We start from the raw sequence: 55,970 nt of genomic DNA on the forward strand, positions 1-55,970 counted from the left end.
ACCAAGACGCTGGCCAGCAGCGCCTGGCGCATAAAGTCGTATTGAAGAGGAGCAAGCAGCCAGTCCATTACGAGTCCTCCCCATCGGGGGCAAGGGCAGCGGCATCGAGGGCGGTGCCCTTGGTATCTGAATCGGCTTGCCGTTGCATGGCCCGGCGGCGATCGAGTAACACCTGGGTAATGCCGGTGGCCAACAGAGTGGCGACCACGCCGTCATCCACCCAGCCGACAATGGGAATCAGGTCGGGAGAAAAGTCGATCGGGCTAATCAGATAGATCAGCGATGCCCCCATCACCACCCACCGGTAGCGAGGATGTTTGATCAGAGCACTGTAGATCTTAGTAAAGAAGGGAATTTTCATGGGGAGGGGGGCAGAGGAAACGAATTCAAGGAGCTTAGAGAACGCAGCAGGCTTCAGGGGACAAAGATACCAGATTTGATTTTCATTACTGGGGACAGCCTATTCACCGGTCAGACGCTGCAGGTATCGCTCAATCAGCAGAATGGCCACGATGTCGTCAATGGGCCGGGGGATGGTGCGCAATGCCTGGGGAATTAGCCCCGCTAGTCCAGCAGGGGGGTACATCTGCCAGTAGCGATCGCGAGCCTCTAGGGTTGAGTAACGCTCATCTACCAGCATGATGCGCGGCGGGTCAGGCAGCTCACCCAGGGCATCTTTCCAGCCTTTAGACGCCGTTTGGTCACCCAGCACGACAATAGAAATGGGAAACTGTCGGCGCAGCTCCGAAATCTCATCGATCACAGACTCAGCACTGACCACCTGCTGATAGTACAGCGCCCGATCGAGCCCCATAATCGCCAGGCCACATTTTTGCTTTCCTGGGTCAAAACCCAGTATCACCGGTTGAGACAGAGGGCGCAGAGTAGGCTGGCTCACAGAGAGAGGCGGTTAAGGTCTTCTCTATTGTGCCACTGGGGTCTCGGTTGCTCAGAAAATTGCGATCGCCACGCCACAGCTCACGCAGCCCTGGCGTACAAAGCATGGGAATTGCACTAAACTTAGGCGGCAATAGTCCTGGAAAGGAGAAAGGTGAAGAAACCAGATCCAAGCCCAGAAAAACAAGACTTTGTAGTACACTTGTTTTGAGCCTGAAGGTAACGCTGGCCAGTGCACATCAAGCGCGTTGAGCTGTCTCACTTTAAATCATTCGGTGGTACGACCCAGGTTCCTTTGTTGCCTGGGTTTACTGTCATATCTGGCCCCAATGGCTCGGGCAAGTCCAACATTCTCGATGCGCTGCTGTTTGGCCTAGGCCTGGCCAGCTCAAAGGGCATGCGGGCCGATCGCCTGCCCGATCTGGTCAACCAGAGCCAGATGAGCCGTCGCACCACCTCTGAGGCCAGCGTCACCGTCACCTTTGACCTCGGCGATGTGCCCGCCGATCTGTTGACCGAAGGGGACGAGGGTGACAGTAGGGTGACGAGCAACGGCGCAGGGGCAAACGGGTCTGGGGCGATCGCCGCCACCAACGGCCACAACGGCAGCTCCCCCAACCTGGAGATTTCTGAAACGGCCCCAGCCGACAACGTGGTGCGCCTACCCGTCGGCCTCGAGTGGAGCGTCACTCGCCGACTGCGGGTGACCAGCCAGGGCACCTACACCTCCAATTACTACATCAACGGCGAGCCCTGCACCCTCAACCAGCTCCACGAGCAGCTGCAAAAGTTCCATGTCTACCCCGAGGGCTACAATGTGGTGCTCCAGGGCGATGTCACCAGCATTATCTCAATGAACTCCCGCGAGCGGCGAGAGATTATCGACGAATTAGCTGGGGTGGCGGCCTTCGATCGCAAAATTGACCAGGCGCGGGGCAAGCTCGATGCCGTGCGCGACCACGAAGAGCGCTTTCGCATTGTGGAGCGCGAGCTGCAAACCCAGCTAGAGCGCCTGGCCCAAGACCGGCAAAAGGCCGAGAAGTATCAAAAGCTGAAGGAAACCTTTCAGACCAAGAGCCAGTGGGAGGCGGTGCTGCTGTGGCAGGCTCAACAGCGGGCGATCGCCGCCCTGCACCAAACCCTAGAACAGGGTGAAACCAAGTCTACTGAGCTGGCTGAGGCCATAACCCAGGGGCAGGGGGCGATCGCCACCCTAGAAGCCGAGCTAGCTACCCTCAATGCCCGCATTCGAGCCATGGGCGAAGACGAGCACCTGGCCCTGCAAGCCCAGGTGGCCACCCACGAGGCCGAGCTGCGCCAGCTCCAGCGTCAGCAGCAAGAAAATCGCACCGCCACCAATCAGGGAGCGGCCCAGCGCCGCGACACCGAAATCGCCCAGCTCCAGCAGCAGCGCGAACTAGAGCAGGTGGGGCAGACGCTTGAATCACTCACCACCGGTGAGCTAGTGGCGCTGACCGAGGCCAAAAACCAGGTGCAAAAAGCGCTGGAGGAGCGCCGACAGGCTACCCTGGCGATCGCCTCCGCATCTCAAACCAGCCTGCAACAGCAGAGCCAGATTCGTCAGGCGATCGAAACCCTACGGGCAGCCGTCGAGCCCCAGCGGGCCGAGCAGATTCGCCTGCAAGAGCGCCTGCGCCAGCTCGAACAACAGACTGCCGCCCTCACCGAGCAGAGCCGCACCCTAGGGGACGCCCCCCAGGAAGCTGAGGACTCTAGCCTGGCCCAGCGCTCGGCCAAAGCCGAAGCCGAAATTCAAACCATAGCGGCTAAAATTGCCGCCGCCGAAGCCGAGCTCTCGGTGCAGCGCGACACCCAAACCCGCCTGCTCAAAGAGCAGCGCGACAAACAGCGCGAGCTTGACAAGCTCGAAGCCCAAACCCAGGCCCTGCAAGAGAGCCAGGGCACCCACGCCACCAAGCTACTGCTCGACAGCGGCATTGCCGGCATTAGCGGGCTGGTGGCCCAGTTGGGCCGGGTTGCCCCCAAGTTTCAGCTGGCTCTAGAGATCGCCGCTGGGGCGCGTCTGGGCTACCTGGTGGTAGAGAACGACCAGGTGGCGGCCAAGGGCATCGAGTTTCTCAAGCAGCGACGGGCCGGGCGGGCCACCTTTTTGCCCCTAAACAAAATTCGCGCCCCCCGGTTTACCCCGGTGCCCGACTGGAAACGTCCCGATGGGTTTCTCGACTATGCCGTCAACCTGATCGACTGCGACCCCCGCTACCGCGATATTTTTGGCTACACCTTCGGCAGCACCGTAGTCTTTGACAATCTGGCCACCGCCCGGCAGTACCTGGGCGACTACCGCATCGTTACCCTAGAGGGCGAAGTGCTCGAAACCAGCGGTGCCATGACCGGGGGCAACATTTCGGCCCGATCGGGCAGTCTGCACTTTGGCACCGTAGAACCGGCAGAGTCGACTGAGGCCCAGGCTCTGCGCCAGCGGCTGGGCGATATTGAGGTGATGCTAGAACGCTGCGATCGCGACCTCAACGCCAGCTCCACCACCCTGCAAACCCTCACCCAAAGCCTGATTGCCAAACGTCAGCAGTACCGCGAGCTACAACTGGCGGGCGAGCAGCAGCAGAGCCAGCAGCAGCAGCAGGCCCAGCAGCGCGCCCAGCTTGAAGCCCAGCTCACCCAGGGCCAGCAGGAGCTGGCTAATACCCAAGCCCGCCTGCAAGGATTAGCCGACTCCCTCCCTGGGCAAGAAGCAGAAATTGCCCGTCAGCAGCAGATTCTCAGCGAGCTAGAGCAGTCTCAGGCCCACAGCGAATGGCAGCAGGCCCAGGCCGCAGTGGGTGAGCTAGAGGCTCAGCTCAGCGATCGCCAGCAACAACTCCAGGCCGCCGAGCGCCGCCTGCAAGATCTGCACAACCAGCGCCAGCAGCTCGCCCTGGCCCTCACCCAGGCTCAGCAAACCCTAGAGACCCTGGCCCAGCAGCAGCGCGATCGCGACCAGCAGCTCACCCAGCTCACCCAGCAGCAGACGACGCTCAATGGTGAAGTCGCCCAGCTGCGCCAGCAGATGGCCGTTCTTGACCAAACCCTTGCCACCGAAAAAGCCGCCCGCGACGAGCTAGAGGGGCGGCTGCGCACCCAGCGCACCCAAACCCAGCAGCAGGAGTGGGAGCGCCAAAAGCTACTCGAAACCCAGCAGGAGCGGCGTCAGCAGCTAACCGAAGCTCAGGAACTCCTGGCCACCCAGACGGCAGATCTGCCTGACCCGCTGCCCGAGATTCCTGCCGAGACCGATCTGGAGGAGCTTCGCAAAGAGCTGCGATCGCTCCAGCGCCGTATGGAGGCCATGGAGCCGGTCAACATGCTGGCCTTAGAAGAGTACAACCGCACCGAAGAGCGCCTGGGCGAACTCACCCAAAAACTCACCACCCTCGAAGAAGAGCGCACCGAGCTACTGCTGCGTATCGAGACCTTTACCACCCTGCGCCGACAGGCTTTCATCGAAGCCTACGACGCCGTCAACATCAACTTTCAATCGATCTTTGCTGAGCTGTCTGACGGCGATGGCCACCTCCAGCTCGAAGACCCCGAAGACCCCTTCAACGGCGGACTTAATCTGGTGGCCCACCCCAAAGGCAAACCCGTGCGCCGCCTTGCCTCTATGTCCGGGGGCGAAAAATCTCTCACGGCCCTGAGCTTTATCTTTGCTCTCCAGCGCTATCGACCCTCGCCTTTTTACGCCTTTGACGAGGTCGATATGTTTCTCGACGGGGCCAACGTAGAGCGCCTGTCACGCATGATTAAGCACCAGACCCAGCAGGCCCAGTTTATCGTCGTCAGCCTGCGCCGCCCCATGATCGAAGCCGCCCAGCGCACCATCGGCGTCACCCAGGCGCGCGGGGCTTATACCCAGGTGCTCGGCATTGACCTAGAGGCCCAGAGCGCCACACCCTAGATGCTTAGGAGATTTCTGAGCGAGAAGACATCCCCATGTAGGGGAACCGAGTCTGCGCCCTCGGGACAGAACAAAAACCTTGGGTACTTTCTTGGTCAGAATTGTCCTTAGTCCAACGCGACAGAGAAGACCCAGTCTTGATAGTTGTCATCGCGGCCTTCGGTGATGGCCGTGAGCTTTTCGCGCAGGCGATCGGTTACCGGACGATGGGTAGGCAATGTGTAAGATTCAACCCGACGCACCGGCGTAATTTTTGCCGCCGTGCCGCTGAGAAACACCTCATCAGCAATGAGCACTTCCGACTTATCCACCGGGCGCTCAACTACCTCAATACCCAGATCACGAGCCACGGTGAGAATGCTGTCGCGGGTAATGCCTTCGAGAATATCTTGCTCATAGCCGGGGGTGATCAGCCTGCCATTGCGGACAATGAACACGTTCATCCCTGAGGCTTCGCTCACTTTGCCCTGGGAATTCATCAAGATAGACTCATCAAAGCCCGACTCTACGGCTTCGGTTTTGGCCAGCGACGAGGTGATGTAGGCACCGCTAATCTTGCCTCTCAGGGGCAGACTGCGGTCTTCTTGGCGATACCAAGAGCTAAACCGGCAGGTGACCCCCTCCGGCGACAGATAATCACCTAGCTCTAACCCGTAGACAAAGAAGCTTTTTTCTACATCGTGCAGCCGGGGTGAAATGCCCAGGTCTGAGGTATACACAAACGGGCGAATGTAGAACGACTTGTCAGGGCTGTTTTTGCGGACAAAGTCTTCGATCACCACCTGAATCTTGTCGGCGGGCAGGTCGTAGTTGAGCAGTCGGGCACTGGTGCTCAGCCGCTGGCAGTGGCGATCGAGGCGAAACAGCAGAATAGAATTCCCCCCCGCCGGGTCAGGAATGCCGCGCAGCCCGCCAAAAGCCCCGGTGCCGTAGTGCAAAGCATGGGTTGCGATCGAGAGTTTGGCGTCGCTAAAGTTGCAAAACTGGCCTTCAAAGTAAGCGACAGGTAAAAAGTTAGGCATAACTGGGGCTGAGCTGAACAGGGCACTCTATAAGAATAGTCTGAATAGACAGACTTAATTTAATGTATGGCGGTGGCCCATGGGCCAGAGTAACCACTGCTGACGTCACCAGCCATAGCGCAGAGCAGCGGCTCATAGGCGATGGCCATTGCTCTAGAGCAACAATCTTTCCCAATAGCCAGACCTAAAACAGCCCAACAGACTGGGGCCATCGCGGCAAAAGTACATGGATTGTCATAGCCGTTCTCACGATGGAGTAAATCAGGGCGGCTAGACTATCCATAGGGAAACTGCTGTTGCTCAGTGATGTTCTTTTCAGCGGACAACATTTTCCTGATACTTAAAAATTCCGAACGTTGGTTAGGTATGACCCATGGGCCGTGGCAAGCTATCTACCGATCAAAAAAGACCTCAGCGGCGGCTTCAGCTCGGAGCGGCAGAGGCCTATGAGTGCCCTGTTTGTCGCCATGGCACCATCGAACCGATGACGTTAATGGATACCTACGCCTGCGGCTTTTGTCGCCACATTTTTGATGTCAATCTAGCTGAGCAAACGGTGCATGTGGTCGACAGCGTGCAGCCCATGGGGTGGCGATGGCAGGGTTGGCGGTGGCAGCCCCTGCACCAGGGCCGAGGCGATATCACCATCACCCTATGGGTAGTGGGTTTAGCCTTAATTTTATTTCCAGCGGGCATTGTGGCCATGGGGGGCTACGTTTTCCCACCCCTGGATGAAACCCCTGGGCTGAACTGGTCGCTGGTGTGGGCGGTGGCAACGCTGACAGCTCACAGTGCCATGGTGGGGTGGCTCATCGCTGAGCATTACCAGTTTCCCCTGTACGTACTGGTCAAAATTCGCTGCCGCCGATTGTTTGAACGACTGGGGTCTTAGACAGCCCTTGGGGTGGCTCTAGATCAAGGGTGGTCGCGGCTAACACCCGCTGGTAGGCACCAGCATGAGCGGCATACTGGCCTCGTCACGCCAGCGCACCCACCCTTCTTCGGTGCTGGCCCCCGGCAGAGGCTCACAACCCTGAACCGGCTGGGTCACCCGCACCCGCAACCAGTCACCGTCCATCTCTAGGGGTTGAATGAAGCTATTAGAACCCACCAGTGCCCGGAGAGGGGCGGTGGGGCTGGGGTTAATTCGCATGGGTTGGGATAGCCCCGGGCGACGAAAGGCTACGCGGCTGGCATCACGCACATAGGCCGACCAGGGTTCTATGGTTAGGCCAATGGCCCCGAGGCCGAGGTGGCTAGTATGGGCCCAGGCGTCACCAGCGGCGGTGTACTGAAAGCGAAACCAGCCGTCGGGACGCACCTCTAACACCGGAAAGGTATAGATTTGCCGTTCGGTCAACAGCATCGAAAAGCCTGCATCGCGGCCAATGGCAAGGGGCTCAGCCCCGTTGGGTATCAGCCAACCGTTGATCATCCAGCCCCAAGGGTCACTGCCAGGGCTGGGATAGATGGGCAGAGCTACGCTTTGCAGCCAGCCTGCCTGAAGCAGGGGGCTTTGGGGCCAGCTGGGGCCAGCCAGGGAGGTGAGATCTTCGGGGCGCAGGTGCCCGACGCCGCTGCCTCGACTGGGATAGGTTGGCAGGCTCGTGATGCCAGCCGTGGCGGGCACAATCGCATCGGGCACGGCATCAGGCCGTGGGGGAACTGCGGGCGCAGATTGCCCTTGACTTTGAGCGGCGGTTGGCTGGGTTGTTGGCTGAGCCTGGGCCAAGGTGGAGAAACCCAGGGTTGTCAGTAACAGGCCAGCTATGGCCATGGTGCTGGCAGCTCTAGCCTGCTTCTGGCCAGAGAAAAGAGCGAAAAGTTGGAGAGGGGAAAGCCTTACCATGACGATTTCATAGATATAGATGCAAAGGGCTCAAAAGAAATACCCAAAAAACCGTGGGGTTTAGTCGGTTACGATCGCGATCGCAGTTTAGATGCACCCACCCTGCTGGCCGAGCAGCCGTCTTAAACCCCACCCCAAGTCTGGCTCATCATTCTTAAAATGGCGAGCCGCTGGAAAATGGCGAGCCGCTGGCAACCCACTGGCCATGACCAGCTCACGCCTACTCCCCCACCGCCTGCTGCATCCACAGCTCTACCCCCTCTGCCAGGGTTTCTGCCAGCCGCCTCTGCTCCTGGGGGTCGACAATCCACTCAAACTCCTCGGGGTTGATCATAAAGCCCAATTCCAGCAGCACCGAGGGAGCCACGTGGGGTCGGGTCAGGGCGAGATTATTCCAAAAAACACCGTAGGAGGGGCGATCGCGCTCAGCCACCAAATAGTCGTGGAGAAACTGGGCCAAGCTGTGGGCCTGGGGATGAAACCAAAAGGCCCCAATGCCGGCGGTATTTTCGGCGTTGCCCGCGTCGGGTAGGGCGTTGTAGTGGATGCTGAGGGCGAGGGTGGGCTGGTCGGCGGCGATCTGGATAGCGCGATCGTTGACACCGAGCAAGCTGTCGTCAGTGCGAGTCATGATCACGCGGGCACCCCTGGCTTCCAGCTCAGCTTGCAACAGCAGGGAGACATCCAGATTGGGAGTTTTCTCAGGAGTGCCGTCGGGGCCACGGGCACCCAGCTCGTCGCCACCGTGGCCGGGGTCAATGAGAATGGTAGTGCCAGAGAGGGGGCGATCGCCGCTGAGTGCTGGCGGCTGCCGCAACGACAGCACTAACGTGGTGCCTTCATAGCGCAGTTTGTAACCCCACTGCTGAGGCGTTTTGAGATGAATGCGGTACTCCACTCGGTCGGGCAGCACCGGAGACCAGTCGAAGCGCTCGATCAGGCCGTCGTCGGTGACGGAGATGGTGTCGGTTTGAGGCACCGTGTTGTGCAGGGTGAGCGTAAAGGTGTCGGTGTCTTGCTGAAGGCTGACCGGCACCGGCACCTCCAGGGGAAAGAGAATCTCCGTCCAGCCGGGGACTTGGCGAGAGGTAACGCCGCGAATCAGCGATCGCCCCCCCGAGGCCCCAGCTACAGCCTGGGTTTCTGCGGTGCGAATCCAGCCGCCGTAGTCGAGCCTGAGCCAGTCGCCCTGGCGGGCGGTGACCCGAGCGCGAGTGCCCTGGGGCAGGGGGGTGAGGCGCGAGTGATCCGTGCTCGGGCCAGTGCGGGCCACCCCGGCGGGCACAGTAACTTCCACCACCTGCACGTCGCTGGGGTTGAGAATGCTGAGGCGGCCGGGAGCCTGGGCGGTGACAGTAGTGCTACCTTGGCGCAGGGTGTAGGTGGGCTGGCCCAGCAGGCCAGAGGCCTCGGCCATAAAGCAGCGCTCGTAGGCCGTGGGGCCAGGGGCGGTGAGTGCGGCTTGATCGATCAGCACCGCTGAGTTGGGGGGCAGGGCAGGGCGGGTTTGGGGCAGCAGGGTGTAGGTTTGTCCGGCCAGTTCGGCGGTGACGGTGGCGCTGGCGGCGGCGATCGCCCCCAGGCACACCCAGTCGCCGGGGGCATGGGCAACATCTACCCCAGGGGCCAACGATCCTTCGGCAAAACCCAGGCTGTCGGGCAGCTGTGGCCCTGGGGCCAGGCGGGTAACGGTGATCAACAGGGTCTGGTCGCCCTGGGTCAGGGTGAATGTGTTGGGGCCAAGCTCTAGCGGCAGAGAGGGGGCAAAGTGGCCCGCCGGGCTGCGGTTGGCGATCGCCTCACCGTCGATCAGCACTGGCTGGTCTGGGGCACCGGTGCCAATGAAAAAGATCTGCGCGGCAGTAGTCTGGTGGGCGGCGGGCGGGTAGACCACCTGAAGAGGAGCATCGGCCCAGGCGATCGCCCCTCCACTCACCAGCTCCACACCTATCAGCCCCACACCCGCCAGCGCTACTGCGCCCCAACTGTTCAGGAACCCTGGCCACTGCGTCATGGTTTGATCTACCTGGTGCGATCGCTACCCCGCCAGTCTAAGCCCCCCAATGACCTTCTTCAAACCTCGATGCGGCGATCGCCGCTGCGATCGCCCTTCTACACAGTAAAACCCTCGTTAAAGTGACCCTCCGCAGTAGAAGCTGCCTTACAGTAAAGGTATCCACCGCCCATCCCCAACACTCATCAGCAGAGGGGCCACCCCATGACCACCACCACCAACCGCGTTCGCTGGACTACCGCCGATCTAGAACTCTTCCCCGATGACGGCAGGCGCTACGAAATCATTGCCGGAGAGCTAATTGTGACCCGAGCCCCCCGCTGGAGCCATCAACAGGTAACTGGTCGAGTGTTTAGCGCCCTGGACAGCTGGTCCCAGGCCAGTGGATTAGGGGAAGCGGCCATCAATCCCAGCATTATCTTTACCGAAGAAGACAACGTCATCCCCGATGTGGTGTGGGCCAGCAACGCTCGGCTAGATCTGCTCATGGATGACGCAGAGCACCTGACTGGGGCACCGGAGCTGGTGGTAGAAGTACTATCACCCGGCGACAAAAACGAGCAGCGCGACAAGCAGCTCAAGCTCAAGCTCTACTCTCAGCAAGGGGTGCAAGAATATTGGATTGTGGATAAAAATCTACGCCAGGTGCAGGTCTACCGACGAGACAATGCCATGCTGGTGCTGGTCGCCACCCTTCAGGCGGTTGATGCGCTGACATCGCCCCTGCTCCCCGACTTTGCCTGCCCCCTCAGCCAAGTTTTTGGCCAGCAAAGCTAGGGCTAACGGGGTTAAGAAGACAGCTATCTTAACGCCTCATACCGAATCCGAATTCCATACCCCCGATTTCAAACCGGCAAACCTGTAGGGGCGAACAGCGGTTCGCCCTGCTGAATCGAGGATAGGCGAGCAGGACTTGGCATCAGAGCGAATTCCCCAGCCCCTGGGTCCAGTCTTGGCCTAGCTGAATGGTGATGTCTGAGTTGAGCGCCCCTGTACTCTCAACTCGCACCTCACCGATGCCCAGGTAGCGGTGCACGATCTCAGCCGTCGCCCCGTCGCCCCGCTGAGCCACAATGCGGCTGATGGGCAGCGGCTCATTCAACGCCCGATCGACCGACACATTAGAATAGCCACTGTCGCGCAGCGCCTGTTGCAACGCCTGCACCGCCACCGGGTTATCGGTACTGTCTTGGATAGCAATGCGCACCTGGCTAGGGTTGCCGGTAGCTGCTACCCGCTGGGTGCCGTAGCCAAAGTACTGATCGACCATGGTGTCGATCTCGCCAAAGCTGGGCAACCAGTAGCTGAGGCTATAGTCTTGGGGACGACTAAAGTTGCCCGGCAGCATTAGCATCTGCACGTTAGAGCGGTTGATTTGGGCCCCGTAGCCCACCAACGCCAGCAGCTCTTCTACCGTCAAGTTAGTGTCGACATTAGACTGGATCACCGACAGAATTTTGGGCAGTCGGGTAATGGTGGCCGGGTTGAGCACCTGTTCGGTGAGTGCCCGCATATACATCTGCTGACGCTGAATGCGGCCAATATCGCCGTTGGCATCGTAGCGAAAGCGCAGGAACTGAAGCGACTTGTTGCCGTCGAGCGTCTGCTCTCCGGCCTTGAGATTGATATAGAGGTGTTGACTGTCGTCCTGGTAGCGCATGTCGATGGGCACGTTCACCGTTACTCCGCCCAGGGCGTCGATCAGCTTTTCAACCCCCTGCACGTTGATGCGCACGTAGCGATCGATCGCCACTCCCCCCAGCAGATCGCTCACTGACTCTGCCGCTAGGGCCGGGCCACCGTCACGGTTGGCCTCATTTAGCTTGGTCAGCCGACCGCGCACATAGGTGCGGGTGTCACGGGGCAGCGACAGCACCACCATCTGCTCCGTCTGGGGGTTAAACCGCAGCAGCAGCATCGAGTCTGACAGGCCGTCAAAGGAGTTGACCAAGGCGTGGTAGCCCACGTCCTGTAGCTCTGGGGGCACCTCATCGACATCGGTGGTCAGCACCTTGACCCCCAGCACCAGGATGTTGACCGGGCGAGTCAGGCTCGGCAGACGCAAGTTACCGCCCGAGAGCATCGGTTCTTCTTGGCCAAACACCCCGGCATCGTCGGCACTAAGCTGTTGCTGTTGCAGAGGTGCCGCCGACAACGACACCGCCAGAAACGCTCCGGCCACCCCCGACAGCCCCGCCACCCCAGCCAGGGCAATGCCCACCCCCAGCAGGCGCGGCATGCGCTTGCGTTGTTTGGGTGGTTTAGCGACAGGGCGACCCTGGGGCGATCGAGACTGTGGATGGGGGGAGTTACGTTGAGACACCAGAACCTCGAACAAGGGTAAAGGGGGCCAAAGGCAAATGCCCAGGCAGGTAAGCCGTAAAATTTTTAGGTGAATGTTAGCAGCAATTCAGTCTACCGACTTAGGCAATGTGGCCACCATCAAAAAAAATATTTATCCCAAGCCCAAACCAACATCTGTAGTTTCCCCCAGACAGAACTCCACCTCTGGGCCTAGATCAGGTTGATCTGGCCAGGATTCTTATCAATGACTAGGGCGATTCTCTTTCAGAGCGGCTTTGCCAACGCGATCGCTACCAGCCTATTACTTCTCGGCAAGAACGTGGCTACTGCCGCACCAGCCTCCGCATTGCCGCAGACAAGACCCCCGAGCGACGATAGTCAGAAAATTTCTCCAGCGCTAGGGCAATCGTTTGCTCAGGCTGCTAAACCCCGGCAGGCTCACCGACTTGCCCTGCAACAGCCGCACCATCAGCACCAGGCTGGTGAGAGTGTAGCCGGTGGTCACCAGGGTATTGGTGATCAGCAGTCGCAGCGACAGCCCCGGTGCCAGGTGGCTGCCAGCGCTGAGCATGCCATAGGTGATTAACCAGGTGAAGGCGAGGGTCACCACTAGACGGCTAACAGCTAGCTCTTGACGGCTACCCTGTTTTAGCCAAAGGCTATAGATAGCAGGCACCACCCCAAACACCGGCACCAGATAGAGAGTCAGCTTAAGGCGCTCTAGGGTTTCGCCCTTAGCAGGGCTGGCTTGTTTCATAGCAAGAATGTGCCTTGGGACATAGGACGGTAGAGGGACGTTGCTATAAGGTATGCCCAGAATTTGCTCTGGGCGATCGGTATAGGCTGTAGACCGGGCATTGATGCGCCTCATCAATATCCCCATTGTGCCATTGGTCTCTCGTCTGCCGGTGGCATGGCAACCCACCACCCGCAAAGTTTAGCTAAAGCGAAAGGAGTGAACCCGTGGAAAATTTGACTCAGTGGATAGCCACAGCCCAGGAACTGGTGACCCGACTGGGCCTCAATATGATCGCAGCCCTGGTAATTTTCTTCGTGGGGCAGTGGGTGGCGAAACTCATAGGCCGCGCGGCCCGACGGCTGATGATCAAGCAGGGTGTTGACCCCACGCTGATTAACTTCACCGCTAGCCTGGTGTACTACACCGTCCTGGCCTTTGTGGTGATTGCGGCCCTCAACCGATTGGGCATTCAAACCGCGTCGCTAATTGCGGTACTGGGGGCGGCAGGTTTGGCGATCGGCCTGGCCCTACAAGGATCGCTCTCTAACTTTGCCGCCGGGATCCTGATGCTGATCTTTCGCCCCTTTAGCGTGGGCGATTTCATTGAAGGCGGCGACACGTTGGGCACCGTCGACAGCATTCAGCTGTTCACCACCACCATCATCACCCCTGAAAATGCAGCGGTGATTGTGCCCAACTCAAAGCTGGGCGGCGACAACATCACCAACTTCACCGTCCGCCCTACCCGCCGGGTCGAGACCCTTGTAGGCATCAGCTACAGCGACAATATTGACCATGCCCGCCGCGCCATTTTGGATGAGATTGCCAAGGACAGCCGCATTTTGGTCGAGCCACCCCCAGTGGTGAGTGTGGCAGAGCTAGCCGACAGCAGCGTCAATCTACAGGTGTGGGCCTGGGCTCAAACCCCAGACTTTTTAGCCGTTAAGCTAGCCCTACCCGAGCGCATCAAAACCCGGCTCGATGCCGAGGGCATCTCGATTCCCTTTCCCCAGCAGGACGTGTACGTGGTTCAGCAAAACTAACGCGGCAACGGGGTCTCCCAGGTCAGACATGTAGAGGACGAATCTAGACTCTGGCGAATCGGTGCTTCTCTGGTGCTTAAACTCTGAAGATATAGTTGTAGGCAACCCCTCGCCCTGCTAACCTCTATGGTTCTGGATTGGCTGGCCGCCATTGGCCTTAAAGAAACAGGCAGCTTCTTAGCCAAAGATGTCTTGCTGCCGCTGCTGCAAGGCAGTCTAGAAGACTACGCCAAAGATTTCTTTAAAGGCTCCATTGCCGATGCGGTGGGGCTGGCCAGCCAAGAGCCGGTGCAAAAAGCCCTGGGCAAGGCGCTCAAGGCCTTTGTCGAGCTGGTGCAAGAAGAACTGGAGTTTCAGGGCTGCTCTGGGGCCGAGATTCGCGATTTTTATGAAACGCCGCTGCGGCAGTTGATCAAAGATGCCGAGGTGAAAGCCACCCTGGGCCAGGCCTTTGAGCCAGATTGTCGCCAGATCACTGCCGAAGTGCTGCCCCGGCGCTGGCAAGCCCTCAAGCTACACCCCCTGCCCGAGGAGTTTGACTGGCTCCAAATTGGCAAGCAGTACGTGCGCGAGGTCAAAGGCATTTTGCGCAGTACCCCCGACCTAGTGGCACTGCTGGCGCTGCACAACCAGGAGGCCATGCGCCGGGGTATAGATGAACTGGTGGGCCTACCGCCCGACTTTGACCTGCGGAAATATCAAGAAACCCTGCGGGAGCAGTACGGCAACCTGAAGCTTGAGTCGCTAGATACCTCGGCCTACGCCTACAACGACCTGAAGCTGTGGCGCATGTTCATTCCGCAAGATGTGCGGACGTGCCAGGAGTTTAACCCTAAGGTTTACGAAATCCCCAAGGAGAAGCTCAAGGAGCTACAGCAGCGCGGCGAGCTAGATGCCGAAGCCCTGGAAGCGGCCCAGATAGAAACCTACCGCCGCACCTATGTGGAGCAGACGCTGCAAACCGTGCTGGAGCTGGTGGGCCGCACGGCGGGCCATGGGCAGCGCGGCAGGGCTGGGGCCGACTATGCTGTGGTGCTGGGCGACCCTGGCTCGGGGAAATCGACGCTGTTGCAGTATGTGGCGTTGCAGTGGGCCGAGCAGCCCGTGGCCGACCTGAAGGAGCTAGCCCAGCGCCCTCTGCCCCTGCTGATCGAGCTGCGGAAGTATGCGCGCGATCGCCACGACAACAAGTGCAGCAGCGTGGTGGAATATCTGCACCGGGGCGATATTGCCTGTCGGCTCAACCAGCAGCGGTTGGATGAGGTGCTAAAGGCGGGCCATGCCATTGCCCTGTTTGACGGCATTGATGAGGTGTTTGACCCCACCCTGCGGGAGGTGGTGGTGACAGATATTCACCGCTTTACCAACGACTACCCCCAGGTGCAGGTGGTGGCGACCTCGCGGTGGCTGGGCTACAAGGCGCAAACCCTACGGGATGCGGGGTTTCAGCACTACATGCTGCAAGACCTGAGTGATGAGCAGATTGCCGACTTTATCGAGCGCTGGCACAACCAGAACTTTGCCGAAGGGGGTGACACAGTACACAAGCGGGAGCGGCTGCACAAAGCCATTCGCGCCTCGAAGGCGATCCGTGAGCTGTCGGGGAACCCACTGTTGCTAACGATGATGGCGATTTTGAACCGTAACCGAGAATTGCCGAGGAATAGGCCGGAGCTGTACGACCAGGCGTCGCAGGTGCTGTTGCACCAGTGGGATGTAGAGCGCAACCTGATCGAGCAGCGGCTTGACCCGGTGACCATTAACTACCGAGATAAACAGGCGATGCTGCGGAAGGTGGCGTTTCATATGCAGTCGGGCACAGAGGGGCTGGCGGGGAACATCATCAGCGCCCAGGATCTGGAAGCGATTTTGGCGGGCTACCTGAAGTCAATTGACATCGACAAGCCCCGCGAAGTGGCGCGGCTGATGATTAAACAGTTGCGAGAGCGCAATTTTATTTTGTGCTATCTGGGAGCCGACAACTATGCGTTTGTACATCGCACATTTTTAGAGTTTTTTGCCGCCTGGGCATTTGTTTGGGAATTTAAAGAAACTCAAACCTTGAGTTTTGACGAACTGAAAGCTCAGACCTTTGGTGCCCACTGGAAAGAGGAGGGCTGGCAAGAGGTCTTGCGGCTGATTGCGGGGATGATAGAGCCAAAGTTTGTCGGCAACGTTATCACTTTTTTAATGGCTCAAAAGATCGATAAAGCTGAGTTTGTTTCAGAAGTTGACCCAGCATCACTGGGACGAGGTGGATTGAGCAACCTACTGTTGGCAGCACACTGTTTATCAGAAGTACGTAGTCGCAGTGAGATTGCCCAGGAGGCCAGCCTGCTACTAGAACGGCTCTGTGATGAGGTAGAGCATCAAGGGTTTTTCTATTTTGATCGTGATCTGTCGAAACATCTGATTGGGGCTGTTGTCAATGGCTGGAAAGAGCACGCCGATTTGCTTGGCCTGCTAAAGGGCTGGATTTCTGTCAATCCAATCTCATATATACCCGATGAAACCGTAGCGTCTATTGCTCAAAATTGGCCAAATCTAGAGAGTACGCTGACCTGGCTCAAAAGTCGCGCTGAAACCGACGAGAATGAGGCTGTTCGGAGGGCAGCAGTGGGGGCGTTAGCGAAGGGATGGAAAGACGACCCCGATACCTTACCGTGGCTTACAAGTCGCGCCCAGAACGACAAGGATAAAACTGTTCGGAGGGCAGTGGTGGAGGCGTTAGCGAAGGAGTGGAAAGACGACTCCGACACCTTGCTATGGCTCAAGAGTCGCGCTCAGACCGACGAGAATAACACTGTTCGGATGACGGCAGTGTCAGCGCTAGCCCAGGGATGGAAAGACGACCCCGACACCTTGCCGTGGCTCAAAAGTCGCGCCCAAACCGATGAGGATAACGCTGTTCGGATGATGGCGGTGGAGGCGTTAGCGAAGGGGTGGAAAGACGACCCCGACACCTTGCTGTGGCTCAAGAGTCGCGCCCAAACCGACGAGAATTGGGCTGTTCGGAGGGCGGCGGTGGTGGCGTTAGCGACGGGATGGAAAGACGGCCCCGAAACCTTGCCGATCATCAAGAGTCGTGCTCAAACTGACGAGGATAACTATGTTCGGATGGCGGCGGTGGCGGTGTTAGCTCAGGGGTGGAAAGACGACCTAACTTTATTTGAGTTTTGGTGCGATCGCGCCCTCAATGACCCCTTCGAGCGTGAAGAAGACTGGCAAGATAACCCTCGCCAAACCACCCTCAACGTTCTAGTACAGCAATACCCCGACCACCCCAAAACTCTAGAGCTACTGCAAGATCGTGCCCAAAATGACAGCGACCCAAAGCTCAAAGAATGGGCCACTCAGCAACTCGCTAAGCTTGAACAATGAGCCATCCTTTTATCGCAAGGTCAAATCCATGACACAGCTTGTCTTAAACAATCTCGATCCACAAATTTTAGACAATTTGAAAATTAGAGCTGCCAAACATAATCGCTCCCTAGAAGACGAGTCAAAAGCTATTTTGCAAGAGGTGCTGACTACTGATCTAGCTGCGAAAGCCGAAAAAATAGCTGCTTTTCGAGAGCAGGCTACTCAAATACGTCAATCTTTGCATGGTCGCATCCACACCGACAGTGCCCTCCTCATCCGAGAGGATCGCGATCAATGACTCGTTACGTTGTTTAGGGCTTGTCAAAAGGCTGTAGTGCCATGGATAAACCGAAAAGCTATCGTGTCATCATTCAAGAACTCCTGCAAGACTATGCCCAATTTGGCCAGAGCGATGACACAGCTGAGATTCAGCTTCTTGCCGATACCGTTAGAGATCACTACCAGGTCATGCATGTCGGCTGGTAAAGCGATCGCCGCATTTACGGCTGCATCTTGCATCTAGACATCAAAGACGGCAAAATTTGGCTCCAGCACAACGGCACCGAAGACGACATCCCCGCCGCACTGGTGAAATGGGCATCCCCAAAACCGACATCGTGGTGGGGTTTCACTCTCCCTTCAAACGCCAGTTCACCGACTATGCCGTTAGTTAAAACGACTCATTAGACATCAGTAGGCAACTTAGGATAATTCTGACAAAGAAAATACCCAGGGATTTTGCTTCCTCCCGAGGGCGCAGGCTCTGCGCCCCTACATGGGGGTATTTTCTTTGCTAGAAATCTCCTTAGCGCTTGACCTGGGGGGTAACGCCTTTACTCTCAACGCAGGCCAGGTAGGCGATTTCGGCTTCATCCAGTTTGTAGTCGTCGTAGTTGTCTTTGACGTCAAAAACTTTTTCTAAAAAGTCATTCTTCGACTCTTGCAAAACACGGGCAAAATTGCCCTGGCTGAGACTTTTGGGCAAACACTGCGCCATGGCGGTTAAGTCGGTGCCATCGGCGGCAATGTAGCGCTTGGCGGCAGGCGAGTCGGCGGCGTAGGCAGGAGCAGCAAACAGGCTAGAGCTGAGCCAGAGCAGCCCAGCAAACAGAGCTAGCGCCAGCCGTTGGGCAACGCCGCGAGCAAAAAGTTGAGAAATTGACATGAAGATGGAACCAGTGAGGGTGTGTCGTGGTTTTATTGTAAACAAATAAAAATTAATTGACTGAGCAGCTCAGCTAAGGAGTAAAAGCCTAAAATCCTATGCTGACCAGTGCGTCCCAAATATGATGAGCCATTTCGAGCTTGGTGCAGGGGGCGATCGCCAACTTGTCGCCTGCTTTGGTGAGCAAAATCGCCTGGTTAGTATCTCCCCCAAAGCCACTCCCCGCCACATCAATCGGGTTCGCCACGATCGCATCCAACCCCTTCCGCTTCAGCTTCTCCAGCGCAGGCGGCACGATATCCCCCGTCTGAGCTGCAAAGCCGACGAGGCGCTGGTGGGGCGATCGCCTTTGGGCCAGATCTGCCACAATGTCGGGCACCTGAGCTAGGGGCAAAGATTCTGGCAGATCGGCTTTAGCCAGCTTAGTGGCCGCCTGGGTCGCCGGTTTCACGTCCGCCACCGCCGCCGCCATCACAATCCAGTCGGCCTGGGGCAGGTGGGAGAGCATGGCCCGGTGCATCTCTTCAGCCGTGGTAACGCCCACGGTTTGAATTCCACCCAGACGAGCTTTGAGAGATGCTTCCATCGGCCCGTGAACGAGAGTGACGCTGGCTCCCCGGTGAATCGCCGCCTGGGCCAGGGCAATCCCCATTTTGCCTGTGGCAGGGTTGCCGATGAAGCGCACCGGGTCGAGGTGTTCGCGAGTGCTGCCGGTGCTAATCAAAAGGTGCTTACCGGCTAGGTCTCGGTTACCTCGGCTATGCAATAGCGAGTGGATATGGGTAAGAATGTCTTCCGGTTCGGCCATGCGCCCGGTGCCAATGCGATCGCAGGCCAGCACCCCACTGCCAGGATCGAGAGCGTGGTAGCGGGCATCTTGCAGCACCTGGTGCCAGTTGCGCTGCACCGTCTGTTGCTGCCACATGTCGGTATTCATTGCCGGGGCCAGCAGCACCGGGCAGGTAGAGGCCAGCACCGTATTGGTCAACAGATTGTCGGCCAGACCGTGGGCCAGCTTGCCCAGGGTGTTGGCGCTCAGGGGGGCAATGACAAATAGCTCCGCCCATTCCCCCAGGTCAATATGCAGCGGACGCCCCTGGCTAGCATCCCAAAAGCTCTCATCGGTGTAGGCGGGGTGGCGCGACAGCGTAGCCACCGTCAGCGGCGGAATAAAAGCCTGGCCCTGCTGGGTCAGCATCACCCGTACCGCCACGCCCTCTTTGGCCAGAGTCGAGATAACGTGGCAGACTTTGTAGGCCGCAATGCCCCCGCTGATGCCCACCAACACCCGACGCGGACTATCTACGGCCATAAAGCGATCCGCTAAAAAATGACTCGCCATAGCCATCACTGTGACGATGTTCTACGACAGACAAAATCTGCCCCTAGAGGTTAGGGGCAGACGAGTAGAGTTGATTCCCGCTTATGACTCGTCGTATTCTTCTAAATCAAGTAGATAAACGTAGGACTCGACCAGTTCGGGCCTTTGAAACGCCAATGCCCGCAACAGGTGCCAGTCTTGCAGACCGTCAAAGGCCGTCTCGTAGGCATCGGCCTCTAACCGGGTCGCCAGCTCAGCCACCCTGTCTGGTGTCATATCTGAGACAGTTTGCGACGAAACATGTAGGCTCAGCATAGTCTTTTCCCCCTTGGTGACGGCTACCCTAAAACTGCATAGAGCAGACTAGGGTCAATTCACTCTTTCTTTATCCTAAAGGGTGGGGGGGGGATTCCCCTAGGGCTGCCTCAAATCTTCGCAAAACCCGCTAATCAGCTCAATTACCGAGAGCGGAATTTCATGGCCCATGGCTATTTCATGCCAGATGACGGGCTGTTGTAGCTCGCTCAGAGCCGCTTTAGCCTGCTGGGCCAAGGCCATGGGCACCACTGGGTCAAAGGAACCGTGCACCATCATCACGGGGCGAGGGCTGACTGGGGCCTGGAGGTTGCTGTGGGGATAGCCGCTGAGCACCACCTGCCCAGCCAGGGGCAGCTGCGATCCCACATCTAGCGTCATGGCACCACCCTGGGAAAATCCAGCTAAAATCGTGCGTTCTAGGGGCACCTTGGTAGTCTGGGGCAGAGTTTGCAGCCAGGTCTTGAGGCGATCGCGGCTGCTTTGCAAATCTGGCTGAGCCATAAAGTCGTGGTAGCTACGAAAGTCGTACCCCGACGGAAAGCCATACCACATGCGGCCCCCAGGCGCTTGGGGATGGGGCCAAGGAGCCTCGGGAAACACCATCGCAAACCCGTCAAGCTTGAGGTAAGGGGCCAAGCCCACTAGGTCGGCGGCATTGGCACCCCAACCGTGAAGAGCCACCAAACACCAGTCAGCGGTGGTAGGGCCGTAGGTGAGAGCTTGCAGCGGTGCATTGGTCGAGATCATGGGCATAAAAGCATGGAATCGCCTTTAGCTTAGGGCATTTGCGGTGAAATGTAGTCGTCAACTGATTCGCAGCTGAAATCAGGAACGGTAGAGTGCAGGAGCGGCCCGGCGAACGGCGAGTCTCAGCGCAGTCTTTGGCGGCGTCATTGCTGGCGGTAGCGGGCCGTCAGGCGCGATCGCTTTTCGGGGGTGAGGCTGTCATAACAGTGGGGGCAGCTAATCCCTGGTTCGTAGGCGTCAGAGGCCTTTTCGCTGGGGCTGACGGGATGACCGCAGCCCAGACAGAGGTCGTGGTCGGTAGCGTTGAGCTGGTGGTCAACGGCGACGCGATCGTCAAACACAAAGCAGTCGCCCTGCCACAGGCTGGCCTCGGGGGGCATGGTTTTTAGATAGTTGAGAATGCCACCCCGGAGGTGGTAGACCTGCTCAAACCCCCGCTCTAGCAGGTAGGCGGTAGCTTTTTCGCAGCGAATGCCGCCAGTGCAGAACATAGCCACCTGTCGATGCTGGGTGGGGTCGAGGTGGTCGGCCAGGTAGGCAGGCAACTCTCGAAACGATTGCGTCTCAGGGTTTACCGCACCTGTGAAGGTGCCTAGCTCCACCTCAAAGCGGTTGCGCGCATCGATCACCACCACGTTAGGGTCGGTAATTACCTGGTTCCAGTCCTGGGGTTCGACATAGGTGCCCACGGGCTGCTGGGATGGGTTTACCTCGGGCAGGCCCAGGGTGACAATTTCTTTTTTGAGCTTCACCTTCATGCGCTCAAAGGGCAGCTCATCGGCAGTAGATTCTTGGTGGAGAAAGTCGCCAATCTCATGGTGAGCCTGGAGCCAGGCCAAAAGAGCGTCAATGCTGGGGCGATCGCCCGCCACGGTCGCATTGAGCCCCTCATTCGCCAGCAAAATGGTGCCCCTTAGCCCCCAGCCCAAGCACCGCTCCAAAAGCTCAGCTCGCAGCGCCGCTGGCTCGCTCAGGGGCACAAACCGGTAGAAAGTGGCAACCGTCCAAACCATCGATCAATCTTAGTGGGCGTTGAGACTGTGATAAATCAGCCTCCAATTATAGAGGGTAACGTCTGTCTACCTCGACTGACGCTGCCAAGGCAGCAAGACCCACGATAGATTCAGAAACGGCCCATACCTTCCCTAGATAGCTCTAGTGGAGGAGAGCGGTTTAAATTGCCGCTGGCCTAAAACCGCTGACCGATGTAGATCGATCGCACTTCCCCATTCCGGCGAATCACCGCCTCTTCGTTGGACACCGACACCAGGCTCCAGCCGCTGCTGCCCACCCGCTCACCGATGTAGACCCGCTGAGAGACACCGCTGATCTCAAATAGAGCGGCTGAGCGATCGCCTAGCTCCAAAATGCCCACCAGCGCATGAATCGGGGTGGCTGCCGGAGCGCTGGGTGCTGTGGGGGTCGCGGTAGCGCCAGGGGCGATCGCCGTGGGAGCAGCCCCTGGCTGAGGCACGAGCACCGGCGCACCAGCGACGGGCGGCTGGGTCGATTGGTAAGGAATATAGACCCGCTCAATCACATTGACGGGGCCACTGCCCAGACTGCCCACCGTGCCGCCGGCCCCCAGAGGTGGCAGCATGGGCGGCGTAACTACCCCGGTAGGCAGCTGGCTGACGGCGGCACCAGAGTCGAGTTCGCCACGCTCAGCTTGGCTGGAGATGACTTCTAGCGATCGCTGCAAATAGGCCAAAAACTCTTCGTCAGACTGACTCACTGGGTCAGGAGCGGGCGATCGCCCCAACCATCGCCCACCCTGCTGGTTAAACCACAGCAGCCCGCCAACCCCCAGCAGCGACAGGGCCGTAATAGTCAGCAAAATCCGGTCAACCAGCTTGCCAGCGCCAGTTTTAGCGGGGGGTGGAGCAGCCTTGACATCGTCAGCGCTAAAAAAGTCGATCTCGCTGCCCAGAGGAGCTAGCTCTGTCTCAGCGGCAGGCGGCTCGGCCGTAGACGCAATATCAACCACAAGGGTCGTCAGGGCAGTAGAGGGTGGCTCTGGGGCTGCTTCTACGGCCGCCAGAGCGGCTTCGTCACCGTCTAAAATTTTGTCTACGTCGTCAAATATCTCGCTAATCAAGCTATCGGCATAGGTGGTGACCAGGGTCTCTGGATCGACCGAGATTGGTGCCTCAGGCGACAGCGTGGCGGTGCTGAGCGATTCTTCCTGGCTCATAGGTCAATTTATCCTGGCGTTGGCGAAGGGAGATACTAAGCGTAATTCAGCGTCCTGCGACCCGGCAGCTCAATTGGCGCTCCAAACAGAAGCCCACTGAGGGTTACACCGTCACTCTGGCAGATCAGTCCCCAATAGTCTGATGAAGTTTACCCCAACTTTCAAAATCTTTCACCCCGTCCGGGTGAAAGGTGGCGGGGCAGGGGAGGAGACAAGGTTACACCATGCTCAATTACCGCCTCGCACCCCGCCGCTCTAAAACAACGTTGCGGTGTGGTGCTCCACATCAAACTCGTAGCGATCGCTAAAGTTAGTCACCCCGTAGAGGTTAAAAGACACCGTAGGCTCATCGCCCAGGGGCTCGACGCTGTGAATGGCGTTAGCCGTCAGAGCCACCACATCACCAGGGTTGAGAATGATCTCGTCTACGGGTTCGATGCGATCGCCCTGGGCGGGCACCCGTCGCCACAGTCGATTGCGTTCTTGACCACCCACCAGAGCCACAATCCCCCAGGCACCGTGGTTGTGAATGGTAGAGCTGTGGCCCGGCAGCCAGGACACCATCTGCACCGTAATTGGAAACTCATGCTCACGGTAAAGAAAGTTAACGCTCCAGCCCAGCTTAGGGTCTGGGTGAGAGTACTCCATCTGTAGCCAGTAAGAGCTGACCAACAGTCGGCGCACCAGCGGGGTAATGGCCTCAAGGCGGCTGAGGTCGTCGTGGAAGGTGGCGAGAATATCTTCTAGATCGGTGAGAAACCGATAGAGGCGGTAGTAGCCCCTCGGCTCAGGCACGTCAGGGTTGCCAAAGGCCCGACGAGTGCCCTCATCGGTGATCAGCCAGTTGTGATTGGCCATGGTGGTATAGCGGCCTATTCCACCCGCATGCGGCGGGTTTCAACCACCATGCCGTCTTCGCGAATCACCACCGCCGAGACCCAGCGACTGTCGGGTTCAGCGGCAGCAGTGCCAACCTTGTAGAGCCCCCCAGCGGTGAGCAGGTCAAACACCACCGGGCGCGGCTCCAAGAAGTCTTCGCTGGTCACCCCTTCTTCGACTGCAACCCCCATCAAGGTACGGTCTTCTAAGGGCTCTAGCACAATGGTGTCAAAGCTATAGGCTTGACCCGGAGCAGTGACCTGGGGTAGCTGCACCTGGAGGGTGGGTGGGTTTGCACCCGACATCAGGCGGCTGGTTTCTGAGAGAGTTTCTTGATAGGTGATTTGACCGCTCTCTAGGCGCTGGCGCGAGGTGATGTCGGCGCTGAGGGCAAGCACGCGATCGGGCCGTACCTGTTTGCCGGTGACGGTGGTGCGAGTTTCGATCCTGTAGCGGCCTGGGCCATCGGCCTGCCAGCTGAGTAGCTCAATGTCGTAGACAATGTCGGGGTACTGCTGCCAGAGCGCTTCTAGGGTCTGGCGCAGCTGAGCATTGTCAAAACCCGTATCGCTGGCAAAGGCGTCGCTGTAGAAGGCCATGACGGCATCTAGGTCGCGATCGCCAATCGCTGCCCCAAGCCCATCTAAAAGCTGCTGCACCTCGGCGGGGGCAGCTTGGGCTAGGGTCACAGAACTGGCCCTGGCCGTGGGAGCCACCGCCCCAACACCCAAGCCCAGGGCAGCGATGGACATCAGCCCTAGGCTCCACTGCCTCAGCGAAAAATTAGCCACGCTTAACCGCCTTGCGCAAATACTGCGTCTACCTTATATCAATCGGCAGGGACTTGGTATAGTTAGAGGCGTTTTTAGCGTCGAGGGTGTGCCCTTGTCCGAGCCATCTATTGCCGTAGGAGCAGCTGCCATAGGAGCAGCCGAGGCTGTATCGCCCCGGCTGCTGGTGGCCGCTAGCGGCACGGGTGGGCACCTGTTTCCGGCGATCGCCACCGCCGAGGCCCTGAAGGCAGAGGGCTACACCATTGAGTGGCTGGGGGTGCCTGATCGCCTCGAAACCACCTTAGTCCCCGACCACTTTCCACTACATACCGTACGCATGGCGGGGTTTCAGGGCCGTCCGGGCCTAGGTACGATCAAAACCCTGGGCCAGTTTGCTAAGGCCACCCTGCAAGTGCGTCGCCTGCTAAAGCAAGGGAAGTTTGACGGTCTGTTTACCACCGGGGGCTACATTGCAGCCCCGGCTATTTTGGCGGCGCGATCGCTGGGTTTGCCCGCCATACTGCACGAGTCCAACGCCCTGCCGGGCAAAGTCACCCGCTGGCTCAGCCCCCGCTGCACCACCGTGGCCCTGGGGTTTGAGGCGGCACGGCAATATTTGCCCAAAGCCAACACCGTGGTCGTGGGTACGCCCGTCCGCTCAGAATTTCTTACCCCTGAGCCGCCAGTGCTCACCGACCCGGCCATCCCCGACGAGGTGCCGCTGATCGTCGTGGTGGGCGGCAGCCAGGGGGCCGTCGCGGTAAACCAGCTGGTGCGCTCTGCGGCCCCGGCCTGGGTGGAGGCCGGGGCTTGGGTTGTGCACCAAACCGGCAGCAACGATCCAGAGGCCGATAGCTACAGTCACCCCCAGTACATTCACCGGCCCTTCTTTGGCTCGATGGCGGCGTTGATGCACCGGGCTACGCTGGCGATCGGGCGATCGGGGGCAGGCACGCTGACCGAGTTGGCTATTTCAAAAACGCCGTCAATTTTGATTCCCTACCCCTACGCAGCAGAAGATCATCAGACGGTCAATGCTCAGGCCTTTGCAGATGCTCAGGCGGCCATTCTGCAACCCCAGAGCCAAACCACGGCTGACGATTTGCAAGGGCTAGTTTTAGAGCTGCTGGCCCATCCTGAAAGGTTGGAGGCGATGGCCACAGCAGCGGGGCGGCTAGCCATGGCCGACAGCGCTACCCGACTGGCAGATCTGATTCACAAGGTAGTGCTGCCTCGCTAGGCCAGGGAAGATCAGCACTAGAGGTATCCAGCCTTAACTCGCCATTACTGCACCATGTGGGCAGCATTGGGTTGGGCCATGGCAGGCTTGGCCTGAAGCGGTTGCAGGCGAAAACCGACCACCTGCTGCCCTCGACAGTAGAAGCCGAGCTTGGGCCGCATTTCAAAAGCGGGCGGGTGGTCACGCTGCGATTCGGCTTCAGTGTAGAGCCAGTAGCCCCGAGGGCCAGCCACCAGCTGTACCGGGGTTTCTCTCGTGCGCGAAATGAGCACATGGGTGGGGTTAAAGGTCGTCATTGCCATCTCCTTAGGTGTAATGTCACCTCAATTTGGTAGTAACTCTATGTAACGCTTTCTCAGACTGGGCCATAAGCCGGAGAGCCGAATCTCCCCAGGGAGGATCTCCCCATGCCTTGAAAAATTGGAGCTTTTCGGGTGCCCAACGGTGCCAGGTAAACTCCACACAGCCTGAATAAGGTATTAAATTGTTAAACAGAGATTACAAAACTTCATCTACCTTGGGTCATACCCTGTTTTCAGGTAGCGTTCTTCTATGCAAGCATTTCACGCCAGTCAGTCTCTTCGCCTGCGGGTGCCCAACGAGGCGCTTCCCATTGAGCACTACCTGCGGCAGCCCCAGCGTCTGGTGCAGGCCATTACCGATCCGCGCCGCATCGAGCTGCTGGGCGACGGGGTCTATCGGCTGAGTCTGCGACCGCTACAGTTTATGGGCATCAGTATCGAGCCCACTGCTGACCTGCATGTGCGATCGCTCTCCGACGGCAGCCTGCACCTAGAGTCGATAGGTTGCCAGGTCAAAGGCCCCGACTACCTCAGCTTTGTGAATGACTCTTTTGGTATGGCGCTTAAGGGCGTGCTCACACCCCAGCGGCAAGACAGCTACACAGAGCTAGTGGGCCAGGCCGATCTGCAAATTCAGCTAGAGCTGCCACCACCCATTCGCTTTATGCCAGCCTCAGTGCTCGATCGCACCGGCAAGACCTTCTTAGGCGGCATTTTGGGAACCATCAAACACCGCATTGAGCGCCAACTCGTCGAAGACTACCGGGCCTGGGTAGCGACTCATCACCCCTCGTTCCCGGCCAGTGCCCCAGCGGCGCTTCGGGGTCGCCCGGTACAGGGGTAGCCCGCCCCATTCTCGATTAGTGACTAGAGCAGGTCGCCAGCAGATGGTGGTCTAGCTCAGAGAGGGTATCGATCGCGTACATGCCCTCTAGCTGAGCGATCGCGCCCCCGCTAGCACTCGCCACTGCCGTGTCGCCGACCAAGGCCACCGAGTAGGGAGTCTTCGTTTGGTCGTAGGCATCGGTAATGATCAGGTCCATAGCGCCGCCGCCCACGGTGCCCCGCACACAGTCAAAGGATGACGAAGGCTGGTAGATGGCCCCGGTCACCTGCCCGGCTCGGGCCTCAAATACAAGGTAAACCGCGCCAATAGTATCTGCGATCGCCGCTTCGCCGTAGAGGTAGGTGCCATCGGCTAAGCCGGGAGTACTGCCCACTGCCCCCTGACTGGCCATAGTCGATAGGCCAACGACAGCAGCAGCAGCAGTGGCCAGTCGCAGCAGATGAGTTTGAAGGCGATCTGCCCAGCGAAGGGAAGCAGCGGGGCGGGGGGCAGAAGAGGAAGAGGTCATGACGAGGGTTTCGTGCGACATAACCAATATCTCTCCAACGACCGATGCGTGGGGTGATAGCCTTCCTAGTCAAGGGTGATGTTGGTAAGGTGAAGGTGTGATCTAGATCAGGGTCGCCCATCAAGGTCGAAAAACTCAGTGCTGTCAGGGGTTGCTGCTCGTTGGGTTGATGTCAAGCAAGGCCCATTTTCCTCCCTCCCATAGTCCTTGATATGACCTGTAGCCCTGGATGTGTGAATTGATGTGGAACTGTCTAAAACAATGGCCTTACCCCAGGCTATTGCTGTGCAGCCTAGGGCTAGGAGCCCTGAGTGGGTGTGCCTTCGGCTCAGCAGACATATCTCCCCACCCCCTAGAGCCAGGGCTGGCAGTACCGGCGCTATCCGCCACGGCTCCCGCCGCCCTAGCCCTGGCCCCCACCCCGCGCCCAGCTCCTACTACCGCGTGGGAACACCTTCAGCGGGCCGACGAGCGCCTCTACGTCGTGCTGCTACGCCATGCCCTGGCTCCTGGCACTGGTGACCCGGCTAGCTTTCAGCTAGGAGACTGTGCCACCCAGCGCAACCTGTCAGCGGTGGGGCGTGACCAGGCGATGAGCCTGGGGGCCGCCTTTCGACAACGAGATATTGACGTAGTGCAAGTGCTGTCAAGTGAGTGGTGCCGCTGTATCGACACCGCCACCCTGATGGATCTGGGGCCAGTGCAGCCCTTTGCGCCGATTAACTCTTTCTTTCGCGATCGCAGTACCGCCGCCCAGCAGACCGCCCAGGTGCAAGACTATCTGCGCCGCCAGCCCGATCAGGGTGTGATTGTCATGGTGACGCACCAGGTGAATATCACCGCGCTGACCGGGGTAGTGCCAGCCTCGGGGCAAGGGGTGGTGGTGACTGTAGATGAAGATGGCACCTTGGGCCAGGTGGGGCTACTGGATGCAGATTCGTAGTGGGGTGACCATAGCATCCGTGTAGCCTGCCAGTTGGCTCAATGCGTACCCCGCTAGAGAGTGATAGCAAAAAATAAATTCCCCCAGGGAGGAGCGATCGCTGCTTCCTGGGGGAATTGATTCAGAGAGACTAAGTAAAGCTCAGCCTAGACTTCTTCGAGACGGGCATAAAACACACCCTGCACTTTGATATCTACGGGCTCAGCAGTACCCATGTCGGTGTCAGAGGGCTGTTCGGCTTCAAAGGTGCCGCCAATTTCGCCCGTGGCACTATCAATTTTCGAGATACGCAGAGAAATGTGCCCCTGACCGATATCAAAGGACTTGGTGTTTTCTTTCACATACTCTTCGCTGTCACCGCTGGCGGGCAGAGCCACGGCAGTGTCGTAGCCAGTGGCCAAACCACGACCCTTAGGATCAAGGAAGTTAGAAGTGCGGTAGGAAGGCACCTTGTAGTCGCCCTCAAAGTCGGTGGAGGTGGTGAGGCCAAACTGGCCGGGCTGAGACAGTGCCTGCAAGCCTTTGACCGTAAACAGGAAAGGCTCTTGCTGACCACCGGGCAGCTGTACGGTAATGGCTTGAAAATCCATGCCGCCGGTTTCGGAGAACAGCAGGCTACCATCAGATTCCAGAGACAGGTCACCGCGCACCTGATCTAGACTAGACGTGTAGCGGGTCAACACCTTGCCGGGCACATAGCTCGCTGCTTGGCGCTTAGAGCCTTCTTCTTTGACAAAGTAAGCGGTAGGCTCGATGCACATGCCCACTAGCTGATAGGTTTTGCCATCGTCTAGGGCAATGCTGCCTCGGGTCATTTCAGAGAGTTGGGGGCACTTGTTGGCCAAGCCAGTGTTACGAATTTGGTCGTAGGTTAAGGGCACACTGCTGGTGGCACTGGGCGCGTCGCTACAGGCTGTCAGTACACTTAGGCAGATGGCCAAAAACGCAACTAAGAGGGCGCGATACCTCATGGTCTACCTCAAAATTTAGTATGTAAAGATGCTGTCAAACTATCAAAAAATGCGACAGCCGTCGGTTCTGGACTGCTATGGCGCTGACCAGATCACCCTGGCAAACGCTCCCTAGGGCCGATCTAATGTCTGCGAAGAAGCTGCGCCAGTGGCCATGGCTAGGAACAGACAATTGCCTACCCTCTAACCCGGATCAATAGCCCGGCCACAAAACTGGGTTAGCCCTTAGCCAATAAAACCTCAAGTAAGCATTCTACATGGCCCTGGGACGCTTTCCTAGAGTCTCAGAGCTCGGATAGCAATTCTCAATTTGCTTTGTAAGCTTAGAAAACACCGCTCAGGCTCAGCTTTGAGCCTGTCACACAGCCGAAGCTTCTTTTACCCTATGCCCTTGAGGCAGGCAAAGCCCACAACAGGCTCAGGGGAAATGGCAAAGTATCCAAAAATTGAGAATGGCCGGGGCTTGGATGGGCAGTGGATAATTTTAGAGCTGGGCCTGAGTCGCTGGCCAAGCCTCAATTGAGTCAGAGCTTTACAAACTCTTGGCGGTGGCGTTTACTACCAGGCAGCTAGCATTAAGCTATTTAACAAAATCCAACCCAGCCATGCTCGATTACCCACCTGGCGATCGCAACGAAAAAGGCCTCCCAGAGGATCTAGCCCATCTGTCTGCACTAATTGATCAGGCAGCACTGCAGCGCCAGGGTAGCCATGTCGCCCTCTTGGGGTTGCTGCGCCTGCTCGAACAGCGCCACCGGGACATCTGCGAAAGCTTGTTTTACGACGCTTTACCCGACAACCGCCAAAATCTCTATGCTCTGCTGAGAGATATTGAGGTCAATGGCGGCTGGCCCTATATTCAGCGCATTAAAATCCAGGCATTGCTGGCCAACCTGCCCGACCTAGACCTCGCCCCTCTGCTTCCCGCTCCTGTGACACCGCTAGAAGACGATCTATTTCCTAGTGAAGACAAATAACCACATAAGGCCGCCTGGAGAAGACAATGCTGCCATGCCAGCCCTAGACCGGGGCTCTCTATAGACGGCCACTCCGGCGTCACAGTTAGGGTGGTAAGCTGAGCCAACTTCGCTATGATATGGGCTAACTCTGACCCATTTGATGCATCTGACCTAGGGTCGCGTGGGGTCACAGCTAGCCTGACTGATTCTCGCTAGGCTTCACCTGCATCACCCATCGTCCTTGGGCTTATTAATTCTGACCTATGGCCAGTCACGTTTCTTCAGCCGGGTTCTCTAGCGCGTTTAGGCGCTTGGTCAGGTCATGGGTGATGCCGGGGCTAGCCTTGGCCTCGGGGCTGGTGGCCCTGGGCGTGGTACAACTGGCCAGTCCTGGCCATGCCACGACTCTCAACGCCTACTGCCAGGTCACCCAAGCCGAGGCCTTAGCAAAAGAAAACCTGCGCAAAGCGGCTCTGGCTGGCGACGCCGCTGCCCAACAGCAGTATCAGGCGATGGTTCGCCAACACACTGAGGCCCTGCGCCAGTGCCGCAGCCGCAACTGGCCCCAGCGCCAGGCGGTGTGGGTACGCCTCTATCCCTGCGACCTCCAGCCGGGCATCTTAGATGCACTGTTTGATCGCGTAGTGAACCTGGGCTACAACGAAGTCTACGTGGAAGCTTTCTACGGTGGGCAGGTACTGCTACCCCAGGCCGACAACCCTACCCTCTGGCCCTCGGTGGTGCAGGCTCCCGGCTACGAGCGCCGCGACTTGTTTGCCGAAGCCATAGAGCGAGGACGCCAGCGAGGGCTGCGGGTCGATGCCTGGGTGTTTGCCCTCAACTTTGGCTATTCCTACGGCTTGCGCAGCGATCGCGAGCAGGTGCTAGCCCTCAATGGCCGCGGCCAAACCACCTACACCTACGCCAAGTCAGGGGCGTCGAGCAACCCCGACGAGGTATTTGTCGACCCCTACCATCCCCAGGCCCAGGGCGACTACAGCCGCATGCTAGGGGCATTACTGAAGCGCAAGCCCGATGGCGTGCTGTTTGACTACATTCGCTACCCCCGGGGGGTAGGCCCCAACTCAGTGGCCGACAGTGTCGATGACCTGTGGATTTACGGCCAGGCCTCCCGCGATGCCCTATTTCGCCGGGCGGTCAACCAGCAGGGGCAAGAGCTCATTCGCCGCTACATCAGCCGCGGTCACCTGATCGATCGCGACATTCAAGAGGTGCGCGACCTTTTCCCCAATGAGCCAGAGCCCCTGTGGCAGAGTCGTGTTCCCTCTCCGCCCTTAGCCGCAGGTCAAAGACCACCAGAGCCAGCCAGTCTGCGACCCCAACTCCAGGCTGAGCTGTGGCAGCTGAGCGTGGCCCACGCGGTGCAGGGTGTCGTCGACTTTGTCAAAATGGCAGGGGAGCAGGCACAACGTACCGGTATTGAGTCTGGAGCGGTATTTTTTCCTGAGGCCAACCAGACCGTCGGCACTGGCGGCTATGACTCGCGACTCCAGTACTGGGAGCGCTTCCCCACCTGGATGACTTGGCACCCCATGGCCTACGCAGTATGCGGCCACACTGGCTGTATTTTAGACGGCGTGCGTCGGGTACAAACCATGGTGCCTGCGGACACCTCGCCCACCATCACCCCCGCCCTCGCGGGCATCTGGGGCCAGGCCACCTACAACCGCCCTGCCCTCGAAACTCAAATGGAGGCGCTACGCCGATCTAGCCCCGGCATTACCTCTGTCAGCCATTTTGCCTATTCATGGCAAGACCCTGAGTTTGACCGCGTGCGCAAGTTTTGTTCGCTGTAGCTGCACTGGGCTTAATCTGGGTTTGGGATAAAAAGCCTTGCATAGAAGAAGCATCATTTACCCCGCTTGGGGAAGGGTAAGGGTGGGTTAGTCAAGGCCGGTAGGGGAGGTTTCCGTATTCAGCAATTTAGGAGATTTCCAGTAAAGACGCTCCCCCACTAGTGAGCCGTTTTATACATAGGGGCAAACGGTTGTTTGCCCGATGCAGGGACGTTCTTTTCAAGAAATAGCCCTATTCTTCGTAGGAGTTTTTTGACCCACCCCACCCTTTGGGCACCCCTCCCGAGAGGGGATATGGCCAACTTTTCCGCTACATAAAAATGCTGTCGAACTGAAGTTAACCTTCGAGTAGGAGGTGGTCTGGCCCGTGGAGTAGCTCTGATAGCTCAGGCATTACCAGCTCAGCACTGGCGGTGGGCATGGTGCCCTGCATAGACACTGGCTCTTCGATCGGGGCGGGGGCCATCATATCGCTGGGCAAAAAGATGCGGGCACTGACTGCTACCATGGCCACCGCAAAGATCAGCACAATCAACAAAGGCGCGATGTAAGACCGAAAGAACGACATAGGGTGTGTGAAGAGATGTTGCTAATGTCCTCATCTTACACGGAAGGGAAGAGGGAGGGAATTTTGAGTGTTTAGTTTTGAGGTTACGTCTTGGGCCAGAAACTCAACATTCACAACTCAAAATTGAGCACTGGCCGTTCACCCCGGTGGCTCGTCTAACCCAGGCCTGGGCAATACCCGCTTCCCCAGCCGTCGCAGCCCGACCCCGCCCGCCACCGCCACCAGTAGCCAAACCCAGCCGGTGAGCGGCTGGTAGAGCAAGAAGCCACCGACGCCGAGCATGGCCCCGAGCAGTAAAAGCAGGGCCGCAAACGCTTTGAGCAGATCGTGGCCCAGGTCTTGGGCGGGCCAGAGCCCGGTGCGCTGGCGCTGATGCGCCCAGCCGGGGCCACCGGGGAGCACCTTGCGGTAAAAGGTGTCGAGGGTGTCGTCGCTTTCGGGGCTGGTTAGCAGCATTGCCGTCACCCAAATCACGGTGGTGATGGCGGTGGTAGTGAGCAGCCGCAGGCCAAAGTCAGGAATGGTGAGCAGGGGCACGACGCTGGTGACCAGCCCCACCAGAAACCCGGCCAGCATGGCCGCCAACTCGGCGGCGGCGTTGATGCGCCACCAGAACCAGCGCAAGATCAGCACCAGCCCCGGCCCGGTGCCGATCGCAATTACCAGGCGAAACACTGTAGCCACATCTTGAGAGTAGAAGGCGGCGATCGCCCCCAGCCCCGTCACCACCACCGAAGCAATGCGCCCTGACAGCACCAGTTCGGCATCTGAGGCGTTGGGCCGCAGAAAGCGCCCGTATAGATCGTTGGTGAGGTACGACGCGCCCCAGTTGATCAAGGTAGACACGGTGCTCATAAATGCTGCCAGCAGCGAGGCCACCACCAGCCCCAAAAGAACAGGCGGCAAAAAGTCGAGCATCAGCATCGGGTAGCCCAGCTCGCGATCTTCTAGGTTGGGATAGATGACGACCGCCGCCAGAGCCACAATCACCCAGGGCCAGGTGCGAACTACGTAGTGCAAAATGTTGAAAAACCAGGCGGCTTTTTCGGCCTCGGCTTCATCCTTAGAGGCCGCTAGACGCTGAATAAACTCGCCGCCGCCGTCACTGCGGCGAAAGGCCCACCACTGCAAGGTGACGTAGGCCAAGAAGGTGCTGACAGTGATGCCAGCGGTCTCGCTCCACTGGTACCAGCCGTTGGGCGATCGCTCCAGGGGGATAAACGCCAGCAGATCGGTGCCACCCACAGCTTTGACCTCTGCTACCAAGTTGCCCATGCCGCCCAGGTGATTGACCGCTGCCACCGCGACAATAAAGGCTCCCAGCAGGGCCAAAAAGAACTGAAAGAAGTCGGTAGCCACTACCCCCCACAGGCCCGCGAACCCGGCGTAGACGAGCACCAGCAGGCTAACTCCAACTACGCTCAGCAGCTTCAGGTTTTCCCCCGGTTCAATGCCAAAGGACTGCCAGATTTGGAGTGCGTCGATCACCTTAACCGTGGCCAGCATGGCGTAGCCAATGCCAATGCAGTTGATCGGCACCGCAAAGAGAAATGCCTTGATGCCCCGCAGCCACGCCGCCATCGCCCCGCCGTAGCGAAGCTCTGTCAGCTCCGCATCGGTGATAATTTCCGATCGCCGCCACAGCCGGGCAAACACGTAGATCATCACCACGTGGGCAATGCCAAAGCTCCACCATTCCCAGTTGCCAGCAATGCCCCGGTTGCCGACCACCCCAGCGATGTAGAGAGGCGTGTCAATCGAGAAGGTGGTGGCCGCCATGCTGGTGCCCGCCAGCCACCAGGGCAGCGATCGCCCCGACACAAAAAACTCCACCAGCCCTCCCGAGGCTTTGCGGCCCAGGTATAAGCCCAGGCTCAGGGAAAACACCAAATAGGCCATCACAATGGCCCAGTCGATCCAAATCACAGCGGCGTACCGTCACACGTCGATGCTATCTTGCCATACCGGGTCAACGGGGCACCGTTGATCGACAGCAATCGCCGTCTGATCTCGGCTGAGGCGACCGAGCTCCCTGAGATTCTAAGAAAACCCTCAAAAACCAGGCTCTCAACCGCTAAAAGCTGACCTATCATTATCGCCAGAACTGTGGGTGGGTACTCTGACAGAAGCCGCCAGCGCGGCACCTGTTGTCTCAAGTCATGAACACCGTTGGTGGAGAGGAAGCTATGAAACTGCGTCATCTATTGCTGCTGCTAGGTCTGGGGCTCATGGTCGGAGCCACGCCTTTAGGGGTTTATGCCCAGACCCCTGGCGGCGAACCTGACGTCGTTGAGAGCGAAGGACTAGAACTGCCGCCCGCTGAGCCTGCTGCTGCCGAGCCCGCTGAGCCTGCCGCCGACGAGCCAGCTGAGACTGGCCCTTCGGCGATCGCCCTCTACAACCAAGGCGTCGAGCGCTACAACAGCGGCGACTACAACGCCGCCCTCGAAGCCTTTAATCTGGCCCTAGAGAAAGATCCGAGCCTGGCCAATGCCTACCTCTATCGCGGCCTCATCTACGCCGATCAAGACGACTACAGTCGGGCCCTAGCCGACCTTAACCAGGCCCTTAGTCTGAGCCCCGGCAACTCCACAGCCCTGTTTGGTCGAGGCAGTGTTTACTACCGCCAGGGCAACACCGACCAGGCCCAGGCCGACTTTAACGCCGCCCTTGAGGCTGACCCCGATGCCGTCGGTGCCTACCTATACCGAGGGCTGATCGACAGCCAGCAGGGGCGTTACGACCTGGCGATCGAAGACTTTTCTACCGCCATTGAGCTTGACCCAAACAATGCTTCGGCCTATGTGCTGCGCGGCTTTGCCCTAGAGCGAGTCAACAACTATAGCGATGCCGTCACCGACTTTAGCCGCGCTATCGAGCTCAAGGGCGATCTCTCCCGAGCCTACATGGGTCGGGGGGTCGCCTACTACCACCTGGGCCTCTACGATGCCGCTCTCGACGACCTCAACCAGGCCGTGCGGCAAAACCCTAACCTGGCCCGCGCCTACCTCAACCGCAGCTACGTCACCTACCGTCAGGGTCGCCCCAACCGTGCTCTGCAAGACCTCGATCGCGCCATTGAGCTCAACCCCAGCTTGGCCGAAGCCTACCTCAGCCGGGGCACGATTCGTGCCGACCAGGGCAACCTGACCGGTGCCCAGCAAGACTTTGCCCGGGTGCTCCAACTCAACCCTGACTCGGCGGTGGCCTACAAGCAAAAGGGCGACGTGCTGCTGCGGGCTGGAGACTTCCCTGCTGCGATCGCCGACTATACCGAGGCGCTATTCCTCGACCCAGCCTACGTCAGTGCCTTCAAAGCCCGAGGTGACGCCCGCCGCGCCGGAGGCGATATTTTTGGGGCGATCGATGACTACGGCCAGGCCCTAGCGGTGCAGCCCACCTATCTGGATGCTCTGTCGGCGCGGGGGGCGGCCTATCTCCAGGTCAACCAGTTTCAAAATGCCTACCAAGATCTCAGCCAGGCCATTGCCAACGCCCCCACCACCACCGACCCAGAGCTGTTTTATAACCGGGGTGTGGCCCGCGCCCGTCTGGGCGACGATGCCGGTGCCCGCCGCGATTTTGAGCAGGCAGCCAATCTATATTTGCAGCGGGGCGAGGCCGCTGGGTATCGGCAGACGCTAAATCAGATGAGCCAGCTGTAAAAATCGAGGAGTGGCTGAGCTAGGAAGGGTTCACCTGGGCAAAGGATTGCAGAAGATCCAGGCCAATGCCAGGTGAACTGCCCTTTTCGATGCTGAGTTAACCATTAGAGAACACCCTCATCACTTGGATGTATGGGGTGTTCATCTTCATGCTCCATGATGCACTGTGGCTGTCTATAAATCGCGAGGCGCTATGCTCCACCCCGCCGCAAAGACTTCACAATACCTAAGCTGGCGACCCGGTGATATCACTGAGTCGCTCATGTCTTAGCCTCGTGAATAATAACAGTGAAGCCTCCAGGGCTACGGTGCATTAGCCTGACCTACATTAATTCCGAAGTTAAGTAGATGAGGGTCAACGCGGTAGCCCGTGCAGCGCTTTCCCGCAGTTGTCGATCTAAGCATCCTGGTATAGAACGTAGGTGAGTTGAGCCCTTACAGAGATCACCTTGGCAATACTTGGATACCGGTGTTGAGGCAAAACTAAGGGTGAAAGGTATTTATCCCCAATGCTAGGTGGCACTGGGACAACATAAGACTAGTTATGATTGCAAAAACTAATTTCATGGGAAGTGCCCTGCTAGGAAACCCATCTAGGTCAAGCTCAGATGCTCCAGATGGTTCCTTTAAGGGTTTACTGCTGCAGATTAAAGAAGACTGGGTTGCCCATGGACGCGATTGGACTAAGCCTGGCTTTAGGGCTGTGGCTATACATCGTTTTGGCGTTTGGCGCATGGGCATTAAACCCAAGGTGCTGCGGGCACCCCTTAGCGTGCTGTATCAGATGATGTATCGAAAAGTGCGCAATACCTATGGTATTGAGCTGCCCTACAGCATTAAACTAGGCCGACGAGTCGTGATCGAACACCAGGGTAATATCGTTGTGCACGGTGACTGTGTCATCGGCGATGACTCTATCATTCGTCAGGGTGTCACCCTGGGTTTGCGATCGCTCGATCGCCTTGGAGATGCTCCAACTCTGGGCTGCCGAGTCAATGTCGGTGCTGGTGCTAAGCTATTTGGCAAAATTACCATCGGTAATGACGTCAATGTGGGTGCTAACGCTGTTGTTTTGATCGATGTGCCCTCTAACGCTACCGTGGTTGGCATTCCGGCCAAAATCGTTGGGTCTAAGCGATCTTCCACCCTGCCCCGCCGCGAGATTGGTATGGTGTGAGCTATGTCTGAGCGTAGGCAAAACGCCCCCGCTAGACTAGCCTTAGGCAAAGGCGTCTTCTGTGCAGCCGTTTTTCCCCTATGTTTGGCTATTTGCTTAGGCGTCTACTGATCGCCATCCCAACGCTGCTGGCCATCAGTGCAGTTATTTTCTTCATTTTGGCGCTGTCGCCCAGCAACCCTCTGGGCGATCTGGCGACCAATCCGGCGATCACGCCGGAGGTGCGGGAAAATATCCGGCGATCGCTAGGGCTAGACCAGCCCATTCCCATTCGCTATTTGAAGTGGACGGTGGCTCTGTTTAGCGGCAACCTGGGCTACTCCTTCACCAGCCGCCTGCCAGTGGCCGTTCTGATTGCCCAGCGGCTGCCGGTGACCCTCTGGGTGATTGGGCTGGCCTACCTGCTGAGTGTGGCCCTAGCCTTGCCCCTGGGCATTCTGGCAGCCCTGCGGCACAATAGCTGGGTCGACCGAATGATTACCACCGTGGCGTTTATGGGGTTTTCGACGCCGCCGTTTTTTTCAGGGCTGCTGTTGATTATTGTGCTGAGCGTGCGGCTACGCTGGCTGCCCTTTATCTACGACAACACGCTGGTGGTGAGCGATTTGGCCAGCTTTGGCCTGTGGCTGCGTCAGTCAACCATGCCCATCGCCACTCTAGTGCTGTTTCAGACGGCGGTGCTGCTGCGCTTTGTGCGCGCCGCCATGCTCGAAGAAATTCCTCAGAACTACGTGAAAACAGCGCGGGCCAAGGGGTTGGGCCGCTGGCGCATCGTCACCCTACACATGCTGCGCAATGCGCTGATGCCGGTGGTCACCCTGGTAGCGCTGGATATTCCGACCATTTTTACGGGGGCGATCGTGACGGAGCAGGTGTTTCGAGTGCCAGGCATCGGGGCGCTGCTGATCGAGTCGATCTACCGGGGCGACACGCCGGTAGTGATGGCGATCGCCTTTATCTACGCCGTTTTGGTGGTGAGCTTTAATCTGGTGGCCGACCTGCTCTACGGTGTGATCGACCCCAGGGTGCGCTATGGCCATTGATTCAGACCTAGCACCAGAGACTGTATTGACGCCGGAGGCGGGTATTCTCCCCGGAGGCAGCAACCGGGTCTGGGGGCGGCTATGGGGTGACCCAGTGGCGCGGCTGGCCCTAGCTGGGCTGGGGCTGCTAATGGCGGCGATCGCCTTTGGCCCGCTGATCTACTCGGCTTCCCCCAGCACCATCGACTTTGCCCGTGCCTTTCAGCCCCCCAGCTTGCCGCACCCCTTAGGTACCAATGATCTGGGCCAAGATCAGCTAGCCCGGCTGCTGATCGGCGGTCGCATATCCCTGGCGGTGGGTCTGGCAGCTACCCTGGTGGGTATCAGTCTAGGCGTGAGCATCGGTGCTGTGGCCGGCTTTTACGGCGGCTGGGCAGACAGTATCCTGATGCGCCTGACAGACTTATTTTTGGCCCTGCCTCAGCTGCCTCTGGTACTGCTGGTGGTCTACCTGTTTGGCGACCCGGTGCGCCGCGCTCTGGGGGCAGAGCGCGGCATTTTTTTGCTGGTGGTGCTGGTCATCGGTGTGCTCAACTGGATGTCTGTCGCCCGCCTGGTACGGGCTGGGTTTTTGAGCATCAAGCAGCGGACCTTCGTGCAGGCCGCCGTGGCCCTGGGTGCGCGTCCCTGGGGCATTGTCAAAGATCACCTGCTGCCCAACATCCTTGGCCCAGTGATCGTCGCTGCCACCATCGGCGTTGGCAATGCCCTGCTGGCTGAGTCAACCCTGAGCTTTTTGGGGGTTGGCTTTCCGCCCGATGTGCCCACCTGGGGACGCATGCTCTACGACGCGCAAAACTACATTGAGAGTGCGCCCTATCTGGTGCTGGCCCCTGGCCTAGCGATCTTTCTGACGGTGCTGTGCATTAATACTCTGGGCGATCGCCTCCGAGATAGTTTGGATCCGACAAGTCGGTGAGTCAGATCGGGAAGATCGGCGATAGCTATCCCCTGTCCTCCCAGCAGTAGACTAGGGTTACAACCATCTTCCAGCCCCTGCCTCGCTGGACATTCCCCATGGCTCCTCCTCACCATCAGCTGCTTACCCAGGTCGCGCGGATGTTTCCCGACGCCCTGTTCTATGCGCCTACCCAGGAGCCGTTGGTGGCATTGACCATCGATGATGTGCCAACACCGGGCGATCGCGACGATGCCTCTACCCGCCTCATTCTCAACGCCCTAGACACCTACAATCGCGCCGCCAGATACCCGGTGCGGGCCACCTTTTTCGTCATCACCGACCACCTCAATGCTGGCAGCACCATCCTGCAAGACATTCTCGCCAGCGGCCACGAGATCGCCAACCATGGCACCTGCGACACCACTCCGGCCATCCTTCAGCCCGCCCAGTTTGCCCGCCACTTTCAAGAGGCCCACGATCGCATTACCGAGTTGACCCAGCAGCCCCTGCGCTGGTATCGCCCTGGGCGCGGTCTCTACAATCAGGCCATGGTCAACCACGTTAAACTGGCCCCCGGCTACGAATCGCTGCTCGCCCTGGCGTCGATGATTCCCTTCGATACCATGCAGCGGCTGAGCACCCCCAACCTCAACACCTGGTACCTGGGGAAGTTTATCTTTCCAGGGGCAATTTTTGTCATGCACGGCGGCTCAATGGCGCGGTGCGTGCAAACCGCCCAGGCCCTGCCTGGCCTGCTGAAGCTGATCGATCGGCAGGGCTACCGCGTGGTGACGCTTTCGGAGCTGTATGACAGTTTGGCAGAGAAACCCGCAGAGGGGAAAGAGGAAAGCAAAGCATGACGAACCCAGACAGTGTCTGGGTTCCCGCCGGGTAGGGGGCGGCGTTATCTTGACCGCCCTAGAGCAGAAACTCTTGCAGGGCTGCAGCTACTCCATCGGCCTCAACCCCTGGAGCTACCCAGTCAGCCCCCTGCTTGACCGGCTCGGGGGCATCGCCCATGGCCACACCGATGCCCGCATAGCGCAGCATTTCGAGGTCATTGTAGTTGTCGCCGATGGTCATCACCTGGTCGGGCTTGAGGCTTAGCAGGTCTTCGGCCAAAAACCGCACGGCTTCGCCCTTGTTGGCCTTGGGGTGGGTGGCTTCGACAAAATATTCTACCGATCGCGTCAGGTACAGCTCTTCTATGGGGTAGCGCTGGCCCAGCTGGGTCAAGATGTCGCTGAGTAGATCGGTCTGGTTGCTCAGGGCCAGCAGTTTGGTGGTGTCGATGGCAACATTGCCCGCCAGCAGGGTCGCCAGATCTCCCGCCGCCACCGGATGAATGCCCGATCGCTCGGCGTAGGCCTCGGTATCGTCAATAATGGCCCGCACGTGGAGCTGGTCGTCGATGTAGAGGTGAATCGACAGATCGTTGTTGGCCTCCATGGGGGCCAGGTAGGCGAGAATTTCTAGGGCCAACTGTCGGGGCAGGGGCGTGTGACGGTGCAGGATTTGAGTATGGGGGTCTTTAATAAAGGCTCCCTGGTAGGCCATCAGCGGCAGGGTCGAGCCGACGGTCTGGTAAAACCGCAGGGCCGACTGGTACATGCGCCCGGTGGCGATCGCCACTGCCACCCCCCGCTGCTGCACCTGGCGAATGGCCTCCAGCACCGGAGCGTTGATCTGGTTAGACTCTCCGGCCAGGGTGCCGTCAATGTCGAGCACAAGCAAGCGAATGTCGGCGGTCATGGGGTAGGCCTGTAGAGTTTTCCGCGTTTATTATCCCCGGCGAGAGACGATTAGGCTATGTCTCGACAAAAACCTCCCTACATCGGGCAAGCAGCCGTTTGCCCCTAGGATAAAACGCTTTGCTAAGCGGGGATTTTCTCGGGTAGAAATGACCTAATCCCTGGAGAATGTGTCCCGATCAGGTGCCCGCTTCCCACAGTTGCATCAGGGTCACCTCCCACACCAGCCGGGGGTTTACAAAGCGGCGCAGGTGCCCCTTAGCAGCTTCAAAGCCAGGTAGCCAGCGGGCGCTACGGCCCGGCTGGCTCTGCCAGTACCAGTTGAGCAGATAATCGAGCAGCCACAGCTGCGACTCAGTATCGAGCGCCTTGGCCACCTGGCGGGCCTGATCTAAGGCCTCCCGCAGCGATCGAGGGGGGCTTTGTAGGGCGCTGAGCAGCTCTGGCGGAATGGCCTGTAGCTGCTGGTAGGCGGCGATCGCCACCCCCGGACTACCCTGAGCCATGGCCAACATTTGAGGCTGATCGAGCACTGCTCCATGCCCCGCCTGGCGCAGCACCGTCGCCATATCCACCCCATTGAGCCGCTGAAAGGGAATAGTTTGGCAGCGCGACACCAGGGTGGGCAGCAGCGCCTGGGGGCCTGGGGCCAGCAAAATAATGGTGGCCTGGCCCGGTTCTTCGAGGGTTTTGAGCAGGCCGTTGGCGGCACCCTCAGCCATGGTTTCGGCAGCTTCGATCACCACCACGGCGCGGGGTGCCTCTAGGGGGGGGCGACCCAGAAACTGGGCAATCTGCCGTACCTGCTCTAGCCGGGTTTGGGGCGGGCTTTTGCGGTTAATGCCCGCCTCAGCAGCCTGGGAGGCACCGATCAGCCGACCCTGGTGCAGGTAGGTAGGCTCAACCCACAGCAGGTCAGGGTGGTTGCGCTGGGCGATGCGTCGCCCCAGGGCCGCAGACGGTGCCCCCAACTCAGGGGTAAACAAGACCTCAGCAAAGCAGGCCGCCGCCAACCGCCGCCCCACCCCGTGGGGGCCAGCAAACAGGTAGGCCGGGGCCACCCGCCGCTGATCGACGGCGCGACAGAGCAGGGCCACCGCCGTGGCCTGACCCACTAGATCGTCAAACTGGGGGCGTACCACTGCTGCAAATACCCTTCGACAACGGCAAAAATCTCGGCGGCGACGGTCTGTTCATCGGCGGCCGCATCGATCGCCACCCTACGCTCTGGATGCTGCTGCGCCAGCGCCTCAAACCCCCTCTGCACCCGCCGGTGAAAGGCCAGATTGGACTGCTCCATGCGGTCGGCCGCACCCCGCTGGCGGGTGCGGGCCAGGCCTACCTCGGCGTCGAGCTTGAGCCACAGGGTCAAGTCAGGCACCAGCCCCCCGGTAGCCACCTGGTTGAGCTGGTGAATCAGCTCCAGATCGAGGCCGCGCCCATAGCCCTGGTAGGCCACGGTGGAGTCAATAAAGCGATCGCACAGCACCCAGCAACCCTCGGCCAGAGCCGGCTTAATCAGTTCTTCGACATGCTGGGCGCGATCGGCGGCGTAGAGCAGCAGCTCAGTACGGCTGGCCATAGGCGAGCCATCGCGAGGGTCAAGCAGCAGTTGCCGCAGCTTAGTACCCAAATCGGTGCCTCCCGGCTCACGGGTAACAACCAGCCGAGTACTTGCCGCCTGCTCATGAAGCAGCCACCCAGACAAATAGTCCAGCAACGCCTGGTGTAGCCGACCGACCTGGGTCGACTTGCCGCAGCCCTCCACCCCTTCGAACACCAGCAGCTTACCTGGCATAGCTCCTTGACCTGGCATTGCTTATTCTTGCGATCGTTGCTCCCTTAGCTTACAGGGCCACCGCAGCCCGACGCACAGCCAGCCTCCACAGATAGCTGTGGTATACATTAATGTACAGATCTACTTAGTGCTGTTTTGATCTCTCCCCTTAAACTCTCTAGAGAGATTAGTTTAGACAGATGGGTCAGGTTGTCGCTACTCTGGTAGCGAGCGACTAGTCTGTTACTAAGCAATAGTTGTAGCAGTCTCAGCAGAGGATACCTATGGCTCGGTATACCAACTCACTTCCTGTTCCGGCGGCGACGTCTCGTCTGCGAGACACCCTAGTCGATACCCTACGGGCCTGCGGCCTCAGTATGGTGTACGAAACCGGCGACTACCTGGTCGCCAAAGAGAAACCAGGTCAAGTGTCTCTGGCACAACTCACAACCATCGAGGTGATGATCAACCCACCTACCGTAGCGGCTCAATCGGGCTGCGTGAGCCTAGTCGTCAAGAATGAAGAGTTGCCCCTCAGCCGCGACAACCACTGCGAAAAAGTCTTTAGCACCGTCAACCAGGCGATCGTCGCTGTGGTTTAGCCTGTTACTCGCGATTCCACTGGGCAAACGACATTTGACCCTAAGGCCTCGCCGGTTGGCAAGCAGGATTGTATAACTCGCATTTGATATTATCCCTTTTTAAATCGGTCTTTGGCGGTGGTAAAAGCTTCCTCCATAGCCGTTTGAATCTTTTTTGGGTCGGGCTTTTTGCCCCCCAGCAAATCGCCGAAGTAGACGCAGGCGCCTTCTCCCAGGGCCCAGGTGTAGGCGGCGGCCCAAGAGGCCGCAATGACACTGCCAAAACCAGGAATAAACTTAATCAGCTCCCGCCCGACGGCCTGGGCGAAGAAGCCCCCAGCGATCGCACTGATCAGCCCACCCGCCTGGGAGGGCGTCAAGGTTTGACCATAGAGTTTGCCTAGGAGGCCCACCATCGACACTTGCAGCGCCGTCAGCACTGGCATGGTGGCAAAGGGCAGGGGCACAGCGGCCAAAGTAGCGGCCATCACCGCAAAGGCCGAGATGTAATGCCGTCCCACATCGCGGTATAGGTTACCTAGCTGCTGAGAAGCTTCGGCCTGCTCGTCGATCAGCCGGTAAAGCGCCTCGGCCTCGGCCTCGGGCAGCAGATCAGCCAAGGCGTCACGCAGAGCCTCAAGGCCGTAGAAAACGGGGTCAAAGCCATCCTCTTCGAGGGTGAAGTCGATCGCTACAGTACGGTCTACCAAATCTGCAAAATTGGCCTGAACGGCTTCGAGGGGGCGCCTGACGACTTCTAAATCGGGGGGATAGCAAGGGTGATCGACCTGGCCCGAGGGGTAGGCTTCGTGCAGAGATGTGATCGCCAACAGACAGGGCACTGTGGGAAACTGCTGCCGCAGGCGAGCGGCGATTTGCCGCAGGGTATCGGTAGCGAAGTCGTTGATCTTGACCGTGAGAATGAGAATGCGCCCTGGGCTGTTGCTGGCGCTGAGGTCGCTAACCAGCTCTGCCAGAATGTCGTCGGTGGCCTGGGCCATATCCCCTAGCCCTACGGTGTCGGTAAAGATGAGCAGCGGTAGGTCTTCGGAAGGATAGGCGTAGCGCTGGGTGTACTGGGTATGGGGCTTAAACCCCTGGCCAACGATATCTGCCGAGACTCCGGTCAAGCCGCGCACGATAGAGCTTTTGCCCGCCTGAGGCTTGCCGATTAATAGGGCTTCGGTGGTGGGTAGCTGCTGGCGCACCTGCGCCAAAATCTTGGCGACCTTGTCGTCATCGACATTAAACCAGCGGCTGAGCTGGCGAGCAGGGCGCAGATGACTGGCGCGATCGCGCCATCGCTGCCAACCTCTGGCTGGTTTTGCCAGGGGCTGATCGGGAGAATCGATTGGTTTAAGGTCGCCCATCGCCTGACTCTCGGTGGCTGGAGGGAGTTCGCTTCCCCTGATCATGCCATGGTTTTAGCACCCACAGAGGCTGGGGTCTTTTCCGTCAGCATCCATAAAACTAGTCGTCGATAAGCACAGAGGGGTTGCCGGGAAGGGTGGCAGGCTGCTTTGTAGTCTGCGACGATGCTCGACCACTGCGACTGTCGAGCTTGCCCTGGGCAACAGGCACGGTGAAATGAAATTGGCTACCCTTGTTTTTGCCCTCTGACTCAGCCCAGATAGTGCCCCCTAACCCCTCAATGATCTGACGGCACATGGCCAGGCCCAGCCCGGTGCCGCCAGTAGTGCGCCTCAGGGCACCCTCTTCTTGATAGAAGCGGTCAAATACCACGTGCAGCCGACTGGGCTCAATGCCGCGACCGGTGTCAGCAATGGTAACTTGCAGGTGGGTGGGGCTAGGGCGGGTGACCTGAATGGTGATCTTGCCATCGGGAGGAGTAAACTTTTGAGCATTGTCAAGCAGCTTGGCCAGCACCTCCACCAGCCACTCGCCGTCGGCCCGCACCAGAGGCGATTGTTTGGGAATTTTGACTTTGATCGTGGGGGTGGGGGTGCTGTCATGGCTACCATGGATGCTGCTCAGAGCCAGATCGACGCATTCTTGAATGGAGAGCGACTCCAGGTTCCACTCGACCCGACCGCTTTCGAGCCGCGACAGGGTGAGAAAGTCTTGTACCAGCTTGCGCATGCGCTCGGCATCTTCGAGGGCCGATTGCAGCATGATCTGCCGCAGCTCGTTGGGCATATCGGGTTCGGTAGCCAGGCTCTCTAGACACACCTGAATGGTGGAAAGCGGGGTGCGCAGCTCGTGGCCCGTGATGGCAATCAGGTTGGCGCGGGTGCGATCGAGGGCGGCGAGCTGCTGGTTGAGGTCTTGCAAGTTGGCATAGGCCTCGGCTTGAATGATTGCCACACTGAGCTGGGCGGCGATCGCATCGACCAGAGCCCTGTCGTCTTCGCTCCACTCGTAGGGTTGGGGTTTGCAGTGGTGCAGCTCGATCAGGCCCACCAGTCGCCCCTGGTAGGTGAGCGGCACAATCAGCCAAGACTGAATTTGCCAGCGATCAATCAGAGGCCGAATAGCCTCTAGCTCCTGGCGAAAGGGCGACTCCCGAGCTTGGGTATCGGCAATGGCAATGGTTTCTTTGGTGTCTTGAATGTAGTCAAACAACGGGTTAGTGGCCAAGGGCCAGGTTTCCCCCAGCAGCGACTCGGCATCACCATTGAGGTGCTGATGGGCAATGAGCACCGTGGCATCGGTGGCGCTACAGGGATAGATCAGGCACCGACAGACCTGGAGCGCCTGGCCCAGTTCCTGCGCCGCCTTAGAAAAAATCTCGTCGGCGTCGAGCGACTGACGTACCACTGAGGTGATGGAGTTGACCAGGCGCTCCCGCCGCTCTTGGGCCGAGATCGCCTTATAGGCCTTCAGCAGCTTGTACTGCCCCGCCTGTAGATAGGTGACTAGGCGCTGGGTAAAAGGGTCAGGGCCACCGCTGTCGTCTAGCGACTCGGGCGTGGCTAGGGTGGGGTCGATGTAGCGCTGGTGGGCGATCGCCACCTTCTCGACCAAATCGGGTCGGTAACCAGCAATGCGATCGAGCAGCAGTACCGCCGCCCGCTGGCTGACATAGGGGTCTTGGGTCCAAATGCCCTCAAAGCGACGGGTCTGGTCAAGGGGTGGGCCATCAGTAGGTGAGTCAGGCGATCGCTCTCGACAAATCAGACAGGCCGTGTAGTTTGCCCCAATCACCACCAGATGCCACTCCTGAGTGAGGGCATCGTCAGCCTCAAAGGCGATCGTTTCGTAGTTGTCAGACCGACTGACAAAGCTAGTGCCGAGAGCCGACAGCACATAGACCTGGTCAGTCAACTCAGCAATCCGCAGGTAGCGATTGGCCTCCTGTAAGTAAAACCGCTCCTGCTGAAAGCTAGCGATCACGAGAGACTGCGCCTTCCCAGCCAGCACGTGATCCTCCATCGCGTGTGATAACGCGGTCAAAGAGGTTTTGAAATAGAGGCTAGGTCTAAGCTGGGGAATTGCAATCAGCAATTCTTCCACCACAGATGTGGAATTGGGCATCGTTCAAATTAGGGAACTGTCGATTTACAGGTTTGTCTGAGGGGGTAAAAACCAACACCACGGAAACCCGATCGCATCGGCAGCAGTTACTCCCCCTAAGACTACCAGTTGGTCCCTGCACCAACGGCACTTTGTAACCATTTGCCAACATCGGCCCTAGAAATAGCTCAGAGACCAATCAAAGGCCAAAAAACAGGCACCTAAGCCAGTAGCCCAGGTGCCTAGTCAGTGTGTCTTAGTTAACTAGGCCTGTTGACCAAAAACCATCACACCTAGTCACTGCATTAACTACATCACACCGGTCATATCGGTGGTGTCTTTGAGAAAGCCACTGTAGGCTTCCATACCGTGCTCGCCGATATCTAGCCCCTTCATCTCTTCTTCGGCACTCACCCGCAGGCCCAGCACCGACTTAAGAATCAGCCAGAAAATGCTCGAAACAACCACGGTGAATAAGCCAATGGTCAGAATACCAATGATTTGAACCCCGAGTTGACCCAGCCCACCACCGTAGAACAGCCCAGAAATGCCCTCACCACCTTGGGTAAAGTTGTTGGGGTTGGCAAACAGACCAACAGCCAGGGTGCCCCAGATACCACACACCAAGTGCACAGAGGTAGCGCCCACAGGGTCGTCGATTTTAATGCTGTCGAAGAAGCCTACCGAGAACACCACCAGGATGCCTGCAACTAGACCGATCCAAAACGCACCAGCGTAGCCAACCACAAAGCAACCAGCAGTAATGCCCACCAGACCAGCCAGAATACCGTTGATGGTCATCGATAGGTCAGGCTTGCCGCTTAGCGCCCAGGAGGTAAAGGTAGCTGCCACACCGCCTGCCGCCGCCGCCAAGTTCGTGGTTACCGCAATGTAGGGTACAGCCAAGTCTGCGGCCAGCTGAGAGCCAGGGTTAAACCCAAACCAGCCCAGCCAGAGAATCAAGCAACCCAAGGTGGCAATGCTCAGGTTGTGGCCAGGTAAAGCATTGACCTGACCTTCGGCATTGTACTTACCCATGCGAGGGCCAAGAAAAGCCGCCCCCATGAGAGCCGCCCAGCCACCGACAGAGTGCACGATGGTGGAGCCAGCAAAGTCGTGGAATCCTAGCTCAGCTAACCAACCGCCACCCCAGAGCCAGTGCCCCGTAATCGGATAGGCAATAGCCGTCAGCAGCAGGCTGAAAGCCAGAAAGTCGATGAGCTTGATCCGTTCAGCCACGGCCCCCGACACAATCGTCGCAGCGGTACCCGCAAAGGCAGCCTGGAACAAAAAGAACGTATCTTTAGACAGATTCAGCCCGTCTGGCCCTAGCCCGTACAGTTCAGGAGCACCGCCTAGGAAGAAGCTACCCCAGCCGATCCAAGCGTTACCGTTGGCTCCGAACATCAGCGAAAAGCCAATGAACCAAAACGACAGAGTAGCCAGCGCAAACACAATCAGGTTTTTGGTCAGCACGTTGACGGCATTCTTCTGTCGGCAGAAGCCAGTTTCTAACATGCCAAAACCGGCATTCATGAAAATAACCAAGAAAGCAGCAATCAGCACCCAGATGTTATCTAGGGTGGTTTGCACATCGGCTGCCGTCAATTCATCTTGAGCCTGGGCAGCTACTCCCCACGTGGCCAAAATAACCAGCGTCAGAGGAACGCAGGCTACCCAAGCCCAGCCGCCGACGCGGCTAAACAGACGCTTAATGGCCTTATCAAAAGGCGGCACACTGGAGTCCCAGAAGCCGGCTTTTGACCGCTTCCGAAACCTAGAACGGTTACGCAAAACTAAATTAGACATCTCAACAGACGTTCCTTCAACACAATCAGACAGTGAACACGGCTTAGATTAAACCTGCCACCTCAACCGCAGGGCAGTGAGACAGGTCAGCGTGGGAGCGGCCTGCAGGGCTTAAGTTGCCCCTACGAGCCAATATGCAAAGAACGCAAACCCTATTGGCAGTTACATCAGCTAGGTGATGGCCTTTAGACATTTACGCTCAACTGCCCGTACACTTTTGGGGCATCAGCAGGCAGTCAATCTGCGCATAGTTAGAACAAGACGATTCCATCAATTCTCCGGCAGTCAATCTGTATCGAGGGATACACAAAGCCCTTAGATGGTATTGATCGGAGTGCTTATATCTAAAAACACCGAACAAATTGCCCCTAAATCGGCTTCTAAGCTCGGAATATTGGTAGAAATTGACAGCCCCCTGCTCAGTCGCTCAGCAACCGTTGAAGTTGTTACGCACAAAAAATCAGATCGGTTTCAGCCCGAGCGATCTGGCTGAGACCAGGTATCTGCTCCAAATCCAGATCACAAGCACCCAATTCTCACAAGACCAAACCGTAAAGACGCATTACAGTTGCCCAGTTAAGCCAGGACCACCCGATCAAAATTGGCTCTGCACATGATCGAGCCTAGGGATAGATGGCTTTAGTTATCGACAGTAGCGTTGTTGATGCTGGCCCTAATGGCATCGCGGGCCGCTTCATGCTCTGCCAAGGTACGGCTAAACACATGGGTGCCATCGTAGCGGGCCACAAAAAATAGATAGTCAGTGGAGTCAGGGGTCAGGGTGGCTTCCAGGCTTGCCTTGCCAGCACTGGCTATGGGGGTAGGAGGTAAGCCGGGGTTGATGTAAGTGTTGTAGGGAGAAGGCATCCCTACCTGGGCCCAGGTTAGGGGTTGCTCTTTAGTTTGCGAGATGCCGAGACCATACTCCACCGTAGGGTCAGCACCTAGGGGAATATTTTGATTTAACCGGTTGGTGAAGACACCCGCAATCAGGCCACGCTCATCGGGCACCACCGATTCTTTTTCAACAATGCTGGCCAGGGTCGCCCACTCCAGCAACGAGAGATCGGTGGAGGCCTGTTGATAGATCGGCAGTGCAGCCTGCTCAAACCGGCTCAGCATAATATCTACAACAGCTGCTGGAGATACCCCCTCTGCCGGCAACTGGTAGGTATCTGGAAATAAAAAACCCTCTACGTGGGGTAGACCGTTGGGCAACCACGGATATCGGTCTCTAGATACCTGCTCTGTAGTCGCCAAAAAAGCATCGGCTGGGAAAAATCCAGCTTCCTCAAAGTAGGCCGCCATCTGGCGGCGATTCCACCCTTCGGGAATGGTGAAAGAGGTCTGCACGACCTGCCCACTGCGAATGACCTCGGCAATGGCTGTCATAGAGGCCGTAGGATCAATAGCGTAGGTACCAGCCTGAAACTCACCTTCGGCACCTTGCCAGGCCTGCCAGCGCGACCACAGCTTCCAAGCTAGGGCAGATCGGATCAAACCAGAGGCTTCAAGATCTTGACCAATCTGCTGGCCTGGCGTGCCGGGGGGAATTTGAATCTGTACGGTTTGAGCCCCCGTGTCAGTGGTATTTCCTTGCACGGGTTGATTGGCCCAACTCCACCAGGCCCAGCCTTGCCAAGCTGCAATTCCTGTGGCCACAGGTACCAACAGCCCTAAAAAGCCCCACCGAACCCAGCGTTTACCTTTAGCCATAGTTGCCAACTTGAAAATCGTCGTCGCTTAGTCTTTTTGGTCATCGCCGATTGACCTACAGATTAGAACTCTACTCAAGCCGCCGCCGACTCATAGCATGACGACAAGAAACCCAATCGGCTAGTTCCAGGCTCTATCTTAGCTAGCTTTTTAGGGGTGGCATAAACTCTACGAGATGATTTGAGCCCAATCAATCGAGTAAGTCAAACAATTTTTCTTCTAGGCTACCGCGAATGGTCTGAAACTCTTCTGGAGTGACAACTTCTAGATCGCCACTGCTGGTACGATTAGCAAAGATCAGCAGTGGATCCAGAGGCGTACAGAGAGTGTATTCTTCATCGTTATAAAAGCAGGTGGCCAAGACCTGAAATTCTTCGGTCATGGGGTTGCCGGCCTCATCCAGTTCATCGAGCTCTAGGGTGAGACAGTTGTCGTCTTCGGGTTCGGGGAGTTCACCGGCGGCGGTCAGAGTAATGGCAGTGCGCTGGAGGGTTAAATTTTGCTCGGCCAGCACAGCTTTGGCGGTCAAGAAAATCTCATCGATGTCTTCGTCTTCCACATCCATAAGAATTTCGTCTTCGTCGCCCTCTTGCTGCCAGACAAAAATCTCAATAGGAGCATCAATAGGCAAAAGCAGTAAGTACTCACGATTGTTGAGATTAAAGCTCTGCTCTACCTGGCAGGGCAAAAACCGCCCAGCATCGTCGGTAAGTACTACGGCTGACTCATCAATGGGTTGGGTGTTATCCGCCATGGAGGCTACTCTTCTTTGGGTAACCGGGCCAGACACCTAAATGCTCGACCCAGTATGAACACTGATACGGTGTTATCAGAATATCCCATCCGGTTACGTCTGTTTACATGGGTTATCAGCCATCACCGACGGCTGTCGAGCCAACGCTGCAAAATAATAGCCGCGGCCTTGCGGTCAATCAATGATTTTTCGGTGGCTATCGATCGCCCTTCGGTCCGCATCAGATGCTCGGCTTCGACCGAGCTCAGCCGTTCATCGACATAGACCACTGGTAGCCCCAGGGCACGTTCTAGACCGGCTGCGACTTTGCGCACCTGGCGAGCCTGAAAGCCTTCTTCTCCGTCCATGGTAAGAGGCAAACCTACCACCAACAGTTGAGCCTGGCGAGTTTGCACCAGATCGCTCAGATCAGCCACTAGCTCGCTAAAGGAACGCCGATGCAGAGTGGTCAGCCCGGTGGCAATCAGCCCGGTGCCGTCACAGCCTGCGACGCCGATCCGCTTGCGGCCAATGTCTAACCCTAGGGCTGAAACCAATGCGGTGGTCATGGCAGCAGTTAGCGATCGCCCTCAGCAGGATCTTCAACCGGAATGTCTAATGCCTGGGGGTCTAAAACAGCTTGCCAGCGATCGGCGTACCGGGTCATGCGACCCGGTACGGGCTTGCCAGCGGGCTGTAGCCCGGTCAACATGTCGGAGAGTTGTAGACCTTCTAAAGAGAGGTGCCGGGCCTCTCGCACCTTGTGCCACACCGATCGCGACATGAGCAACGTGTGGGACTCTGGCACAGCCTGAACTTGAGTAAAACACTCCTCGCGCTCGGGCTGATAGTCAAGGGAGGTCAGCCGCAGGGGCTGAGCCGGAAAAGGCTGAAGTATTTTAGCCATCTGAACCATCAACTCTGGATAGAGCCAGGTATAGGCTGGATGCACCGTCAGACCAGCCTCGTGGGGCTGTTTGCCGTCTCGCGAGATGGCCAGCTTAAACTGACCAATGGCGGCCTTGCGCTGCTGTTCAAAGACGTAGGCTCCGACGGTCTCCACCTGGTTGACTAGGCGATCGGCAGTGGCCGCCGCACTGCCCAGTAGATTGCTTTTAAAATCTTGTATCTGATGGTCAAAGACTTGCCGCACCAAAGGCGGCATGGAGGCCGTGTCGAGCTGATAGAGCAGTTGGGCATCGGCATTGCTGATAGGCAACAGGTTGGGCAGATCGGGTTCGCGCTGAGCCAACTCTGCAATCTGGTCGGGCTGCAATGCCCAATAGGTAGTTTGAGCTAGAGGCTGAAAGCCATTGAAGCGGTAGAGCCCCAAAGCCGTCTTGTGATTGACATCCACCTCCAGCATCCAGGTGCGGGCTTCCCACACCACCTCGAAGCAATGGCGCAGCAGGCGCGAGCCCACATCCATATAGCCCGAGGCTCCATGGTCTAAAGCGCTGCGGTTGATGACCACCTGCTCAACTCGCCAGGTGCTGCGGGTGCGGTTGAAGGGTGAAACCTGAATTAGACCTACCAGGCACTTTTGGCGCTCTGCCACAAAGGTGGTGGGGGTTTGCTGCATAGGCCGGGGCAACCAGCTCAAAATCTTGAGGGGGCCGTACCAGCGGCGCTGATGGTCGAGCCATGCAACAATGGCTTCGGCTGCACTAGCATCTCCACCAGCCTCTAAGTCTTCTGGCTGCCACTGGGTGAGAGTATCTAGGTCGCGGTACTGCAGCGGCCGCACCACGATGCTGGGGCCAGGAGTCGTCATAGGTGCCATAGGGTCTCAGAGATCTGACCGGTATGCCGCCATCCTAGCCGATTTTCCTACTTTCCACATCGCCAAGGCTATGGACGACGCCCGATGTCAGCTGCGGTAATCTGCAACCGCAGCCAGACCCATCAGCCCTAAAATCGGCCCGAGTACGTGTTTTTGATTTTAGCCGCGCTCAATGCCCGGCAACCTTGAAAATTGGCGTTTACAAAACTTATGATTTAAGCGACGATTGCAACTATGCTGTAGTTCAACTGACGCAGAGAAACGATGCGTGACTGGGCTGCAAAGGCACGGTCAGCGGTACTTAGGACTTACCATGAAAAATCTTCTAGCCATTGAGCGCTTTTGCCTTTACGGTCACATTGTCGCCATGGCCTTTGGCCTGGCAGGGTTGCTTTGGGTAGTGCCCCACCCCGGCATTTTGGAGTATTTGCCAGCTGGGCAAACCATGTTTCGCTGGAGCATGGCGGGGGGTGGCGTGGGATACATTTTGCTCGGCACCGCAGCGGTGGCGCTCTATGCCTACCGAACCCTCGGTTTGGGTAGTCTGATTACCTTTGCGATCGCCGCCGTGGGCATCTCGCTCACCAGCGAGCTGCTGGGCACTAGCACTGGCTTCCCTTTTGGCGACTACACCTACCTCAATGGCCTGGGCTATAAGGTTGCTGGGCTGGTGCCGTTCACCATTCCCCTGTCATGGTTCTATCTGGGTCTGTCTTCTTTTTTGCTGGCCCGCAGTGGACTAGCGGCAGGGGGCGGTGCCGGTCGCTATGGCTGGGGGCGATCGCTGGCGGCTGTCCTGCTTGGGTCAGTACTACTCACCTCTTGGGATTTTGTCCTTGACCCAGCGATGAGCCAAACGGCTCTGCCTTTTTGGTACTGGCACCAGCCCGGTGCTTTCTTTGGCATGCCCTATCAAAATTTTGCTGGCTGGCTTGGCACTGGGGTTGTGTTTATGGGTACCGCCCTGGGGCTGTGGAAGGGCTTTAGGTTTTCTCCTGAGCTAGACCAGAGCCAGTTGACGGTGCCCTTGGTCGTATACCTAGCCAACTTTGGCTTTGCCTTGGTCATGAGCCTGGCGGCTGGGTTCTATGTACCGATTGCCCTGGGTATTTTGACTGGCGCACTGCCCGCTGTTCTATGCTGGCGTGCTACCGCCCAAGAAAGCTATTTGAGTGCTGAACAGGACGAGTTAATGGGTTCTGGGATCGATGGTACGGTAGCCACGGCCAAAGTTGGGCTTAAGTAGGTGATGATAGTGAGGTCTTCCATTGCCCGCTAGTGTGGCTACCTTTCCTTGGCTGAGTTTTTTGGCGATAGTTGTCTTGGCTGGGCAGTTGCCCATGGTGGCCGTGCTGCTGTCGAGACTGGCAAAGGGGCCGTTTCGTCGACCGCCGCTTACCGCTGAACGCCCTACTTTAGACCAATTAGGGGCGGTGTCAGTAGTGGTACCTACCCTAAACGAGGCCCATCGCCTGAGCCCCTGCCTGGAGGGGCTCACCCGCCAGAGCTATGAGGTGCGGGAGGTGTTGGTGGTCGACAGCCGCTCAACCGACGGTACGGGGGACGTGGTCAAAAGCTACCAGTCCCGAGATCCTCGTCTGCGCCTGCTCGAAGACGACCCTCTACCCAAGGGCTGGGTAGGTCGCCCCTGGGCCTTAGACTACGGCTTTCGCCACACATCGCCCGCCAGCAGTTGGGTTCTCGGCATCGATGCCGATACGCAGCCTCAGCCCGGCTTGGTGGCGGCGCTGGCAAAAGCCATGGAGCGAGAAGGGTACGACCTAGTTTCGCTGGCCCCTCAGTTCATTCTCAAGCAGCCAGGAGAGTTTTGGCTCCAGCCATCTCTGCTGATGACGTTGGTGTATCGGTTTGGCCCAGCGGGCAGTGCTAGCGGGTCAGCCCAGCGGGTAATGGCCAACGGGCAGTGCTTTATGGTGCGGCGATCGCTCCTAGAGCAGCTCAACGGCTATCAGTCGGCTTCTACTTCGTTTTGTGACGATGTCACCCTGGCGAGACATGCTGCCGCCCAGGGGGCCAAGGTGGGGTTTTGGGATGGCAGTCGCCTGCTGAAGGTGCGCATGTACGAAGGCATGGCTGAAACCTGGCGCGAGTGGGGGCGATCGCTCGACCTCAAAGACGCCGCTCCAGCTGTACAAGTCTGGGGCGACTGGGCCTTTTTAGCGCTGGTGCAGGGGCTGCCCTGGCTGCTGGTACCAGCGCTTTGGCTAGTGCGCTACAGCGCATCAGATAGCTGGTCGCTGCCGCTGCAAATACTCTGGGCCGTCAACGGGGTTCTACTATGCGTTCGCCTGGGCATGCAGGCGGCCATTGCTTCTGCCTACGATCGGCAAGGTGCGCCAGGAGCCTGGGCCTTTTGGCTGTCTCCGTTGGCTGACCTGGGGGCAGTGGCCCGCATCGGTCTGTCATCGCTGCGCCGCCCTACCCAGTGGCGGGGCAGACAGTATTCTCAAGACGATTAGGGCTGGCGAAAGGCTTCTAGGTAGGCAATTTTTTCAGACTGCTGCTGAATCTGTATTAGCAGCGAGTTACACACTAGCTCGCACAGGTCAAAGACAAAGCCGCTAGCGATCTGGTAGTAAACGCAGACCCCCTGCTGCTGGCGGCTGACAATGCCCGCCTGGGCCAAAATTTTCAGGTGCTTTGACACGTTGGCCTGACCCAGCCCTGTGGCCTCAATGATCTCGGTGACATTCTTTTGGCCCGTCTTGAGGGCACAGACAATCTGCAAGCGGCTCGACTCCGACAGCACCTTAAAAAAATCGGCCACCAGTTGCAGGGTCTCTGGGGTGAGGTGAATGGGAGGGCGATGCTCCGTTGGAGAC

The 55,970-nt window shown here is 58.2% G+C and carries 52 protein-coding genes and 1 pseudogene (2 of these 53 cut by a window edge); 21 read left to right on the plus strand and 32 right to left on the minus strand.

Translation table 11 applies throughout. The annotated features are described in order from the left end of the window. The 3 genes from AC0QKW_RS03800 to AC0QKW_RS03810 form a co-directional block, all read right to left on the minus strand. Window positions 1-68, minus strand: the beginning of a protein-coding gene (locus AC0QKW_RS03800; RefSeq protein ID WP_473149721.1) for a metal ABC transporter permease. Its footprint begins 778 nt before the window's first position; only the first 68 of its 846 coding nucleotides appear in the window; it begins with the start codon at window positions 66-68; its stop codon lies off the left edge, out of view. Then, window positions 68-361 carry a YkvA family protein gene (locus AC0QKW_RS03805; protein WP_473149722.1) on the minus strand — a complete coding sequence of 98 codons (294 nt, stop codon included), beginning with the start codon at window positions 359-361 and terminating at the stop codon, window positions 68-70. Before AC0QKW_RS03805 ends, AC0QKW_RS03800 begins: the two co-directional genes overlap by 1 nt. 99 nt (window positions 362-460) lie before the next feature. Next, window positions 461-814, minus strand: a complete 354-nt coding sequence (locus AC0QKW_RS03810; RefSeq protein WP_473149788.1) for a RuvC family protein — start codon at window positions 812-814, stop codon at window positions 461-463. 315 nt (window positions 815-1,129) lie between these two features. Between AC0QKW_RS03810 and smc the strand changes: the two genes are divergently transcribed. Continuing rightward, window positions 1,130-4,831 (plus strand): chromosome segregation protein SMC, encoded by a 3,702-nt coding sequence (gene smc, locus AC0QKW_RS03815; protein ID WP_473149723.1) that lies wholly within the window; start codon window positions 1,130-1,132, stop codon window positions 4,829-4,831. A gap of 107 nt (window positions 4,832-4,938) precedes the next feature. Here the strand turns inward: smc and AC0QKW_RS03820 are convergent, their stop codons facing one another. Next, entirely contained in the window at window positions 4,939-5,853 is a 915-nt protein-coding gene (locus tag AC0QKW_RS03820; RefSeq protein WP_473149724.1) for a branched-chain amino acid transaminase, read from the minus strand. Between the two features lie 373 nt (window positions 5,854-6,226). Here AC0QKW_RS03820 and AC0QKW_RS03825 point away from each other — a divergent pair, with 373 nt between their 5' ends. Next, window positions 6,227-6,745, plus strand: a complete 519-nt coding sequence (locus AC0QKW_RS03825) for a hypothetical protein (protein ID WP_473149725.1) — start codon at window positions 6,227-6,229, stop codon at window positions 6,743-6,745. Window positions 6,746-6,784: 39 nt separating this feature from the next. Here AC0QKW_RS03825 and AC0QKW_RS03830 read toward each other — a convergent pair whose 3' ends face one another. Together AC0QKW_RS03830 and AC0QKW_RS03835 are read right to left on the minus strand one after the other, a co-directional pair. Further along, window positions 6,785-7,630 (minus strand): hypothetical protein, encoded by an 846-nt coding sequence (locus AC0QKW_RS03830; protein WP_473149726.1) that lies wholly within the window; start codon window positions 7,628-7,630, stop codon window positions 6,785-6,787. 292 nt (window positions 7,631-7,922) lie between these two features. Beyond that, window positions 7,923-9,518 (minus strand): N-acetylmuramoyl-L-alanine amidase, encoded by a 1,596-nt coding sequence (locus AC0QKW_RS03835; protein WP_473149727.1) that lies wholly within the window; start codon window positions 9,516-9,518, stop codon window positions 7,923-7,925. Between AC0QKW_RS03835 and AC0QKW_RS03840 the strand changes: the two genes are divergently transcribed. Together AC0QKW_RS03840 and AC0QKW_RS03845 are read left to right on the plus strand one after the other, a co-directional pair. Further along, the gene (locus AC0QKW_RS03840; protein WP_473149728.1) at window positions 9,471-9,842 is read left to right on the plus strand and encodes a hypothetical protein; all 372 of its coding nucleotides are present in this window, start codon (window positions 9,471-9,473) and stop codon (window positions 9,840-9,842) included. The genes AC0QKW_RS03835 and AC0QKW_RS03840 overlap by 48 nt on opposite strands. Before the next feature lie 78 nt (window positions 9,843-9,920). Continuing rightward, on the plus strand, window positions 9,921-10,493 hold the full coding sequence (locus tag AC0QKW_RS03845; RefSeq protein WP_473149729.1) for a Uma2 family endonuclease: 573 nt from the start codon (window positions 9,921-9,923) through the stop codon (window positions 10,491-10,493). A gap of 142 nt (window positions 10,494-10,635) precedes the next feature. Here the strand turns inward: AC0QKW_RS03845 and AC0QKW_RS03850 are convergent, their stop codons facing one another. Further along, window positions 10,636-12,039, minus strand: a complete 1,404-nt coding sequence (locus AC0QKW_RS03850) for an LCP family protein (RefSeq protein ID WP_473149730.1) — start codon at window positions 12,037-12,039, stop codon at window positions 10,636-10,638. A 378-nt stretch (window positions 12,040-12,417) separates the two neighbouring features. After that, window positions 12,418-12,777, minus strand: a complete 360-nt coding sequence (locus AC0QKW_RS03855; protein ID WP_473149731.1) for a hypothetical protein — start codon at window positions 12,775-12,777, stop codon at window positions 12,418-12,420. Window positions 12,778-12,983: 206 nt separating this feature from the next. On the opposite strand from AC0QKW_RS03855, the gene AC0QKW_RS03860 reads away from it, so the two are divergent. The 4 genes and pseudogenes from AC0QKW_RS03860 (at window position 12,984) to AC0QKW_RS03875 (ending at window position 17,839) form a co-directional block, all read left to right on the plus strand. Continuing rightward, window positions 12,984-13,802, plus strand: a complete 819-nt coding sequence (locus AC0QKW_RS03860; RefSeq protein ID WP_473149732.1) for a mechanosensitive ion channel family protein — start codon at window positions 12,984-12,986, stop codon at window positions 13,800-13,802. A 126-nt stretch (window positions 13,803-13,928) separates the two neighbouring features. Further along, window positions 13,929-17,183 (plus strand): NACHT domain-containing protein, encoded by a 3,255-nt coding sequence (locus tag AC0QKW_RS03865; protein WP_473149733.1) that lies wholly within the window; start codon window positions 13,929-13,931, stop codon window positions 17,181-17,183. A gap of 28 nt (window positions 17,184-17,211) precedes the next feature. Continuing rightward, window positions 17,212-17,463: a FitA-like ribbon-helix-helix domain-containing protein gene (locus tag AC0QKW_RS03870; RefSeq protein ID WP_473149734.1), complete on the plus strand. Its 252-nt coding sequence runs from the start codon at window positions 17,212-17,214 to the stop codon at window positions 17,461-17,463. 41 nt (window positions 17,464-17,504) lie between these two features. Beyond that, window positions 17,505-17,839, plus strand: a pseudogene (locus tag AC0QKW_RS03875) (element excision factor XisI family protein). Between the two features lie 131 nt (window positions 17,840-17,970). Here the strand turns inward: AC0QKW_RS03875 and AC0QKW_RS03880 are convergent. The 8 genes from AC0QKW_RS03880 to AC0QKW_RS03915 all read right to left on the minus strand — a co-directional run bounded on the left by AC0QKW_RS03880 (window position 17,971) and on the right by AC0QKW_RS03915 (window position 24,580). Next, the gene (locus AC0QKW_RS03880; RefSeq protein WP_473149735.1) at window positions 17,971-18,330 is read right to left on the minus strand and encodes a hypothetical protein; all 360 of its coding nucleotides are present in this window, start codon (window positions 18,328-18,330) and stop codon (window positions 17,971-17,973) included. Between the two features lie 88 nt (window positions 18,331-18,418). Then, a complete protein-coding gene (coaBC, locus tag AC0QKW_RS03885) occupies window positions 18,419-19,672 on the minus strand; it encodes a bifunctional phosphopantothenoylcysteine decarboxylase/phosphopantothenate--cysteine ligase CoaBC (RefSeq protein WP_473149736.1) in 1,254 nt (417 codons plus the stop codon). 81 nt (window positions 19,673-19,753) lie between these two features. Then, on the minus strand, window positions 19,754-19,966 hold the full coding sequence (isiD, locus tag AC0QKW_RS03890) for a protein IsiD (protein ID WP_473149737.1): 213 nt from the start codon (window positions 19,964-19,966) through the stop codon (window positions 19,754-19,756). Window positions 19,967-20,065: 99 nt separating this feature from the next. Continuing rightward, entirely contained in the window at window positions 20,066-20,716 is a 651-nt protein-coding gene (locus AC0QKW_RS03895) for an alpha/beta hydrolase (RefSeq protein ID WP_473149738.1), read from the minus strand. Window positions 20,717-20,859: 143 nt separating this feature from the next. After that, on the minus strand, window positions 20,860-21,729 hold the full coding sequence (gene trhO, locus AC0QKW_RS03900; RefSeq protein WP_473149739.1) for an oxygen-dependent tRNA uridine(34) hydroxylase TrhO: 870 nt from the start codon (window positions 21,727-21,729) through the stop codon (window positions 20,860-20,862). A gap of 176 nt (window positions 21,730-21,905) precedes the next feature. Continuing rightward, window positions 21,906-22,910 carry a hypothetical protein gene (locus tag AC0QKW_RS03905; protein WP_473149740.1) on the minus strand — a complete coding sequence of 335 codons (1,005 nt, stop codon included), beginning with the start codon at window positions 22,908-22,910 and terminating at the stop codon, window positions 21,906-21,908. Between the two features lie 255 nt (window positions 22,911-23,165). Further along, complete coding sequence (locus tag AC0QKW_RS03910) at window positions 23,166-23,768, minus strand: cysteine dioxygenase family protein (RefSeq protein ID WP_473149741.1); 603 nt, start codon at window positions 23,766-23,768, stop codon at window positions 23,166-23,168. Window positions 23,769-23,782: 14 nt separating this feature from the next. After that, window positions 23,783-24,580 carry a Cif family virulence factor gene (locus AC0QKW_RS03915; protein WP_473149742.1) on the minus strand — a complete coding sequence of 266 codons (798 nt, stop codon included), beginning with the start codon at window positions 24,578-24,580 and terminating at the stop codon, window positions 23,783-23,785. Between the two features lie 130 nt (window positions 24,581-24,710). Here AC0QKW_RS03915 and murG point away from each other — a divergent pair, with 130 nt between their 5' ends. Further along, window positions 24,711-25,802, plus strand: coding sequence for an undecaprenyldiphospho-muramoylpentapeptide beta-N-acetylglucosaminyltransferase (gene murG, locus AC0QKW_RS03920; protein ID WP_473149789.1), 1,092 nt, complete (start codon window positions 24,711-24,713; stop codon window positions 25,800-25,802). Between the two features lie 44 nt (window positions 25,803-25,846). Here the strand turns inward: murG and AC0QKW_RS03925 are convergent, their stop codons facing one another. Next, complete coding sequence (locus AC0QKW_RS03925; RefSeq protein WP_473149743.1) at window positions 25,847-26,098, minus strand: hypothetical protein; 252 nt, start codon at window positions 26,096-26,098, stop codon at window positions 25,847-25,849. A 256-nt stretch (window positions 26,099-26,354) separates the two neighbouring features. Here AC0QKW_RS03925 and AC0QKW_RS03930 point away from each other — a divergent pair, with 256 nt between their 5' ends. Further along, a complete protein-coding gene (locus AC0QKW_RS03930) occupies window positions 26,355-26,948 on the plus strand; it encodes a DUF1997 domain-containing protein (protein ID WP_473149744.1) in 594 nt (197 codons plus the stop codon). Between the two features lie 16 nt (window positions 26,949-26,964). Here the strand turns inward: AC0QKW_RS03930 and AC0QKW_RS03935 are convergent, their stop codons facing one another. Then, entirely contained in the window at window positions 26,965-27,480 is a 516-nt protein-coding gene (locus tag AC0QKW_RS03935; RefSeq protein WP_473149745.1) for a hypothetical protein, read from the minus strand. A 220-nt stretch (window positions 27,481-27,700) separates the two neighbouring features. Between AC0QKW_RS03935 and AC0QKW_RS03940 the strand changes: the two genes are divergently transcribed. Continuing rightward, complete coding sequence (locus AC0QKW_RS03940; protein WP_473149746.1) at window positions 27,701-28,402, plus strand: histidine phosphatase family protein; 702 nt, start codon at window positions 27,701-27,703, stop codon at window positions 28,400-28,402. A gap of 146 nt (window positions 28,403-28,548) precedes the next feature. Here the strand turns inward: AC0QKW_RS03940 and psbO are convergent, their stop codons facing one another. Then, window positions 28,549-29,373 (minus strand): photosystem II manganese-stabilizing polypeptide, encoded by an 825-nt coding sequence (gene psbO, locus AC0QKW_RS03945; protein WP_473149747.1) that lies wholly within the window; start codon window positions 29,371-29,373, stop codon window positions 28,549-28,551. 605 nt (window positions 29,374-29,978) lie between these two features. On the opposite strand from psbO, the gene AC0QKW_RS03950 reads away from it, so the two are divergent. After that, a complete protein-coding gene (locus AC0QKW_RS03950) occupies window positions 29,979-30,350 on the plus strand; it encodes a hypothetical protein (RefSeq protein ID WP_473149748.1) in 372 nt (123 codons plus the stop codon). A gap of 245 nt (window positions 30,351-30,595) precedes the next feature. Continuing rightward, window positions 30,596-32,149, plus strand: a complete 1,554-nt coding sequence (locus AC0QKW_RS03955) for a glycoside hydrolase family protein (protein ID WP_473149749.1) — start codon at window positions 30,596-30,598, stop codon at window positions 32,147-32,149. A 337-nt stretch (window positions 32,150-32,486) separates the two neighbouring features. Here the strand turns inward: AC0QKW_RS03955 and AC0QKW_RS03960 are convergent, their stop codons facing one another. Next, window positions 32,487-32,717, minus strand: coding sequence for a hypothetical protein (locus AC0QKW_RS03960; protein WP_473149750.1), 231 nt, complete (start codon window positions 32,715-32,717; stop codon window positions 32,487-32,489). A gap of 138 nt (window positions 32,718-32,855) precedes the next feature. Continuing rightward, on the minus strand, window positions 32,856-34,616 hold the full coding sequence (locus AC0QKW_RS03965) for a sodium:solute symporter family protein (protein WP_473149790.1): 1,761 nt from the start codon (window positions 34,614-34,616) through the stop codon (window positions 32,856-32,858). Window positions 34,617-34,903: 287 nt separating this feature from the next. On the opposite strand from AC0QKW_RS03965, the gene AC0QKW_RS03970 reads away from it, so the two are divergent. The 5 genes from AC0QKW_RS03970 (at window position 34,904) to AC0QKW_RS03990 (ending at window position 40,363) form a co-directional block, all read left to right on the plus strand. Then, entirely contained in the window at window positions 34,904-36,382 is a 1,479-nt protein-coding gene (locus AC0QKW_RS03970; protein ID WP_473149751.1) for a tetratricopeptide repeat protein, read from the plus strand. 565 nt (window positions 36,383-36,947) lie between these two features. Continuing rightward, window positions 36,948-37,559: a serine O-acetyltransferase gene (locus AC0QKW_RS03975; protein WP_473149791.1), complete on the plus strand. Its 612-nt coding sequence runs from the start codon at window positions 36,948-36,950 to the stop codon at window positions 37,557-37,559. A gap of 80 nt (window positions 37,560-37,639) precedes the next feature. Further along, on the plus strand, window positions 37,640-38,602 hold the full coding sequence (locus tag AC0QKW_RS03980; protein WP_473149752.1) for an ABC transporter permease: 963 nt from the start codon (window positions 37,640-37,642) through the stop codon (window positions 38,600-38,602). Then, the gene (locus AC0QKW_RS03985; protein ID WP_473149753.1) at window positions 38,592-39,521 is read left to right on the plus strand and encodes an ABC transporter permease; all 930 of its coding nucleotides are present in this window, start codon (window positions 38,592-38,594) and stop codon (window positions 39,519-39,521) included. The genes AC0QKW_RS03980 and AC0QKW_RS03985 overlap by 11 nt, the downstream gene beginning before the upstream one ends. Window positions 39,522-39,619: 98 nt before the next feature. Beyond that, window positions 39,620-40,363, plus strand: a complete 744-nt coding sequence (locus AC0QKW_RS03990) for a polysaccharide deacetylase family protein (RefSeq protein ID WP_473149754.1) — start codon at window positions 39,620-39,622, stop codon at window positions 40,361-40,363. A gap of 58 nt (window positions 40,364-40,421) precedes the next feature. Here AC0QKW_RS03990 and AC0QKW_RS03995 read toward each other — a convergent pair whose 3' ends face one another. The 3 genes from AC0QKW_RS03995 to tmk all read right to left on the minus strand — a co-directional run bounded on the left by AC0QKW_RS03995 (window position 40,422) and on the right by tmk (window position 43,070). Next, complete coding sequence (locus AC0QKW_RS03995) at window positions 40,422-41,255, minus strand: Cof-type HAD-IIB family hydrolase (protein ID WP_473149755.1); 834 nt, start codon at window positions 41,253-41,255, stop codon at window positions 40,422-40,424. Window positions 41,256-41,433: 178 nt separating this feature from the next. Then, a complete protein-coding gene (locus AC0QKW_RS04000; RefSeq protein WP_473149756.1) occupies window positions 41,434-42,396 on the minus strand; it encodes a DNA polymerase III subunit delta' in 963 nt (320 codons plus the stop codon). Further along, the gene (tmk, locus tag AC0QKW_RS04005; RefSeq protein WP_473149757.1) at window positions 42,369-43,070 is read right to left on the minus strand and encodes a dTMP kinase; all 702 of its coding nucleotides are present in this window, start codon (window positions 43,068-43,070) and stop codon (window positions 42,369-42,371) included. Before tmk ends, AC0QKW_RS04000 begins: the two co-directional genes overlap by 28 nt. A gap of 245 nt (window positions 43,071-43,315) precedes the next feature. Between tmk and AC0QKW_RS04010 the strand changes: the two genes are divergently transcribed. Beyond that, the gene (locus AC0QKW_RS04010; RefSeq protein WP_473149758.1) at window positions 43,316-43,633 is read left to right on the plus strand and encodes a hypothetical protein; all 318 of its coding nucleotides are present in this window, start codon (window positions 43,316-43,318) and stop codon (window positions 43,631-43,633) included. 89 nt (window positions 43,634-43,722) lie between these two features. Here AC0QKW_RS04010 and AC0QKW_RS04015 read toward each other — a convergent pair whose 3' ends face one another. The 7 genes from AC0QKW_RS04015 to AC0QKW_RS04045 form a co-directional block, all read right to left on the minus strand. After that, a complete protein-coding gene (locus AC0QKW_RS04015; RefSeq protein WP_473149759.1) occupies window positions 43,723-44,982 on the minus strand; it encodes a YcjF family protein in 1,260 nt (419 codons plus the stop codon). Window positions 44,983-45,082: 100 nt separating this feature from the next. After that, window positions 45,083-47,107 carry a DICT sensory domain-containing protein gene (locus tag AC0QKW_RS04020; RefSeq protein ID WP_473149760.1) on the minus strand — a complete coding sequence of 675 codons (2,025 nt, stop codon included), beginning with the start codon at window positions 47,105-47,107 and terminating at the stop codon, window positions 45,083-45,085. 288 nt (window positions 47,108-47,395) lie between these two features. Then, the gene (locus AC0QKW_RS04025; RefSeq protein ID WP_473149761.1) at window positions 47,396-48,895 is read right to left on the minus strand and encodes an ammonium transporter; all 1,500 of its coding nucleotides are present in this window, start codon (window positions 48,893-48,895) and stop codon (window positions 47,396-47,398) included. Between the two features lie 639 nt (window positions 48,896-49,534). After that, the gene (mltG, locus tag AC0QKW_RS04030) at window positions 49,535-50,611 is read right to left on the minus strand and encodes an endolytic transglycosylase MltG (protein WP_473149762.1); all 1,077 of its coding nucleotides are present in this window, start codon (window positions 50,609-50,611) and stop codon (window positions 49,535-49,537) included. A gap of 190 nt (window positions 50,612-50,801) precedes the next feature. After that, window positions 50,802-51,365, minus strand: a complete 564-nt coding sequence (locus tag AC0QKW_RS04035; protein WP_473149763.1) for a DUF3727 domain-containing protein — start codon at window positions 51,363-51,365, stop codon at window positions 50,802-50,804. Between the two features lie 122 nt (window positions 51,366-51,487). After that, window positions 51,488-51,913, minus strand: a complete 426-nt coding sequence (gene ruvX, locus AC0QKW_RS04040) for a Holliday junction resolvase RuvX (protein WP_473149764.1) — start codon at window positions 51,911-51,913, stop codon at window positions 51,488-51,490. An 8-nt stretch (window positions 51,914-51,921) separates the two neighbouring features. Beyond that, window positions 51,922-53,127 (minus strand): GNAT family N-acetyltransferase, encoded by a 1,206-nt coding sequence (locus tag AC0QKW_RS04045; protein WP_473149765.1) that lies wholly within the window; start codon window positions 53,125-53,127, stop codon window positions 51,922-51,924. 313 nt (window positions 53,128-53,440) lie between these two features. Between AC0QKW_RS04045 and cruF the strand changes: the two genes are divergently transcribed. After that, the gene (cruF, locus tag AC0QKW_RS04050) at window positions 53,441-54,373 is read left to right on the plus strand and encodes a gamma-carotene 1'-hydroxylase CruF (RefSeq protein ID WP_473149766.1); all 933 of its coding nucleotides are present in this window, start codon (window positions 53,441-53,443) and stop codon (window positions 54,371-54,373) included. A 34-nt stretch (window positions 54,374-54,407) separates the two neighbouring features. Next, on the plus strand, window positions 54,408-55,607 hold the full coding sequence (gene cruG / locus AC0QKW_RS04055) for a 2'-O-glycosyltransferase CruG (RefSeq protein WP_473149767.1): 1,200 nt from the start codon (window positions 54,408-54,410) through the stop codon (window positions 55,605-55,607). Here the strand turns inward: cruG and AC0QKW_RS04060 are convergent. Beyond that, window positions 55,604-55,970 carry the 3' portion of an ArsR/SmtB family transcription factor gene (locus tag AC0QKW_RS04060; protein ID WP_473149768.1) on the minus strand. It continues 56 nt past the right edge of the window, so the window shows 367 of its 423 coding nt (coding positions 57-423); its start codon lies beyond the right edge, outside the window; it ends in the stop codon at window positions 55,604-55,606. The two genes, cruG and AC0QKW_RS04060, sit on opposite strands and share 4 nt — an antisense overlap.

This window comes from Pseudanabaena sp. PCC 9330 (assembly GCF_055795045.1).

What these genes read in the sequence shown, in the direction of transcription:
- AC0QKW_RS03805 (WP_473149722.1), bottom strand. Translation starts at nt 361, where the DNA reads ATGAAAATTCCCTTCTTTACTAAGATCTACAGTGCTCTGATCAAACAT.
- AC0QKW_RS03810 (WP_473149788.1), bottom strand. Translation starts at nt 814, where the DNA reads ATGGGGCTCGATCGGGCGCTGTACTATCAGCAGGTGGTCAGTGCTGAG.
- AC0QKW_RS03820 (WP_473149724.1), bottom strand. Translation starts at nt 5,853, where the DNA reads ATGCCTAACTTTTTACCTGTCGCTTACTTTGAAGGCCAGTTTTGCAAC.
- AC0QKW_RS03825 (WP_473149725.1), top strand. Translation starts at nt 6,227, where the DNA reads ATGGGCCGTGGCAAGCTATCTACCGATCAAAAAAGACCTCAGCGGCGG.
- AC0QKW_RS03830 (WP_473149726.1), bottom strand. Translation starts at nt 7,630, where the DNA reads ATGGCCATAGCTGGCCTGTTACTGACAACCCTGGGTTTCTCCACCTTG.
- AC0QKW_RS03845 (WP_473149729.1), top strand. Translation starts at nt 9,921, where the DNA reads ATGACCACCACCACCAACCGCGTTCGCTGGACTACCGCCGATCTAGAA.
- AC0QKW_RS03855 (WP_473149731.1), bottom strand. Translation starts at nt 12,777, where the DNA reads ATGAAACAAGCCAGCCCTGCTAAGGGCGAAACCCTAGAGCGCCTTAAG.
- AC0QKW_RS03865 (WP_473149733.1), top strand. Translation starts at nt 13,929, where the DNA reads ATGGTTCTGGATTGGCTGGCCGCCATTGGCCTTAAAGAAACAGGCAGC.
- AC0QKW_RS03870 (WP_473149734.1), top strand. Translation starts at nt 17,212, where the DNA reads ATGACACAGCTTGTCTTAAACAATCTCGATCCACAAATTTTAGACAAT.
- AC0QKW_RS03880 (WP_473149735.1), bottom strand. Translation starts at nt 18,330, where the DNA reads ATGTCAATTTCTCAACTTTTTGCTCGCGGCGTTGCCCAACGGCTGGCG.
- coaBC (WP_473149736.1), bottom strand. Translation starts at nt 19,672, where the DNA reads ATGGCGAGTCATTTTTTAGCGGATCGCTTTATGGCCGTAGATAGTCCG.
- isiD (WP_473149737.1), bottom strand. Translation starts at nt 19,966, where the DNA reads ATGCTGAGCCTACATGTTTCGTCGCAAACTGTCTCAGATATGACACCA.
- AC0QKW_RS03895 (WP_473149738.1), bottom strand. Translation starts at nt 20,716, where the DNA reads ATGATCTCGACCAATGCACCGCTGCAAGCTCTCACCTACGGCCCTACC.
- trhO (WP_473149739.1), bottom strand. Translation starts at nt 21,729, where the DNA reads ATGGTTTGGACGGTTGCCACTTTCTACCGGTTTGTGCCCCTGAGCGAG.
- AC0QKW_RS03905 (WP_473149740.1), bottom strand. Translation starts at nt 22,910, where the DNA reads ATGAGCCAGGAAGAATCGCTCAGCACCGCCACGCTGTCGCCTGAGGCA.
- AC0QKW_RS03910 (WP_473149741.1), bottom strand. Translation starts at nt 23,768, where the DNA reads ATGGCCAATCACAACTGGCTGATCACCGATGAGGGCACTCGTCGGGCC.
- AC0QKW_RS03925 (WP_473149743.1), bottom strand. Translation starts at nt 26,098, where the DNA reads ATGACGACCTTTAACCCCACCCATGTGCTCATTTCGCGCACGAGAGAA.
- AC0QKW_RS03930 (WP_473149744.1), top strand. Translation starts at nt 26,355, where the DNA reads ATGCAAGCATTTCACGCCAGTCAGTCTCTTCGCCTGCGGGTGCCCAAC.
- AC0QKW_RS03935 (WP_473149745.1), bottom strand. Translation starts at nt 27,480, where the DNA reads ATGTCGCACGAAACCCTCGTCATGACCTCTTCCTCTTCTGCCCCCCGC.
- AC0QKW_RS03940 (WP_473149746.1), top strand. Translation starts at nt 27,701, where the DNA reads ATGTGGAACTGTCTAAAACAATGGCCTTACCCCAGGCTATTGCTGTGC.
- psbO (WP_473149747.1), bottom strand. Translation starts at nt 29,373, where the DNA reads ATGAGGTATCGCGCCCTCTTAGTTGCGTTTTTGGCCATCTGCCTAAGT.
- AC0QKW_RS03950 (WP_473149748.1), top strand. Translation starts at nt 29,979, where the DNA reads ATGCTCGATTACCCACCTGGCGATCGCAACGAAAAAGGCCTCCCAGAG.
- AC0QKW_RS03955 (WP_473149749.1), top strand. Translation starts at nt 30,596, where the DNA reads ATGGCCAGTCACGTTTCTTCAGCCGGGTTCTCTAGCGCGTTTAGGCGC.
- AC0QKW_RS03960 (WP_473149750.1), bottom strand. Translation starts at nt 32,717, where the DNA reads ATGTCGTTCTTTCGGTCTTACATCGCGCCTTTGTTGATTGTGCTGATC.
- AC0QKW_RS03965 (WP_473149790.1), bottom strand. Translation starts at nt 34,616, where the DNA reads ATGGCCTATTTGGTGTTTTCCCTGAGCCTGGGCTTATACCTGGGCCGC.
- AC0QKW_RS03970 (WP_473149751.1), top strand. Translation starts at nt 34,904, where the DNA reads ATGAAACTGCGTCATCTATTGCTGCTGCTAGGTCTGGGGCTCATGGTC.
- AC0QKW_RS03975 (WP_473149791.1), top strand. Translation starts at nt 36,948, where the DNA reads ATGGGAAGTGCCCTGCTAGGAAACCCATCTAGGTCAAGCTCAGATGCT.
- AC0QKW_RS03980 (WP_473149752.1), top strand. Translation starts at nt 37,640, where the DNA reads ATGTTTGGCTATTTGCTTAGGCGTCTACTGATCGCCATCCCAACGCTG.
- AC0QKW_RS03985 (WP_473149753.1), top strand. Translation starts at nt 38,592, where the DNA reads ATGGCCATTGATTCAGACCTAGCACCAGAGACTGTATTGACGCCGGAG.
- AC0QKW_RS03990 (WP_473149754.1), top strand. Translation starts at nt 39,620, where the DNA reads ATGGCTCCTCCTCACCATCAGCTGCTTACCCAGGTCGCGCGGATGTTT.
- AC0QKW_RS03995 (WP_473149755.1), bottom strand. Translation starts at nt 41,255, where the DNA reads ATGACCGCCGACATTCGCTTGCTTGTGCTCGACATTGACGGCACCCTG.
- tmk (WP_473149757.1), bottom strand. Translation starts at nt 43,070, where the DNA reads ATGCCAGGTCAAGGAGCTATGCCAGGTAAGCTGCTGGTGTTCGAAGGG.
- AC0QKW_RS04010 (WP_473149758.1), top strand. Translation starts at nt 43,316, where the DNA reads ATGGCTCGGTATACCAACTCACTTCCTGTTCCGGCGGCGACGTCTCGT.
- AC0QKW_RS04015 (WP_473149759.1), bottom strand. Translation starts at nt 44,982, where the DNA reads ATGGGCGACCTTAAACCAATCGATTCTCCCGATCAGCCCCTGGCAAAA.
- AC0QKW_RS04020 (WP_473149760.1), bottom strand. Translation starts at nt 47,107, where the DNA reads ATGCCCAATTCCACATCTGTGGTGGAAGAATTGCTGATTGCAATTCCC.
- AC0QKW_RS04025 (WP_473149761.1), bottom strand. Translation starts at nt 48,895, where the DNA reads ATGTCTAATTTAGTTTTGCGTAACCGTTCTAGGTTTCGGAAGCGGTCA.
- mltG (WP_473149762.1), bottom strand. Translation starts at nt 50,611, where the DNA reads ATGGCTAAAGGTAAACGCTGGGTTCGGTGGGGCTTTTTAGGGCTGTTG.
- AC0QKW_RS04035 (WP_473149763.1), bottom strand. Translation starts at nt 51,365, where the DNA reads ATGGCGGATAACACCCAACCCATTGATGAGTCAGCCGTAGTACTTACC.
- ruvX (WP_473149764.1), bottom strand. Translation starts at nt 51,913, where the DNA reads ATGACCACCGCATTGGTTTCAGCCCTAGGGTTAGACATTGGCCGCAAG.
- AC0QKW_RS04045 (WP_473149765.1), bottom strand. Translation starts at nt 53,127, where the DNA reads ATGGCACCTATGACGACTCCTGGCCCCAGCATCGTGGTGCGGCCGCTG.
- cruF (WP_473149766.1), top strand. Translation starts at nt 53,441, where the DNA reads ATGAAAAATCTTCTAGCCATTGAGCGCTTTTGCCTTTACGGTCACATT.